Here is a 57,671-nt window from a genome sequence, read left to right on the forward strand (position 1 = left end):
CCCGCCGCGCCCGCCGGAGCGCCCCCGATGCCGTCCGCCCCGCCGCCCGGCGCCCGCCCCGCCGGCCACGGCCAGCCGCAGCCCGCCGGCCAGCGGCCCACCGGCACGCCCACGAGCGGCGGACGCCCCCGCTACTGGATCGAGATCAACGGCACCCGTCACCAGATCTCCCGCGCGACGCTGGTGCTGGGCCGCAGCACCGACGCCGACGTGCGGATCGACGACCCCGGCGTCTCCCGCCGGCACTGCGAGATCCGGACCGGAACGCCCTCGACGATCCAGGATCTCGGATCCACCAACGGCATCGTGGTGGACGGACAGCACACCACCCGCGCTACGCTCCGCGACGGCTCGCGGATCGTCGTGGGCAGCACCACCGTTATCTATAGGCAAGCCGAAGGGTGAAGCGGGGGCAATGTCAGAGCTGACCCTCACGGTCATGCGGCTGGGTTTCCTGGCCGTACTGTGGCTGTTCGTGATCGTGGCCGTGCAGGTCATCCGGAGCGACCTGTTCGGTACGCGCGTCACCCAGCGCGGATCGCGTAGGGAGGCCGGGCGCCAGCAGCAGGCGCCCCGGCAGCAGGCCGCCGCGCCCCCGCAGCAGCGAGGCCAGCAGCGCGGCCAGCAGGGCGGCGGCCGGCGCGGCCGCAACGCCCCCACCAAGCTGGTCGTGACCGAAGGCACACTGACCGGCACCACCGTCGCGCTGCAGGGCCAGACGATCACCCTGGGCCGGGCACACGACTCCACGATCGTGCTGGACGACGACTACGCCTCCAGCCGCCATGCCAGGATCTACCCGGACCAGGGCGGTCAGTGGATCGTCGAGGACCTCGGCTCCACCAACGGCACCTACCTGGACCGGTCCCGGCTGACGACCCCCACGCCGATCCAGCTGGGCGCGCCGATCCGCATCGGCAAGACCGTCATCGAGCTGCGGAAGTAGTACGACAATGAGCGAGCGGAGCGAGCACGCAGCGGCAGGCCGCCACCCGGCCGCCGGCGCGCTCCCGACCGGAGGGTGGGCAGTGTGGCTCGACACGACCGGCTGCATTCGGAGCCGACGGGCGAGGTGCGCATGAGTCTGTCACTGCGCTTTGCCGCCGGATCGCACAAGGGCATGATCCGAGAGGGCAACGAGGACTCCGGTTACGCCGGTCCCCGCCTGCTCGCGATCGCCGACGGCATGGGCGGCCAGGCAGCCGGCGAGGTCGCCTCCTCCGAGGTCATCTCCACCCTGGTCACGCTCGACGACGACGTGCCCGGCTCCGACATCCTCACCTCCCTCGACGCGGCCGTGCAGCGGGCCAACGACCAGCTGCGCGCCATGGTCGAGGAGGACCCCCAGCTGGAGGGCATGGGGACGACCCTCACCGCCCTGCTGTGGACCGGCCAGCGGCTCGGCCTGGTCCACGTCGGCGACTCCCGCGCGTATCTGCTGCGCGACGGGGTGCTCACGCAGATCACCCAGGACCACACCTGGGTGCAGCGGCTCGTCGACGAGGGCCGGATCACCGAGGAAGAGGCCACCACCCACCCCCAGCGCTCCCTGCTGATGCGCGCCCTCGGCAGCGGCGACCACGTCGAGCCCGACCTGTCCATCCGCGAGGTCCGGGCCGGCGACCGGTACCTGATCTGCTCCGACGGTCTGTCCGCCGTCGTCTCCCACCAGACGATCGAGGAGACCCTCGCCAGCTACCAGGGCCCGCAGGAGACCGTGCAGGAGCTGATCCAGCTCGCGCTGCGCGGCGGCGGCCCCGACAACATCACCGTCATCGTCGCCGACGTGCTCGACCTGGACGGCGGCGACACCATGGCCGGCCAGCTCTCCGACCAGCCGGTGGTGGTCGGCGCGGTCGCCGAGAACCAGCACCACCTGCACGACAACGGCATCATGCAGACCCCGGCCGGCCGCGCCTCCCACCTGGGCCGCCAGAGCCACGGGCACGGCGGCGGCGAGTTCGGCCCGCCCGGCTCCGGCGACACCACCGGGTACGTCCCGGCGGGCAGCTTCGGCGACTACGCCGACGGCGACTTCACCAAGCCGCGCGGCGGCCGCAAGTGGCTCAAGAGATCCCTCTACAGCGTCCTCGCCCTCGCCGTCATCGGCGGCGGCCTCTACGGCGGCTACCGCTGGACGCAGACGCAGTACTACGTCGGCGCCAAGGACGAGCACGTGGCGCTGTACCGCGGGATCAGCCAGGACCTCGCCTGGGTGTCGCTGTCGAAGGTGGAGAAGGACCACCCCGAGATCGAACTCAAGTACCTGCCGCCGTACCAGCAGAAGCAGGTGAAGGCCACGATCGCCGCGGGCGGTCTGCAGGAGGCCCAGGCGAAGATCGACGCGCTGTCCGTGCAGGCCTCCGCGTGCAAGAAGCAGGCGCAGCGCCAGGCCGCCGAGACCGAGCGGAACACCAGCACGGGCCAGGGCGAGGCCGGAGGCACCACGGGAACCACCCGTACCGCCTTCACGTCCAAGGCATCACCGACGCCCAACCCGTCGACGGGCACGGCGACGAAGAAGCCCCCGACACCGTCCTCGAAGTCCCCGTCTCCGACCGCCACTCCGAACCCCGGCCCGAGCCTCTCCGAGGATGAGAAGAAGGTCGTCGATCAGTGCGGCAAGCAGTAGCGAAGCCGCGAGAGGCCCTGTCACACCATGAGCAGTACGACTAACTCGCCGACGCATCACACGTCCACGATCGGCGCGATCGGCGCACCGAGCCGCCGCAACACCGAGCTGGCCCTGCTGGTCTTCGCCGTGGCCATCCCGGTGTTCGCCTACGCCAACGTGGGCCTGGCCATCAACAGCCACGTGCCCGCCGGGCTGCTGGAGTACGGCCTCGGCCTCGGTCTGCTGGCCGGCGTCGCCCACCTCGCCGTACGCAAGTTCGCGCCGTACGCCGACCCGCTGCTGCTGCCGCTGGCCACGCTGCTCAACGGACTCGGGCTCGTCGTGATCTGGCGGCTGGACCAGTCGAAGCTGCTGCAGTCACTGCCCCACTTCGCCCCGTCCGCGCCCCGCCAGCTGCTGTACACCGCGCTGGGCATCGCCCTGTTCGGCGCCGTGCTGATCTTCCTGAAGGACCATCGCGTCCTGCAGCGCTACACCTACATCTCCATGGCCAGCGCCCTGGTGCTGCTGCTCCTGCCACTGGTGCCCGGCCTCGGGGCCGACATCTACGGCGCCAAGATCTGGATCAGGATCCCGGGCCTCGGCTCCTTGCAGCCCGGTGAGTTCGCGAAGATCATCCTCGCCATCTTCTTCGCCGGGTACCTGATGGTGAAGCGGGACGCCCTGGCCCTCGCCAGCCGCCGCTTCATGGGCCTGTACCTGCCGCGCGGCCGCGACCTCGGCCCCATCCTGGTCGTCTGGGCGATGTCGATCCTCATCCTCGTCTTCGAGACCGACCTGGGTACGTCACTGCTGTTCTTCGGCATGTTCGTGGTCATGCTGTACGTCGCCACCGAGCGGACCAGCTGGATCGTCTTCGGTCTGCTGATGTCCTCGGTCGGCGCCGTCGGCGTGGCGAGCTTCGAGTCGCACATCCAGACGCGTGTGCAGGCCTGGCTCGACCCGATGCGCGAGTACCAGCTCAGCCGCCAGGTGACCCACGACGGCATCCTCCACTCCGACCAGCTGCAGCAGTCCCTGTGGGCGTTCGGCTCCGGCGGCACCCTCGGCACCGGCCTCGGCCAGGGCCACTCGGACCTGATCAAGTTCGCGGCCAACTCCGACTTCATCTTCGCCACCTTCGGCGAGGAACTCGGGCTCGCCGGCATCATGGCGATCCTGCTGATCTACGGCCTGATCGTGGAGCGCGGCGTGCGCACCGCCCTCGCCGCCCGCGACCCGTTCGGCAAGCTGCTCGCCGTCGGCCTGTCCGGCGCCTTCGCCCTCCAGGTCTTCGTGGTGGCCGGCGGTGTCATGGGCCTCATCCCGCTGACGGGTATGACCATGCCGTTCCTGGCCTCCGGCGGTTCCTCCGTGCTGGCCAACTGGGCCCTGATCGGCATCCTCATCCGCATCAGCGACACCGCCCGCCGCCCTGCGCCCGCTCCCGCCGCCAACCCCGACGCCGAGATGACCCAGGTGGTCCGCCCGTCATGAACAAGCCCCTGCGCCGGATCGCGATCTTCTGCGGCCTTCTCGTCCTGGCCCTGCTGATCCGCGACAACTACCTCCAGTACGTCAAGGCGGACCAGCTCGCCACCGACAAGGACAACCTCCGGGTGCGCATCGAGCGCTACGCCCACCCGCGCGGCGACATCATCGTCGACGGCAACCCGATAACCGGGTCGACCGAGGTCAAGGGCCGGCAGTTCAAGTACAAGCGCACCTACAAGGACGGGCCCATGTGGTCCCCGGTGACCGGCTACTCCTCGCAGGCCTTCGACGGCAGCCAGCTGGAGAAGATCGACGACGGCATCCTCTCCGGCAACGACGACCGGCTCTTCTTCCGCAAGACCCTCGACATGATCACGGGGAAGCCGCAGCTGGGCGGCAACGTCGTCACCACGCTGAACGCGGCCGCGCAGAAGGCGGCCTACGACGGGCTGTCCAAGCAGGGCGGCAAGGGCGCGGTCGTCGCCCTGGAGCCGTCCACCGGCAAGATCCTGGCGCTGGCCTCCTACCCGTCGTACGACCCCTCGGCCTTCTCCGGCGACCGCGACGGCGACTCCAAGGCCTGGAACAGCCTGAAGAACAGCAAGGCCGAGCCGATGCTGAACCGGGCGCTGCGCGAGACCTACCCGCCGGGCTCCACGTTCAAGGTGGTCACCGCGGCGGCGGCGCTGGAGAACGGGCTGTACAAGTCCGCCGACGACCAGACGAACTCGCCGCTGCCGTGGACCATGCCGGGCACCACGACCCAGCTGAAGAACGAGGGCAACATCCCCTGCAAGAACGCCAGCCTGCGTACCGCGCTGCAGTACTCCTGCAACACGGTCTTCGGCAAGATCGGCTCCGATCTCGGCAACGACAAGATGCTGGCCGAGGCGAAGAAGTTCGGCTTCGACTCCCCGCAGGACACGCCGGTCCGTGCCTACCCGTCGGTGTTCTCCGACAACATGAACGCGTCGCAGACCGAGCTGTCCTCCATCGGCCAGTACAACACCGCCGCGACCCCGCTGCAGATGGCCATGGTCGCCTCGGCGGTCGCCAACGACGGCAAGCTGATGAAGCCGTACATGGTCGACAAGCTCCAGTCGTCCAACCTCGACACCGTCGAGCAGACCTCGCCGGAGGAGCTGAGCCGGCCGCTGTCCTCGGCCAACGCGCAGATCCTGCAGGACATGATGCAGACGGTGGTCGAGAAGGGCACCGGTACGAACGCCAAGATCTCCGGCGTCACGGTCGGCGGCAAGACGGGTACCGCCCAGCACGGCGTGGCGAACAGCGCCAACCCGTACGCGTGGTTCATCTCCTACGCCAAGCTGCCCGACGGCAGCTCGCCGGTCGCCGTGGCCGTGGTCATCGAGGACGAGAGCGCCAACCGCGACGACATCTCCGGTGGCGGCCTGGCGGCACCGATCGCCAAGAACGTCATGCAGGCGGTCATCAACTCCAAGAAGTGACCCCCGTCACGCCATCTTCACATCGTTGCACGTTGCGATACCGGTCCTGTATCGGGTTGCGGGCTTGGCCAGGTCACACAAAGCGAGCCGGGTACGGTAGGCCCGGACGGCAGCCTCCGGCGCGCACGACGGTGCGCGGCCGGGACCGACGGAGAGGGCTGGTAGGTAGCTATGGAAGAGCCGCGTCGCCTCGGCGGCCGGTACGAACTGGGCCAGGTGCTCGGTCGTGGTGGCATGGCGGAGGTCTACCTCGCGCATGACACCCGACTCGGTCGCACCGTGGCGGTGAAGACGCTGCGCGCGGACCTCGCGCGTGATCCGTCCTTCCAGGCCCGGTTCCGCCGGGAGGCCCAGTCGGCCGCCTCGCTCAACCATCCCGCGATCGTGGCGGTCTACGACACGGGTGAGGACTACATCGACGGGGTCTCCATCCCGTACATCGTGATGGAGTACGTCGACGGCTCCACGCTCCGTGAGCTTCTCCACAGCGGCCGCAAGCTGCTGCCCGAGCGGGCCATGGAGATGACGGTCGGCATCCTCCAGGGCCTGGAGTACGCCCACCGCAGCGGCATCGTCCACCGCGACATCAAGCCGGCCAACGTCATGCTGACCCGCAACGGCCAGGTCAAGGTGATGGACTTCGGCATCGCCCGGGCCATGGGCGACTCCGGCATGACCATGACGCAGACAGCGGCGGTCATCGGCACGGCCCAGTACCTCTCGCCTGAGCAGGCCAAGGGCGAGCAGGTCGACGCCCGCTCGGACCTGTACTCGACGGGCTGCCTCCTCTACGAGCTGCTGACGGTCCGCCCGCCCTTCGTCGGCGACTCCCCCGTGGCCGTGGCCTACCAGCACGTCCGCGAGGAACCCCAGTCCCCGTCGGTCTTCGACCCCGAGATCACCCCCGAGATGGACGCGATCGTCCTGAAGGCGCTGGTCAAGGACCCGAACTACCGCTACCAGTCGGCCGACGAGATGCGCGCCGACATCGAGGCCTGCCTGGACGGCCAGCCGGTCGCGGCGACGGCCGCGCTGGGCGCCGTCGGCTACGGCGGCTACCCCGACGACCAGCCGACGACGGCCCTGCGCCCCGACTCGGGCGCGGCCGCCACGAGCATGCTCCCGCCGATGAACCCGGACGACGGCGGCTACGGCTACGACGAGGGCCCCGGCCGCCGGGGCCGCCAGCAGAAGAAGTCCCACACCTCCACGATCCTGCTGGTGGTCGCGGGCATCCTGGTCCTGGTCGGCGCGATCCTGATCGGCAAGTGGGTGGCCAGCGGCCACAACACCGGGGACGGCAAGGTGCCGGTACCGGCGTTCGTCGGACAGCCGGAGGACACGGCCAGGAAGATGGCCGACAACGTCGACCTGAAGGTCAGCGTCTCCAGAAAGCCCTGCGACGACCAGCCCAAGGGCGACGTCTGCTCGCAGAACCCCGACAAGGACACCAAGGTCGACAAGGGCACCACCGTCAACCTGGTGGTCTCGACGGGCGCACCGAAGGTGGACGTGCCGGACGTCCGCGGGCTCCAGTTCGACCAGGCCCAGTCCCAGCTGGAGGGCAAGGGCTTCAAGGTCGAGAAGCAGACCCAGGTGTCGGCTCAGCCGGCCGGCGTGGTCATCACCCAGGACCCGAGAGGAGGCACCAGCAAGCAGAAGGGCACCACGATCACCCTCACGGTCGCCAAGCCCGAAGACAAGGTCACCATCCCCGGCGACCTCGTCGGCAAGTCCTGCGACGACGCCAAGACCGAGCTGCAGAACCTGGGCCTGGCTCCGGGCAACTGCACCGAGACCCCCACCACCGACCAGGCCCAGGACGGCAAGGTCCAGTCGACCAACCCGGCGGCGGGCCAGCAGGTGGCCAAGAACACGCCGGTCGCCATCAACGTCGGCAAGTTCCAGGGCGGCCAGCCACAGGGGCAGGTCCCGAGCGTCGTAGGCCAGACCCTGAAGCAGGCCGAGCAGACCCTGCAGCAGAACGGCTACACGCAGATCACGGTCAACGGACCCAACGACGACAAGGCGCGGGTCATCCTGCAGACCCCGCAAGGCGGAACCCAGGGCGACCCGAGCACCACCCAGATCGTCCTGAACACGGCGGACTTCGGCGGTGGCGGCAACAACGGCAACGGCGGTGTACTCGGCGGCAACTTCGGCTGACGCCCCGCACAGAACAAGATGAGTGGGCCCCTGCCGGTGCGTACCGGCAGGGGCCCACTCATGGTTCGGCCGGGTTCAGCGCAGTTCCGTCGGCAAAGTCCGCTTGCTGTCCACCTTCTCCACCCGGACCAGCTCCCCCCACACCACGTAGCGGTACTCCGAGGTGTAGACGGGCGTGCACGTCGTCAGGGTGATGTAGTGGCCCGGCTTGGTCCTGCCGGATTCCTTCGGGATCGGCGAGACCACCTTGACGTTGTACTTCGAGGTCTCCGGGAGGATCGAGTAGACCTTGTAGACGTACCAGTCGTCCCGCGTCTCGAAGACGATCGGGTCGCCCACCTGCACCTTGTCGATGTTGTGGAACTTGGCGCCGTGCCCGTCCCGGTGGGCGGCCAGCGCGAAGTTGCCGTTCTTGCCGGTGGTGGGGAGCACGGCCTTGACCGGGTCCGTGTAGTAGCCGGCCACACCGTCGTTGAGGACGTCCGTGCCCGTGCCCTTCTCGACCAGGACCTCGCCGTTCTTCATAGACGGCACATGCAGGAAGCCGATGCCGTCCTTGGTGTCCAGCGCGCCCGGACCGGAGTCCGTCGAGTGGGCCCAGTGGTCGCGGACCTTGTCGGACCGCTTGTCCGCCTTGCGGTCCGCTATCACGTTCGTCCACCAGAGGGAGTAGACGACGAACAGGGCGAGCAACAGCCCTGCCGTGATGAGGATTTCACCCAGGACGCTGACCGCCTTCGCGATCCGGCCGGGACGCCGGCCCCGCGGAGCGGGATCCGGGTCGGACGCGTCCGTGTGTTCTGCGGTGTCGTCGGCGGTCGCTGCCACAGTTTCCTCTGCCCCTACTCGCTGAGCCCTACTCGATGAGCGCGTCCGGCTTGCCCTTGCTGCGCGGGCGTTCCTCGACCATCTTGCCCCAGACGACCAACCGGTACTTGCTGGTGAACTCCGGAGTACACGTGGTGAGGGTGATGTAGCGGCCCGGCCCGGTGAAACCCGAACCCGGCGGAACCGGGTCCAGCACGCTCGTGTTGGACGGCGAGGTCACCGGCAGTGTGCTGGTCACCTTGTACACGAAGTACTCGTCCTGCATCTCCACCACGACGGCGTCGCCCGGCTTGAGCTTGTTGATGTAGCGGAAAGGCTCGCCATGCGTGTTGCGGTGGGCGGCGAGACCGAAGTTGCCGGACTTCGCGTCGGGCATCGCCGTCTTCAGCGGAGGCTCGCCGTAATGCCCCACCATGCCCTTGTTGAGCACCTTCTCGGTGCTGACGCCCTCCGCGATCGGCGCCACCACGTCCAGCTTGGGAATGTGCAGGATGGCAAAGCCCTGCCCCGGCGCGAACACACCCGGGCTGCGCTTGCCGCTGGCCCAGTCGTCCTGCAGCTGGTGCGCCTCGCTGCCCGCCTGCGCATGGGCACGGATGTTGGTCCACCACAGCGAGTAGACGACGAACAGCAGCATCAGCAGACCGGTGGTGATGAACACCTCGCCGATCGCCCGGCTCGCGATGACGGCCGGGCCCGGCCTGCGCAGCCGCGCCTGCCGCCGCGCCTCCACCCGGGACAGCGGCCGGCCGGACTCCGCGTCCGCCGGTGGTGTCCGGGCGGGTGCCGCCTCCCGGCCGCCGCCATGACGCCCGCCACGCCGCTTGGCGGCCTTTCTGCGGGCGGCACGGCCACCGACCGCGGGTCCTGTGGCCAAGGAGGCGGAAGAGGCCGCAGAGGCGCGTATGGCCTCGCTCTCCGAGCCCGACGGACCCGATGGACCCGATGGACCCGATGGACCTGATAGATCCGACGGGCCCGAGCGGGCCGAGCGGGCCGACGGCGCATCGGGGAACCGCAGCGCCATCGTCTCGTCGTCCATCACGGGCTGATACGGCCCCGGGCGCCCCGCCTCCGCCCTGTCCCAGTCCCCAAGCGCACCGGAAGCCTCGTACGACTGATCCCCGTACGAGGCATCGGTCTCGCGCTCCGGGCGCAGGGCGGTCACGCCGTGGCCCTGCCCACCACCGGGGCGAGCCCCGCCGACCTCGCCACGGCACCCTGGTCGCCGCACTCCACCAGCCAGTTGGCCAACATCCGGTGCCCGTGCTCGGTCAGTACCGACTCGGGGTGGAACTGCACACCCTCGACCGGGAGTTCCCGGTGGCGCAGGCCCATGATGATGCCGTCGTGGGTGCGGGCGGTCACGTCCAGCTCGGCCGGGACCGTCGCCGGCTCGGCGGCCAGCGAGTGGTAGCGGGTCGCCGTGAAGGGGGAGGGCAGGCCCGCGAAGACGCCCTTGCCCTCGTGCTCCACCAGCGAGGTCTTGCCGTGCAGCAGCTCGGGCGCCCGGTCCACCACCCCGCCGTACGCCACCTGCATCGACTGCATGCCCAGGCACACGCCGAAGACGGGCACCCCGGTCGCGGCGCAGTGGCGGACCATGTCCACGCACACCCCCGCCTCCTCCGGCGTCCCCGGCCCGGGCGAGAGCAGCACTCCGTCGAACCCGTCCTGGGCGTGCGCCGTCGACACCGCGTCGTTGCGCACCACCTCGCACTCGGCACCCAGCTGGTACAGGTACTGGACGAGGTTGAAGACGAAGCTGTCGTAGTTGTCGACGACGAGAATGCGCGCACTCACTGGTTGTCCACCGTCACATCGTTGAAGGGCAGCAGCGGTTCGGCCCACGGGAAGACGTACTGGAAGAGGACGTAGATCACGGCCAGGATCAGCAGCAGCGAGATGAGCGCCTTGACCCACGCGTTCCCCGGCAGATGCCGCCAGATAAAGCCGTACATGCCGTTCCTTCCGTCTCCCCACGGCACCTGACTCACGCCGTACGCCAACAGACTAACGGCGCAGAGCCTTCGGTTCGCCTGCGTCCACAGACTGTGTGGAGTCCAGGTGTGCCCAGACGATCAGCCGGTGACTGTGCCCCCATTCCGGATCGCACGTGGTCAACGTCAGATACCGTCCCGGACGCGCATACCCCGACTTACGTGGCACAGGGTCGATCACCTCAACGTCCGTCGGCACGGTTTTGTAGGGCCCTTTGTCGATCCGATACGTGAACCAGGTCGTCCCGTCCGTGAGCACGACCGCGTCCCCCGGACGCAGCTTCGGGAAGTCCTCGAACGGATCGCCGTACGTGCGCCGGTGACCGGCCACCGCGAAGTTCCCCTCCTGGCCCAGCTGCGCGGTGCCCGCGTAATGAGCGAGGCCCTTCGCCAGCACGTCCCGGCCGGTGCCCTCCAGGACCGGCTTGTTCCACGTGAAACCGAGCCGCGGGATGTACATGATCGCGAAGGCCCTGCCGTAGTGGTACGGCGCCGGTCTCGTCACGGCAGCCGTCCGCCCGGCCCCGCCGCCCGCAGCCCCCGCATCGGCCGCCGGGTGCATGCTCCCCTTCGACCACTGCCGGTGCAGCTGGTCGATCTGGTCGTTCATGGCACCGTCGGCCCGCACGCCCGTCCAGAACAGCACGTAGGCCACGAAGAGCACGATCAGGGCGCCGACGGTGATGCACAGCTCGCTGACGGTCCGGACGATCACGCGCACCGGTGGCTCCTGACAGGGGACCTGCTACTGCACGGGCTTCGCGTAGTGCAGATCCACTGTGCCCGAGTAGCCCGGAAGAGTCACCGTCCCGTCGTCGCTGACTTTCCAGCCGAGGCCGTAGACATTGACATACACCATGTAGGTCTGGATCGCCTTGCTGTCCGCGAGCGCCTGCTGCAGCCTGCCCGGATCCCCGATCGCCGTGATCTTGTACGGCGGCGAGTAGACCCGGCCCTGGAGGATCAGCGTGTTGCCGACACAGCGCACCGCACTGGTGGAGATCAGCCGCTGGTCCATGACCTTGATGCCCTGGGCACCGCCCTGCCACAGGGCGTTCACCACGGCCTGCAGATCCTGCTGGTGGATGACCAGGTAGTCGGGCTGCGGCTCGGGATAGCCGGGGAGCTTGGCCGTGGCGTTGGGCGGCGCGTCGTTCAGGGTGACGGTGATGGCGTGTCCGGTCACCTGCTGCGTGCCGGCGCTCTGCTCCAGACCGCTGAGCCTTTGGTCCTGCGCCTTGGTGCTGCCGTCGTCGCTCTCGGCGAGGGACTCCACGCTCCCGCGCAGGGTCGCGTTGGACTCGTCCAGGTCCTTGTTCTTGCGGCTGCGCTGCTGGATCAGGTCGGACAGCTTCAGCAGGGAGCCGTCCTGCCGGATGTCCGTACCCTTGGCCGTGTTGAAGCTGGTGATGAAGATGAGCCCCGCGAGCGCGAAGACGGCCGCCGTCAGCATCCGCACCGGGCGGAAGCGCAGTATGCGGCCGGGGCCGGAGCCCGTTGCCCCCGTCCCCGGGGAGTCGGCAGAATTGCTCAACGTACCCTTATCTCCTTCTGCGCCACGGAAGCACTACGCTAACGGACGCCCGGGGGAGCACACAGAGTCGTCATGTTGGCCCCTTGTACGCTGCCCCGAGCCCGACCCAGTTACCTGCGCGGCCACGCAGCGCATCGACAGGAGAGACCCTCGTGCCGAAGTCACGTATCCGCAAGAAGGCCGATTACACGCCGCCGCCCGCCAAGCAGGCGCAGGCGATCAAGCTGGACAGTCGTGCCTGGGTCGCGCCCGTCATGCTGGCCATGTTCGTCATCGGCCTGGCCTGGATCGTCGTCTTCTATGTGACCGACGGCTCGCTGCCGATCGACGCCCTGGACAACTGGAACATCGTGGTCGGCTTCGGCTTCATCGCCGCCGGCTTCGGTGTCTCCACGCAGTGGAAGTAGCTCTGCCCAGGGCTATCCACTGAGTTATCCACAGGTCTGGGGAAAAGAAAGACGATCTGTGGATAACCCGTCGAGGGTTGACGCCGGTGTGACTGACCTACCGGCCCCCACACACCTGTTCGCCCCCTGTCTGAGCTGCGAAAACACATCTGAGCGACAGGGGGCACAGCTGTGCCCGCACGGCATGCACAAGATTCGCCACAGGCTGTGGACAACGGTTCGGTATCGGCTTCCGATCAGGTGAGCTGAGCGGTTCTGACCAGCGTGAGGACCACCACGGCGGCGAACACGGCCGCACAGGCGCCGTACTGGACCAGCGTCCGCCGCTCGCGCGGGGCGTGGACCATCGCGTAGCCGACGGCTACACCGGCGACGAGACCGCCGATGTGGGCCTGCCAGGCGATGTTGAAGCCCGGGGTGAAGGTGATGATGAGGTTGATCACCAGCAGGGCGACGAGCGGGCGCAGGTCGTAGTTGAGCCGGCGCATCAGCACGCCGGTCGCGCCGAAGAGGCCGAAGATTGCTCCGGACGCGCCGAGCGAGGGCATGTTGGGCTCGGCGAGCAGATAGGTGAGCGCGCTGCCGGCGAGGCCCGAGACGAAGTACAGCGTGAGATAGCGGGCGCGGCCGAGGGCGGCTTCCAGGGGCCCGCCGATCCACCACAGGCTGAGCATGTTGAAGAGGATGTGGGTGTATCCGCCGTGCAGGAACATCGCTGTCAGCAGGCGGTAGTACTGGCCTTCGGCGACGCCCTCGATCGGGCCGAACAGGGAGTACTGGGCCCGGCCGATCAGCTCGTACCGGTTGGTGAAGCTGTCGCCCACGGAGAGCTGCACCAGGTAGACGGCGAGGTTGACGCCGATCAGCACCTTGGTGAACAGGCGCGGGTCGGCTGTGAGGGTGCCGCCCGCGAGGGTGCGCGGCTGGGACGCCGTCGGTGCGTGTCCCGTGCCGCTGCCGCCGCGCACGCAGTCGGGGCACTGGAAGCCGACCGAGGCGCTGACCATGCACTCGGGGCAGATGGGGCGCTCGCAGCGGGTGCAGCGCACTCCGGTCTCGCGGTCCGGGTGCCGGTAGCACACGGGCGCGTGATGGGCGTCCTGTGCGGCGGCTTCGGCCTCGTCCATCTGTTCCCCTTGCTTGTCGTGGGGCTGCCCCCGGGCTTGTCGTGAGATTGCCCCCGGCAATGCCCCGCCCCGCTCATCCTTGGTACGGATGAGCGGGGCGTTTGGTTCCCTGCGGGATGTTCCGGCGTGTCGGCGCGGGATGCTCCGGCGCGTCTTCGCGGGAATGCTCCGGTGTGGCCCGGGCGGCGGTGGGCTCAGCCCTCGCGCTTCTCGACGACGACCGACTCGATGCGGACGTCCTTGGCCGGACGGTCGTTGCGGCCGGTCGGGACGCTCGCGATGGCGTCGACGACCTTCTTGCTGGCCTCGTCGGTGACCTCGCCGAAGATGGTGTGCTTGCGGTTCAGCCACGTCGTGGGGGCGACGGTGATGAAGAACTGCGAGCCGTTGGTGCCCGGGCCGGCGTTGGCCATGGCCAGCAGGTACGGCTTGCCGAAGGAGAGGTCCGGGTGGAACTCGTCCCCGAACTTGTAGCCGGGGCCGCCGATGCCGCTGCCCAGCGGGTCGCCGCCCTGGATCATGAAGCCCTCGATGACACGGTGGAAGATCGTGCCGTCGTAGAGCGGCTTCTTGCTCTTCTCACCCGTGCCGGGGTGCGTCCACTCGCGCTCGCCCTGGGCCAGCTCGACGAAGTTCTTGACCGTCTCGGGCGCGTGGTTCGGGAAGAGCTCGACCACGATGTCGCCGTGGTTGGTCTTCAGGGTGGCGTAAAGCTGCTCGGCCACGATCTGCCTTCCGTTGTCTTTCTGTGACTCCCCGATCCTCGCACGGTCGACTCCGTACGTCGCCCGGCGGCCACGAGTTCCGCCGTGGAAGCGGCGCTCGGCCGGGATTCGTGGCAGGGTCGACGGCAGGCTCGGGTTGCCCGGGATTCGCCTGGAATCGAGCTGAAGGAAGGGATTGGCACCCATATGCCCGCCCTCGCATGCCGCGCGGGGCGTTGGCATGCATGATCCGTAAAAGTGTGGAAAGTCGAATTACCGTACGCCACCGTGGAGGAGGAACCCGTGACCCGCAAAGACAGCGTGCGCGCCGCGGCCGGCTCGGCGAAGGAGAGCGTGCTGCACGCCGCGGAAGTGTTGGCGCCTTACGCCGACACGGCCAAGGAGCGTGCCGCGCTCTACGCGCAGGAGGCACGCGTACGGCTGGCGCCCGTGGTGTCGCAGGCCGCCGAGCAGGCCCGCGTGCAGTACGACGCCCGGCTCGCCCCGCGTCTGGAGCAGGCGCGTGCCCATGTGCCGCCGATGATGGACCTGGCGGCGCAGGAGGCGGCCGTCCGTGCCCGTAAGGCGGCCCGGCAGGCCGCCGAGTACTCGCGTCCGAGGATCGAGCAGGCCGTGGCGGCGGCCGGTCCGGTTCGTGACGAGGCCGCGGCGCGTGGCGCCGCGGCGCTGGCCGCGCTGCGTGGCCAGGTCTCGGCGGAGGAGATCCAGAAGCTGGCGCGGAGGAACGGGCGCCGGTGCAGGGCGGGCCGGGCCGTGAAGGGGCTGGCGCTGCTGACGGTGCTGACCGGTGGTGCTTTCGCGGCCTGGAAGTGGTGGGACAAGCAGGCCAACCCCGACTGGCTGGTCGAACCGCCGGCCGCGACGGAGGTGCCCGAGTCGGGCCGTCGGCTCGGTGCGGTGGACGGCAGCGGCAGCTCGGAGCTGGACCCTGAGGTGCGGGTGAAACAGGCCCAGGAGGATGCCGCGGACGATGACGACGAGTAGCCGGGGCCGCCGCGAGGTGCCGTGCGCTCGCCCGCCGCGAGCGCCGCGCCCGGCGCTTTGATGCGTGCGCCGCGGTGAGATGCCCCTGTCGTCGGGGAATGCTGATGGCATGGACGGGCACCCTCCGGTGGTTGTGTTCCCGCCCGCGCAGGACGGCGGACGGCGGGTGGCGATCCGTGGTGAGCCGATGGGTACGGCCCATGACCTCTTCGACGTGCTCGACATCCTGCATCGCGCCGGGCTGCCGCCCGCCGACACGGCGATCGATGATCCCGAGCTGATCGAGTGGCGTGGCGGCGGCCCGTACGACTGGCCCGGCGGCAAGTAGCTCCGCGTCCCCGCGCACCGTCAGCCGCCCGGACCGGCCCGGGGGGGGAAACGGGGAAGGCGGCCGTCGTGGGCGGGGGCCGGGCGAAGGCCGGGCGGTCCTCGGTCGTGGGGTTCCCCGCGGGGGTGCGGCGCCGGTTCGCTGAAGGTGTGCGGCGACGGCGACACGGGGGTGAGGGCGTTGGACGTCACCGGTGCGGGTGCGCCGATCGTGGCGGTCGTCGGGGTGGTCGGGACCCTGCTGTCGGCCCTGCTGACCCAGCGTGCGGCCGAGCGCGGCCGGCGGCGTGAGCAGGAGCGGGCCGAGCGGGCGCGGGCGCGGGTGCGGGAGGCCGAGGAGCTGCGTACCTGTTGCGTCGCGCTCAACACCGCCTGCCGGCAGTATCTGGCCGCTCTCACCGACCAGTTGCACGCCCTGCCGCGCACGGAGGATCCGCGTGCGGTACGGCGGCGCCTCACCGAGGCCCGGGATCTGCACCGGGACGCGTATGCGAAGGCCCAGCTGCGGCTGCCCGATCCCGTGCTCGCCCTGGCCGGCGAGGTCACCCGCGCGCTCGGCACCCTCTACGGCCGGCTCCGGCGCCTGGACGACGGTGTCCCCCGGCCGGGCGACTCGCCGGCCGCCGCCCAGGGGGAGATCGACGCGCTGTGGGAGCGGCTGCGGGAGCTGCGGCGCGGGATGCGGGCGGATCTGGGGGCCTCGGGGGTGTTCCGGCCGGTCCTGTCCGAGCCCGAGCCGCACCGTCGCCGGCCCCGTCCGGGCGTGTCCCGGGCGAGTTCCGGGTGTTGATCGGGTGCGGGCCGGAAAAGCTGGGTGATCGGGCCTCGTTGTGACGCGTGTCTCGTCATCATGGGGATCGGGAACGGACGGTTGATGTCCTTCGGACGTGAGGAGTGCCGGTGGGGGAAGCGGAGGACAGCGGTGGCGTTCAGGCGTTGCGGGCCTGGGCCGGTGAGGCCATCGGGCGGGCGAAGGCGTTGCTGCCGGCGCCGGACAGGGTCGTCGAAGCCTCGCGCGCCCATGACGACTCGGTCGCCGAACTCGACGCGCTCTCCCGTCTGCTGGACCACGATCCGCGGCTGCACAGCTCGGTGACGTTATGGCTCGGCGGTGCCCTCACCCTGCGCCATGCCGCCGGGGGCGGGACGCCCGGGGACCGCGAGCGGGCGCACGGTCTGCTGCGGGACGTACGGGACCCGGCGACCGGGATCGGGGCCGCGGCCGGTGCCGAGGACCGGCGGTGGGCGGCGCTGTTCCTGGTGACGCATGCGATGCCGCTGCAGGAGATGCTGGGCGGGCTCGCGCCGGAGCCGGACGCGACCGCCATGTTCGACATGATCATGCGGCAGGGGCCGGGCGGGATGGCCGCCCTCGCGGCCGAGCTGCAGGAGCTGGTGACCGACGCGGCCGAACTCCCTCTGCCGCCGGAGGACCTGAGGCGCCTGCGACAGCTGCGCGACCTCTACGCCCGCCCCTCGGCCGACGGGATCGCCGAGCTGTTCGACAGCCTCATACCCGACGACGGTCTTCCGGGCACCGATCAGATGCGGCGGATGATGGGGACCTGGCTGGCGACGATGACCGGCGGCGCGGGCACGACCAGCGACCCGGGTCCGGCGGGCGGCTCGGGTCCGGCGGGCGGCTCGGGTCCGACCAGCGGCTCGGGTCCGACCAGCGGCTCGGGTCCGACCAGCGGCTCGGGTCCGGCGGGCGGCTCGGGCACGGCGTCCCGTACCGGCCCGCACGCGCGTGACGCGCAGGCCGCCCCGGACCCCTCCGGCAAGGCCCCCGCCGACGCCCCCGCCGACACCGACACCCCGGCCGCGCCCCGTACCCCCGAGGATTTCCGCAGGCTCATCGCCGCGTGGCAGGCCGTCCACACCACGTCGGTGGACTTTCTGAACCACGCCGGCGGCGGCGATCCCGCTGCCCTCAACCAGCAGCTCGGGCGGCTGCGCGACGCGCTGGACGGACTGCCGGACGGCATGCCGGGCAAGGACGCCCTCGAAGGGCAGATGGCCATGCTGCTTCACCTGAGCGACGGCGCCGGCGGCACCCTTGAGGACCAGGCGCTCGGTTTCGCGCACACCGGGACGGTCACCGACTACCTGCGGCGCCAGTCGGAGAAGCCGATCCCCATGGCCGACGGCTTCGCGATCATGGCGGACGTGCTGGGCCTGATGACCGACGTCCGTACCGCCGGGCAGACCGAGGACGTGGAGCGGCTCCGCGCCCTGCTGCCCCGGGCCGAGGCGCTGGCCGACACCGTCCCCGAGGACCACGACTTCCGCGCCGTGGCCCTCGTCACCCGCGCCATGGCCCGCCTCATGCTCGGCCGGTTCACCATGGACCGGGAGCTGCTCCTGCGCGGCCTCACGGACTTCGAGGACGTCAGGACCGCCGCGTCGAACAGCCGCCTGCCGATCGGGGAGGAGGAGCTGGAGGCCATGGTCCCGGACCTCGCGGCCCTGCGTGCCTACCTCGACGGCGACACGGTGAACATCCCGGAGGGGGACGTGCCACCGCCGGACGCCCCCGCCGACCAGCTGCACTCCGCCGCGAACCGGCTCGGCATGCGCTACAGCTTCACCAAGGACCCGGCGGACCTCGGCGCCGCCATCAGCACGCTGGAGCGGCTTCGCGAGCACATCCGGCAGGGCCGGGCCCCACGCGTGGCCGCCGCGTCCCTGTGGTCGCTCGCCGAGTCCTACCGCGCCCGCTGGCATCGGGAGCACAGCGCGTCCGACGCGGACGCCGCCACCGACGCGGCGAGCGAGGCCCTGGCCACGCTCGCCGCCGACGTCCTCCTCCAGCACGGCGCCGAACACCGCCTGACGACCGCCCGCAACGGCGCCTCCCTCGGCGTACGGGCCGCGCTGTGGGCCGCCGCGCACGAGAGGGTGGACGACGCGGTCGCCGCCCTGGAGCTGGGCCGGGCGCTGGTGCTGCAGGCGGCGGCCACCTCGCGGACCGTACCGGACCTGCTGGAGGAGCGTGGTCATCCCGAACTCGCGGCCGCCTGGCGCAAGTCCGGCGCGGCCGACAGCACCGAGCTGCCCGCCGAGCTGCCCAGCACCCTGCGCCGGCAGGCGCTGGAGGCCCTCGGCTACCGGGAGCGGGGAGGCCTGCTCGGCACCCCCACCCCGCGCGAGCTGGCGGACGGCGTGGGCGAGGCCGGCGCGGACGCGCTGATCTATCTCGTCCCCGGCAGCGGCGGCGAGGCCCCGGGCATGGTGCTGGCCATAGGCCCCGAGATCGGTATCGGCGTGGGCGCGCTGCCGATGCTCTCCGAGGCGGACAGCGCCCCTCTGGAGCGGTATCTGGACGCGGCCGCCGCGCGTTCCCCGGAGCACGGCGACGAGGCGGCGGAGCGAGCCTGGGAGGAGGCCCTGTCCGAGCTGTGCGACTGGGCGTACGGGGTGTTCGTGCATGTCCTCGCCGGGCTGGAGGCGCACCTGCCGGGCGACGCGGCGGACCGGCGTACGCCCCGGGTCGTGCTGGTGCCGTGCGGCCGGCTCGGGATCGTTCCCTGGCACGCGGCCCGCTTCCCCGAGGGCGCCCCGTACGACTACCTCTGCCAGGCCCTGGTGATCAGCTATGCGGCCTCCGGCAGCCAGTTCCTGCGTACGGTGAAGCGCGCGCCGCGCGATCCTGTCTCGGCCCCGGCCATGGTGTCCGACTGGAGCCTCACGCTGACGTATGCCGAGCAGGAGGTCCTGGAGCTGCGCAACGCCTTCTATCCGGGGGCGCGGCTGTACGGCGACTTCGGCACCCTTCCGCCCGACTCGGTGCCGGCCGGCACACCGGACCAGCTGCTGGCCCTGCTCGCCCAGGACCACTCGATGGTCCATCTGGCCACGCACGGCATGGCGGGGGTGAGACCCACGGAGTCGGCCCTGCACCTCGCCCCCGCGGACCCCGGCGAGGAGGTCGGCCGGCTCACCGTGACCCGGCTCCTGGACCGGCCGCAGCCCGCCGGGCAGGCGGCGCCGGACGGCCCGTTGATCGTCCTGAGTGCCTGCGAGACCGATCTGAGCACCCGTGACCACGACGAGGCCCTGACCCTCACCACGGCGTTCGTCTCGGGCGGCGCCCGTGATGTCGTGGGGTCGCGGTGGACCGCCCGGGACAGTGCGTCGATGCTGCTGATGGCGGTCTTCCACCACCATCTGCGGGCGGGGCTCAGCCCCGTGGACGCCCTGCGGGCCGCGCAGTTGTGGATGCTCGACCCGGACCGGGGGGATCCGGGCCGGCTGAGCGAGGCGCTGCGGCCGGACATCGGCCGCCCCGACCTCGGGCGGCCCGCGATCTGGGCCGCGTTCATCCATCAGGGCCACCCCGGCCGGGGAGAGGAGACGGTATGACCCCGGGTGAGGACAGCGGGACGAGGGTGCTCGGCCTCATCGACGAGCATCTCGACAGCATCCGCGCCCAGCTGACCGACGCGCAGTACCAGCTGCTGCTCACCCGGCTGCGTGCGCTAGCGGACACCCCGCCGGACGACTCCAGGGCCGTACGCCGGGCCTTCCAGTCCATGCGCCTGTGTCTGGTGCCGCTGCCGTTCGGTCATCCGGTCCGGGAGGCGCTGGACTCGGTCCGGCTCGTCGGTGCGGCCCCTGTCGGCTCTCCGGCCGTGCTGCGGACGCGGGACCTGCTGGCCCGGCTCACGGCCGGCCCGCCCCCGGCCCCCGACGCCGCGGCCGTCATCGCCGCCGTCGAGCAGCGGCTGCGCCGCGCGCCCGCCCTCTCGGCAGCCGAGGTACGCACCCGGTACTCCGGTTCGGCGCCGCCCCCCGAGCTGATCCGGCTCACCGACCCCGAACTCGGCGACCGCTACCCGGAGTTCCAGTTCAGGCCCGGGGGCGGGGCCCCGTACGAGGTCGTCCTGGAGGTCAACCGGGTGCTGCTCGCCGACGCGGACCCGTGGGGAGCCGCCGACTGGTGGCTGAGCGGCAACGCGTGGCTGGGCGGCGGGCCGCCCGCCGCCCTCCTCGGCGTCCGGCCGGACCGCGACCTGGTGGGTGCGGCCGTCGCGTTGGTGGAGGGGGACTGATGCACGAGGAACCCGTGTCGCCTTCCGTGTACCGTTTCCGGCCGCACTGGGAGGTGCTGCCCGCCGGTACGCAGCTGTGGCGGATGCACTCGTCCCGGTTCGCGGCCGAGGAGTTCAAGCCGTTCAACCCGGACGACCCCGCGCCCGGCCGCTTCCACGGCACGGCCAAGGACCCGTACCCCTGTCTGTACGCGGCGACGGATGCGGAGACCGCGCTCGCCGAGACCCTGCTGCGCTCGGTCCGTTTCGACCCGGCGACGAGTATGCGGCTGGTTCCCTGGGCGTCGGTGCGGGGCAAGTCGCTGAACGTGGTGCGGACCCGGTGCGAGCTGAGGCTGGTCTCGCTGTGCTCGGGAGCGGCCCTGGCCGCCGTCTGCCAGGACCACCTCCTGCTGGAGAGCGAGGGGCCGGAGCACTACGCGGGCACGCGGCTGTGGGCGCGGGAGATCCGGGCCCAGGTGCCCGAGGCCATGGGGATGATCTGGGGTTCGAAACGCAACCCGTCGCGGCGGGCGCTGGTGCTCTTCGGCGACCGCCTCACGCACTGTGCAAACGGGCCACTGGAGGCACTGCCGTACCGCAGCATCGCGGACCTCGGTTCCCCGGACGGCGTCAAGGAGGCCAACCAGCTGCTGGAACCGCTCCGTTCGGCGATCAAGGAGCCGCTGCACCGCTGAGCCCGCAGCCCCGCACGGCGCCCTGCCCGCCGCTCGCTTGTCCCCGTGTGACACGTGGTGTCATCGTTGACGGCATGGCACCACCGTCCCTTGACCATGCGTCAATTGTCATGGAATTACAGGCGGTTCGGCGGGCGGGACTGCTGAGGCTGCGTGGCCGGGAGCTGCCTGCCCTGGAGTCGGCCGCGGCCTGCCTGGCGGCCGCGCGCACCCGCGAGGGCGCCGTGGAGGCGCTGCTGCGCCGCGCGGTGGAGCGGCTCGACGCGGGCACGCTGCGGACCGCCGCCGAGTACACGCTGGGCCTGGCCCAGGGCACCCGGGACTGGCCGGCGTCCTCCCGCCGGGCCCGCGCGGCCGAGGCGTACCGGGTGAGCGAGGAGCGCTTCCGCAAGCACCACGAGGTGATGGTGCTCGGGCAGGTGGCCGAGCACATCGTGGAACTGGTGGAGGGCGGCGGCGACGAGCCGGGCGAGGGCGACTGGGCGGGCGGCACCCACCGGTTCGTGGAGGTCCTGGCCGGCGACCGGGCCGTACGCCTCACCCTCCACGTCCACCCCGTCGACCTGCTGCGGGACGTGGACGTGGTGGTCGCCCCGGCCAACACCTACTTCGCGCTGCCCGAGCCGTACAAGTCCTCGGTCTCCGCCTCGTTGCGCCGGGCCGCCTCCGTGCGCGGGGTGACCGGCGACCTGCTGGACGACCCGGTCCACGACGAGCTGCGCAAGTGGGCGGCCCGGCACGGCACGTCGGGGCGTCCGGTGGTCCCGGGGACGGTGGCGGCGACCGGTTCGGGCGCCCTGGCCGAGTACGGCGTACGGCGGATATACCACGCGGCGGTGGCCGTGCCCCGGGCCGGTACCAACGACTACGACGTGCTGCCCGCCGACATCACCCGCGCCACCTCGCGCGCGCTCGCGCTGCTGGCCGAGGAGCACGACCGGCACACCCCGGCGCTGCGTTCGGTCTGCTTCCCGCTGCTCGGCTCCGGGCGCGGCGGGCTTGCGTACCGGGTGAGCGCGGCCGCGGTGTGGAGCGCCGTCGAGGCGGAGCTGGCGCGCGGGGCGCGCTGGGACGTGCACTTCGTGGTGCGCAGCGCGGAGGCGGCCCGTGTGGTGGAGCGGATCCCGGCCAGGACCCGCCCGGGGCGCGACCGGTCGGCGCCCGGCCGGTCCGGTTGACTGAAGGGGCGGGTCGCTCAGGGGGGTGCCTCGGGGGAGCCTTTCCCCTGGGCGGCTCGCGCCCTTCGAACCACCGGTGTCGACGGTGTGTCAATTCACGTAAGGACCGGGCGTGTTGGTGCCGATGTCACATACCGTGGCCGTATGACCAGGGGGATGGTTGAGTGGGCGCACGGCTGCACGGGTCGCACGGTGACCTGGCCCGCCCCGGATGCGTACGTACTCGTCGACGGCGTCCTGCTGCGCATGGTCCCCGAGCCGCCCGGCCTGCCGCCGGGTACGGCCGTCACCGTGCGCCACGATCCCGGACGGCAGCGGCTGGTGGCCCACGCCGACGGCACCGGGGCGGCGGCCGGATGAGCGTCCACGGCATCGAGTTCGGGGCCGGTTACGAGGAACGGCAGCCCGTCGTGCTCCTCCTCGACACCTCCGCGTCCATGGGCCGCCCTGCGGACAACCCGCGGATCGACGAGCTGAACACCGCGCTGACCAGCTGGTTCGACGGAGTCCGCGCGCAGGACCGGCTGCGCACCCGGGTGGAGGTCTGCCTCATCACCTTCGACTCGGCGGTGCGTGTCCACGACCCCGGCCCGGGCCGCCTGGTCCCGGTCGAGGAGGCCGACCCCGGCCGGCTCTTCGTCCCGGTGGACAGCATGCACCCGCCCACGCTGCGCGCCGAAGGCCTGACCCGGCTGACGGAAGCCGTGGACACGGCCCTGGAGCTGGCCGCCACCCGCTACCGCACCCTGCAGCGGCAACGGGTGCCGGTCCGCCGTCCCTTCCTGTGGGTCCTGACGGACGGCGCACCGAGCGACGCCCAGGGCCGCCCCCTGGACGCGGCGGCGCTGGCGGGGACGGCGGGGCGGGTGCGCCAGGGCGAGGCGAAGGGGGAGTGGGTCTTCCAGGTGATCGGGGTGCGCGGCGCCGACCTGCCGATGCTTCGGGTACTGGCGCCGAAGGCCACGTCCCCGCTGGAGAACCTGGACTTCGGCCGGATCCTCGACCTGCTCTTCCAGAGCACGGACGACAGCAGCCCGGACCAGGACGCGGATCTCATCCACCAGCAGGTGGGCGACCGCGCCGCCCGGCTCGCGCGCATGGACAGGCTGGAGAGGGACCTCCGGTGATCGTCGCGGGCGCCTCCGTCCAGGGCACCGCTCATCTCGCCGCCGGGCAGGGCTGCCAGGACGCGTTCAAGGCGGTCGACCTGGGCGGCACGGCGGTCCTGGCGGTGTCCGACGGCGCGAGCAGCCGCGACCGCAGCGCCCTGGGCGCCCATATAGCGGTCGACGCGGCCTGCCGCCTGTTGTCGGAGGACATACCGGGCGCGGAGGAGAGGCCGGAGGCCTGGACCGGGTGGGTCGCCGGGCGCGGCCGGCGGGTGGTGGAGGAGTACCTGAGGGCGGTGGCAGGGGTGCTGGGCGCATCGGGTGCACAGGATCCCGGCGCCCTGGCCGCCACCCTCGCCGCAGCGGTCGTACGTCCGCCGTGGGTGGCTCTCCTCTCGCTGGGCGACTGCTTCGGCACGCTTCTGACCCGCGACGACCGCTGCCACCTGGTCCTCCCCCCGCCCACCGCGCCACCCCCCTTCCTGTCCTCCCCCGGCGCGGCGCTGCGCTTACGCACCTTCGTCGTCTGGGAACCGGAACTCGACGGGCTGTTCCTGGCCACCGACGGCTGCGCCGCCCTCACCCTCGACCACCCCTCCGTACGCCAACTCCCGCCAGACGCGGGCCCGTTACCCGCCGAGGGCTTCTTCCTCGGCCTCGCCGCCACGCTCCGCGAGAACCACGGGGACGCCGAGCCCCTGCGCCGCCTGCTCTCCGGTCCGAAGGCCGGCCGGACCGGTGACGACCTGACCGTCCTGTGCGCTCTCGTCGAAGGGGGGTGAGCGTGGGACTGACAGTGGTGTCCGGCTCCGGACACACCTGGCGGCTCACCGAGCAGATCGGCAGCGGCTCGGAAGGGTTCGTGTACGGCGTCGACGACGACCGCCCGCTCGTCGCGAAACTCGTCCCGGACCCGCCCGACCCCGAGGCCTACCGGCGCCGCGTGGCCCGCCTGGTGCGCCAGCGCCGCGAACCCCGCACCGTCGGCCTGCTCGCCGGCACACCCGTCCGGCTGGCCTGGCCGCTGGTCCCGGTCCGCACGGCCGACGGCACCGGCGCGGACCGCGTCGACGGCTATGTGATGACCGACATGCGCCACGCCTACCAGCCGTTCAGCCACCTCCTCACCACCTCCGCCCGCCGCGCCTTCCTGCCCCGGGCGACCTGGGCGACCGCCCTGCGCGCCGCCCTCCGCCTCGCCCGGCTGCTGGGCGAACTACACGCCGAGGGCTATGTGGTGGGCGACCTCAAGCCCGACAATCTATGGGTCGACGCGAGTGGCCGGGTCGGCATGGCGGACGTCGACTCCTGGCAGTTCACGGACGGCCGCGAGGTCTTCCCGGGCCGGATGCGCACCCCCGGCTACACCGCCCCCGAACGGATCGGCGCCCCCGCCGGCACGCCCCCGGACACCGCGTCCGACGACTTCGCCCTGGCCGTCCTGGTCCACCAGCTCCTCATGGCCGGCCTGCACCCCTTCGCCGGCCATCCGGCGGACGGCGGCGACTATCTGTCGTACGACGACAACGTGCTGCACGGCCGCTGCCGGATCGTCGACCGTACGTCGGTGCTGCTGCCCCGCTCCGTACCGCCCGCCGACCTGCTGCCGAGACGGCTCACGGAGCTGTTCCGGACGGCGTTCGCGCACCCGCGCCGACGCCCGACGGCTGACGAGTGGGCCCGCGCGCTCGCGGCCGAGCCGGCCCCCGGCCGGCTGAAGGTGTGCGCGGTCAACGCCCGCCACATCCACACCGTGGAGCGGCCCTGGTGCCCGTGGTGCGACCAGGCCGAGCGGGGCGCCGACAGCTACCCCGGCCATCCTCAGGAGGAGGCATGACAGGAGAAGGCAGGACGGCCGACCTCTCCGTCGCCCGCACGCTGGACCGCTGCACGGTCCTCGGCCCCGGTACCCGCGCGGTCATCTGGGTCCAGGGCTGCCCGCTGCGCTGCCCGGGCTGCGTGGCCGCGGAGACCCTGCCGTTCGAGGGCGGCACCAGCCGGCCGGTCGCCGAACTCACCGACTGGCTGTGCCGGCTGGACGGCGTCGAGGGCGTCACGTTCTCCGGCGGCGAGCCGTTCAGCCAGGCCAAAGCGCTCGCCGAGCTGCTCGACGCGGTACGGGAGCGGCGCCCTGACTTCGGCGCGATGGCGTACTCCGGTTTCCGCCACGAGGCACTACGGCGCGGCGACCCGGACCGGCGCGCCCTGCTGCAACGGCTGGACCTGCTGGTCGACGGGCCGTATGTCGCGGCGCGGCACGCCGCTCTGCGCTGGCGCGGCTCGGACAACCAGCGGCTGATCCCGCTCAGCGACCGCTACACGCGGGCCCTGGCCGAGCCGGACACGACCGCCGGGATCGAACTGTCGGTGGACGCCGACGGATCGCTCTCCTGGGCCGGGGTGCCGCCGACCCCCGGATTCCGGCGGGGACTTGAGGAGCAGCTCGCGGCGCGGGGGTTCGTGCTGCACACCGAGGCACGGAGGGAACGATGAGCGGATCACCGAAGTACAGCAGCGTCCGGGTCGGCGCGGTGTACGCCCAGCGGGAGGCGGCCGAGCGCCGCCGCCGGGCCGAGGAGCGCCGGGCCAGGGAGCACCGGCGGGCCGCCGAGCGGGCCCGGCTGGCCCAGGAGGCGGCCGCCCGCCGGGAACGCGCCCGCGCGGAGGCGGAGCGGCGCCGGGCCGACGTCGCACGCAGGGAGGCCGAGGTGGCGGCCCGGCGGACGGCCGAGCGCGGCGCCCGGCTGGCGAAGGCGCGGGCGGAGCAGTCCCGGGCCGACGAGCGCGGTCTCGACGAGGTACGGGAGCTGATCGCCGAGGCCCAGCGGTCAGGGGCCCGGGAGGGCATCGGTTCGCTGGAGCGGCAGCTGGCCGGGCTGCGGGAGCGGGCCGCCCGCGGGGAGCAGCTCGGGGACGCGGTGGAGGAACTGCGCGGCCGGGTCGTGAACCTGCGCCCGGCCGGGAACCGTACGGATGACAGTGCCGCCGTCCTGGCCGGCCTGGAGCGCCGGCTCTCCGCCACCGGCCCGGACGGCGCCGCCCTCGACGCGGACGGCCACCGGCGCTGCACCGACCTGCTCGACCAGCTGCGCACGGCGGCCGGCCCGGGCTCGCGGGTCCGTTTCGAAGCCCTGCTCGGCACGGTCGAACACGCCCTCGCCCGGCATACGGCCACGGTCTCGGACGTGCGCGAGGCCGCCGAGCGGCAGGCCCTCGCGGACCGGGAGGGCGAGGCGGCGAAAGCGGCGGAGCGCGAGCGGGCCGAGGCGGCGCGGGCGGCCCTGGAGCTGGCCCTCGCGGAGGCCGCCGAGCGGCTGGACGTCGTACGCCCGGCGGCCGAGGGCGTGACGGACACCGCCGCCGATCTCGGCGACCCGGTCCTCGCCGACGAGATCGGGGACGCCCTGAACGCCGCCGCCGGGGCGCTGGCCGCGCGCTCGGCGACCGAGGCCCTGGCGGCGATCGCCGATCTGGAAGGCCGGCTCCCCGACGCCGAGCGCCGGCTGGACGAGCTGGAGCTGGCCTACCAGCGGCGCCGGGACCTGGTGGAGGCACTCCGGGACGCCATGACCGACGAGGGGTTCGCCTTCGAGGGCGGTGAGGACCAGGGCGGCAGCTTCCGGCTGCACTTCACCCGGCCGACCGGGGCGACGTACGAGACCACGGTCGCCACCGAGGACGACGGCACACCGGTCCTCGTCTACCACGTGGCGGGCGAGCCGGACGTGACGCTCACCGCCCCGCGGGACGCGGCGGTGTGCGACACCACCGAGGCGCTGCTGGAGCGGGTGCACGAGGCGCTGGGCGGCGACGAGGGCTTCGTACCGGGCGAGCTGACCTGGGACGGCAAACCGCCGGGCCGGCGCGCTGAGCCGCTGCCCCGCGAGACGTCCTGGAAGTGGACGACCCCATGAGCACAGCCGGCTTCGCCAAGGGCGAGGACGCCGCGGGGCCCGTCACCGCCGACGGCATGATGCCCCTGTGGGCGGTGTCGCTCGGCTGGGAGCTGCGGCGCGGCCGTCAGCTGATCATCGACGGGCAGATCCGGGACCGCTGGTGGTTCGAGGACCGTCCCGCCTCCTTCCGGGAGCTGGTCGCCGGGGTGCTGGAGGCGCGCGGCGCCGATGTGGTGGGCTGGTGGGACCCGGTGGCAGGGCTCACCTTCCCGCTGCCGGGCCACGCGGAGCGCTTCGCCCGGCTGGAGGCGGACCGGCCTCGGCGGACGGACGACGCGAGCGCGACGACAGGGCCTGGCACGGCCACCGCAGGCGGTGACCGGGCCGCGCCCACGGACGACCGGCAGCAGACCGACCCGCGCGCCCGGCGCGGCGCCGAACGCCGGCGGGACCGGTCGAGCCTGCTCTCCCCCCGCCAGGCCGGCCCCCCGCGTGCCTTCGACGACGTGGTCGCCACCGTGCACCGGCTCACCTCCTCCCCCGACGCGGCCACGGCCTTCGTCTTCCAGGACATCGACCACCATCTCCCGCCCGGCCAGCCGGAGTCGAACGCCGGCTACCTCCGGCTGCGCGCCGCGATGACGGACGCCGTGGCCCCCCGCCCGCCCCTGGCGGGCCACCGCCCGCACGCCCGCAACGCCGTTCTGTGCGCGGTGGGCGACGTCGGCCGGCTGCCCGGCTGGTTCCACCTGGAGGACCCCCGGATCGCCACCCTGCACATCGGCCCACCCGACCCCAGCGAGCGCCGCCTGTGGCTGACCTGGCTGCGCGGCGACTTCAACGGCGCCCCGAACGCCACCCGCCATGACATCGAGGCCCTGGTCGGTGCGACCGACGGCATGTCCGGCTGGGACATCGACGCGCTCGCCCGGACCTCGTGGCTGCGCGGCGCGCCCCTGCAGAAACCGGACAAGCTCCTGGAACTGCACCGGCTCAATGTGAGCGTCGACCCGTGGACCCAGCTGGACCGGGAGACCGTCGCCCGCGCGGCCGGCGTCCTGAGCAGCCGGGTGGTCGGCCAGTCCAAGGCCGTCGACGCGGTGGCCGCCGCGCTCCAGGCGGCCTTCGTGGGCGTCGACTTCGGCGGGTCCGGCACCGCCCGCCCCCGGGGCGCGTTCTTCTTCGTCGGCCCGACCGGCGTCGGCAAGACCGAACTCGCCAAGGCGGTCGCCGAGTTGATGTTCGGCGACCAGAGCGCGTACGCCCGCTTCGACATGAGCGAGTACCAGCAGGAACACGCGGCCGAGCGGCTCGCGGGCGCACCGCCCGGCTACATCGGCCATGAGCAGGGCGGCGAGCTGACCCGCCGGGTCCAGGAAAGGCCGTTCAGCGTCCTCCTCTTCGACGAGATCGAGAAGGCGCACCCGCGGGTGCTGGACAAGTTCCTCCAGATCCTGGAGGACGGCCGCCTCACCGACGGCCGCGGCCAGACCGCGTACTTCTCCCAGTGCCTGATCATCTTCACCTCCAACACGGGCGCGGAGGCGGTCCAGGGGCTGCTGTCCGAAGGCGGCGAGGAACTGCCGTACTCCGCCCTGGAGGCACACTTCACCCGGGCCGTGGAGGAGAAGTTCCGGGCGATCGGCCGGCCGGAGATCTACGGCCGGCTCAAACCGGGCGTGGTCGTCTTCGACATGCTGCGCCGCGAGCACATCGTGAAGATCACCGACCGGCTGCTGGGGCAGCTCACCGAGTCCGTCCGCGAACGCCACCAGGTCGAGCTGGTCCCCGACACGGACACCGTGCACCCCTGGATCACCGGGCGGATGAGCGACCCGGAGCACCAGGCGTACGGCGGCCGCCAGATCCGCAACGAACTGGAACGGCTGCGGACGGCCGTGGTCGCCCACATCCTGGCCCACCGCCCGGCCCCGGGCAGCCGGATCCGGCTCGGCATCGACGCCGACGGCACACCGTGGGCCAAGGCAGAGGAAGGGAACGGCTGAACACATGCTCGGCATCGCCATCGGCCACCGCGTCGCCCGCACCGGCCGGCTCGACCCGCAGGGCCGTCCGACCGCGACGGTGACGGACCTGGCCGGCACGGACGGAGTCGCCGACCCCGCCGCCGCACTGACCCTGCTCCTCGCCGGAGCCACGGGCGAGGAGGCCGTGGCGCCGGGTGAGGAGGCGGTGCTCGGCCTGCCCGCGTCCGCCGGCCGCGAGGCCGAGGCCCGCCTGCGCCGCGCCGCCGAGGACGCGGGCCTGCGCGTCAACCGCATCGTCCCGGAACCGGTCGCCGTGGCCCTGCACTACGGCGCGATCGACGAGGGCGTGCACCGCACGGTCCTGGTGATCGACCAGGCCGCGACCACAGTGGACCTGACGGTCCTCGCCATCACCCCGGACCTGACGGTACGCATCGTCACCACGCGCACCGAGCAGCTGGCCGACGACCACGCCCGCACCGCGACAGCGCGGGAACTGACCGAGGCGGCCCCGGACGCCGTACTCCTCTCCGGCGACCTGTACACCACGCCCGCCCACCGCACGGACCTCGAAGACCTCGCCGAGGCCCAGGGTCTGACGGTCCGCTGCACCACCCCCGAACTGGCCGTCGTCCACGGCCTCCTGCTCCTGGAGGACTTCGGCCTCCTGCGCATCGCCACGGGCCCGGCACCGACGGGGACCGACTTTCCCCCTCAATTGGAGGACCCGGAACCGCAGCCCTGGTCCACTTCCGTGGAAGATCCCGAACCAAAAAGCGCCCCAGAGGGGCGCGGGGCCGAGACACATGCGGCTCCGCCGCGCGGGCGCGAGCACCCCCCACCGCCCCGCAGCGAACCCCCCACCGCAACCACCCCGCCCCTCCCCCCACCCGAACCAGAACCAGAACCAGAACCCGAACCCGAAACGCACCCGCACCCGCACCCGCACCCGCACCCGCACCCGCACCCGCACCCAGAACCGTCCCGCACCCTCCACTCCGTCCCCGTGACCCAGCTCCAGGCCATCCGCCGAGACGACCACCTCCTCGTCCTGTGGGCCTGGCCCGACTCCGCCCTCACGGCTCGTGTCCGCTGGCGCCATGAAGACGCGGCAGCGACCCGCCCCCGCGACGGCGACATCCGCTGTCAGCGCCGGGTCTACGAACACGACGGCGGCCTGGACCTTCCCGTCGGCCGGGGCGCGCTCACGCTCACCGTCGAGGCCCTGGTCCCCGACCCCACCGCCGACACCGAGGGCGCCGCCTGTCTGCGTATCCCGGCCGAACCCCCCATCGTCGAGTACGAACCCTCCCTGCGCCGCCGCCTCACCGGCGCCCGCGTCGCGACCGTCACCTTCACCGCCCGGACCGGCTGCGAGCTGCCCGCCCTCCGGATCGTCCACGGCCTCGGCCGCTACCGCCCCACCAGCACGGCCGAGGGCACCGTGCTCCACGAGGTCCCCGCCCAGCGCCTCCCCGCCGGCACCCCGCTCACCGTGGAGTTCCCCCTCCCCAGCACCAAAGGCCCGTCCTGGCTCGTCTGCTTCCCGGCGGACGGCCCCGACTCCGGCGAAGACCACGACATCGACATCCGCCCCACGGCGCTGCACCGGCTGCGAGTGACCTGAATGGCCAGACGACTCACCTGCCCCTACTGCTACGAGACCTTCGCCTCGCGTGAGATCCGCTTCCGCTGCAACAGCCGGCTCAGCCGGACCCGCAAGCAGTGCGAGCGCCGCCGCGACCCGGTCCTCGACGAACGCTTCGGCAGGCGCCCCAGCCACGACGTGGGCCCTGACTTCACCGCCGACGGCCGCAGGTCGACGGCGGTGTGCCCGGACTGCGACGGCGAGACGACGTACCGCATCTGCCCGGTCTGCCACGTCGAACTGCCGGTGCAGTTCGGGATGGTGGAGAACCGGCTGGTCGCGATGGTGGGCGCGAGATCGTCCGGCAAGACGATCTACATGACCGTGCTGCTGCACGAGATGCGCAACCAGGTCGGCGAGGCCTACGGCGCCTCGCTGATGGGCCTGGACGACGCCACCATGCGCCGCTACAGCTCGGAGTACGAGGACCGGCTCTACCGCGACCGGCAGATGTTCCCGCCCACGCAGACCGCGACGACCAACGCCAACCGGGTGGAACCGCTGGTGTTCCGGTTCGGGCTGCGCCGCAAGGGGCTGTTCGGGGAGCGGCCGCAGCACAGCGTGCTGTCGTTCTTCGACACGGCGGGCGAGGACTTCAACAGCCGGGAGAGCGTGGAGCTGAACACCCGCTACCTGACCAACGCGGACGGCATCATCCTGCTGCTCGACCCGCTGCAGATGCCGGGCGCCCGGGACAACGCGGCGCCCGGCTCGGCGCTGCCCGGCATGGACGGCATCGACCCGCCGATCAACGTGCTGAGCCGGGTGAGCGGCATGCTGCTGGCCGCGCGGGGCGGCAAGGCGGCGAAGATCGACACGCCGATCGCGGTGGTCTTCTCCAAGATGGACGCCTTCTGGCATCTGATGGAGAACGGCAGCCCGCTGCGCTCGCACGCACCCGCACGCGGCCGATTCGACGTCGAGGACAGCCTCAGCGTCCACGAGGAGGTGCGCCGGCTGCTCAGGGAGTGGGACGGCGTGCCCATCGACCAGTCCCTGGAGAACACCTTCGCCCGCTACCGCTACTTCGGTGTCTCCGCTCTGGGCCGCAGCGCCACGCCCGAGTCCCGGGTCGCCGACACCGGCATCCAGCCCTACCGGGTCACGGATCCGCTGCTGTGGCTGCTCAGCGAGTTCGGTGCGGTGCCGAAGGCGGGCCGAGGATGACGAGGGGGACGAGGAGCTTCCAGCAGCTCTACTACACCTCCTGCGAGCACGGGCTCAGCGGTTCCTCCGGCTTCCAGTTCAACGCGGTCAGCGAACAGGTCTCGGCCGAGACCCGGCACCGGGTGGAGGGGCTGGCCGGGTACGAGCCACCGCGCTCCCTGGTCGAGTCGGACGCCCCCGAGCTGCTGGCCCGCTGCCCGGTGAACCTCTGCCACACCCCGGGCCGGCCGGGCGGCGCCACCACGCTGTGCGTGCGCTACGCCGGCCGGGACTCGGCGCGCCGCTTCGGCAACTACTTCGCCCACGCCCTGTACACCGAGGGCGAGTTCACGGCGGACAGCGGCGGGCTGCTCGCGATCGAGCTGTGGGACTCGCCGCTGTGGACCACGCGCGTCGCCGACACGACCGAGATCCCGGAGCTGCCCGCGCCGCTGCCGCGCGGCCCGCTGTCCCCCCGCTCGGCGCGGGCCTTCCTGCGCGCGCACCCGCACGCCGAGCAGCTGCCGGCCCTGCTGGCGGCGGTGTTCGCGGCGCTCGCACAGGACGGCTCGGTGGTGGTGATCGACGATACGACGGACCGGATCGCCCACTGGTTCGCGGCCGTCTCCTACCTCCTGCCACCCCCGCTGGTCCGCACCCTCTCCTTCGCCACCTACCTCTTCCGCCCCACCCGCAGCCGGCTGCACCTGATCGGCACCGTGCCCGAGGCGCACCCCGGATTCGGACCCGACGACGAGGAGTCGTACACCGTCTTCGACTTCTCCGCGGGCCGTTTCCCCGAGGTGGTGCCCACCCACCACCTGGTCCGGCTGCTGACCCGGATCGGGGTCGGGTCGGTCCGCTCGGTGTGGTCCTGGACGGCCGAGTACACGCACGGCCAGGAGCGAACGCCGGGCGACTGGCACGCACCGGTGGCGGCGGCCGCGGCGGCCGGCGGCATAGAGCTGACCGACGCCGACGTCCGCGCGGTGATCGACTGGCTGCCCGGCGCCGGTCACCTCGGGCCGCGCCGGGCGGCGGTGGCGGCGGACATCCACCACAAGCACCGGGACCTGGACGACGACCGGCTCGCGGCGCTCAGCGCGGCCGCCGAGGCGGGCGGCGACGCTGCGCTGCACCAGGAGCTGGAGGGCAGGCTCCACCAGTCCCGGATCCGCGCCTATGTGACCGGCGTGGAGAACGCGCCGGGCCCGGTGCCGATCACCCGTCCGGCCGAGCGGGAGCGGGCCACCGCCCTGTGGCAGCGGCTGCTCGGCGAGGCCGTCAACACCCGTCAGCGGGTACGGCTGCTGCTGTGGGCGGTGGGCGCGCGGCTCGCCCCGCCGCCGGAGCTGCTCGCGGCCCAGAGCCTGGACCTGGCCCGCGCCCTGCTCGGCTCCTCGGGCGCGGGCCCCGGCCTGCGCGAAGAGGTCGCCCATGTCGTGCACACCCTCCCGGAGTTCAGGGCCGGGCTGGTGACGGCGGTGCAGGAGGTGCTGGACGAGCGGGGCGGGGGTCAGGAGCAGCTGTTCGCCCAGTTCCCGGCCCGGCTGCTGAGCGAGCGGGACCTCGGTGAGCGGCCCCGGCTGCTGGAGCACTACTGGCGGGCGCAGGCCGAGCGGGAGCCCGCCCGCACGGTCGAGCTGCTGTTCAGGATCCTTGAGGTGCGCGGCCAGGCCTCGCCGGACGGCGAACTGCTGCGGGGGCTGTGGCGGCAGCCGTCGCCGGCCTGGACGTACGAGGAGGCGACCGAGATCGCCCACCGGCTGCCGTCGGACCAGCCGGTGGACGAGGCGGTCGGCGAGTGGTTCGACCGCGCCGTGAAGCAGGAGGTCCAAGGCGAGCAGGGACTGCGGGCCTGCCTGGTGCTGTGCGGCACCCTCACCGCGCCCGGCCGCTACGCCTGGCTGCGGGCGGTCACCCAGGAGTGCGTGCGGACCACCCTCCGACTGGACGCGGACCTGCGCGAGGCCACCGAGGCCACCGCGCTCGCCCGCGCGTTCCGGATCCCGCAGATCGACGCCTGGGCGGCACCCCGCGCCCTGAAGCGCCACCGGCTGGTCGCCGCGATGCTCCGGCTGCCCGCCGACCCGGCCCGGCTGCGCACGGAGATCGGGGAGTTCGGCTTCTCCCTCGCCGACGGCTATCTGCACGCCGTGCACGGGGCCGCGGTGGCCTCGGGCCGCGTCGACGAGGTGCTGTTCAGCCATGTCACCGGGGTGATCGCGGTCAACGAGGAACGGGTCGTGCTGCCGCAGGCGCACCTGGAGATCGTCCGGACGCTGCGCCTGCACACCGCCCACCATTGGCGCTCCGAGGACCTGGACCGCCTGGCCCGTGCGCTGCGCCCCTACGACACGCGGCTCGCCGACGACTATCAGGAGTACGCCGAGGACCGCCTGGGCCGCATGAAGAAATGGAGCCGCAAGCTCACCCAGCGGCGGTCCCCGGACGACCCCCGGCCGGAAGAGGGCTGAGCCGCCAATGGCCGACATCCTGATCTTCGTCCTCGTCCCCGCGGTCTACCTGGCCCTGCTCCTGCTCTACCTGGCCCTCGCCCCGGCGATCGCGGCCCTGCGCGGGACCGCCCTGGTCAGTGAACTGCTGTGGCGCTACTGCCAGTTGCTCAACGGCGTGCTGCGCCTGCGCACCCCCGAGTTCGTGACCGTCCCGCCGTACCGCCCCGCCGACGAACTGGCCCACCGCAACTACTTCTTCGGCCCCGCCACCCGTGATCTGCGCCAACTTCTCACCCAGGGACGGCGGTTGTACGTCCGCACGGTCAACGACGCCTACCGCCGGGTGACCGCCCGCCAGTTCACCGCGCCCACCGTCCACCGCTCCGTCTCGGTCCCGTACGGCCTGACCCTCTACGTGGGCCTCGGTGCCGGCGCCGCCGCCGCGGTGCCGGTGCTGGGCCTGCTCCTCGGCGTGCAGGCGCTCGGCGTGGCCCTGCTCGCGGCGGGCGCCCGGCTGACCGCGCTCACCCTGCGGGCCGCCGACCGCGCGGTGATGCTCCTGCGCGGGCTGCCCCGGGGCATGCTGTGCCCGAGCTGCTTCGAACGCGTCCCCTATCCGGCGTACGACTGCCCCCGCGCGACCTGCCGACGCCGGCACGCCGACATCCGCCCGGGCACCTTCGGCCTCTTCCGGCGCCGGTGCGCCTGCGACGAGCGGATACCGACCCTGCTGATGCTGATGAGCAGGGACGCCCGGCTGAGCGGCCACTGCGTGCACGAACACTGCCGCAAGCCGATGAACCCGGACGCCGGGCACATGCCCGAGCTGATCCTGCCGCTGGTCGGCGGCCGGGCCGCGGGCAAGACACAGCTGATGGCGGCGATGGTGAAGTCCCTGGAGGACGCGGCGGACAGCGGCGGGCCGGCGATCCGGCTCGCGGACCCCGAGTCGAGTGCCAACCAGCGGGTGCTGAACGAGGTCCTGGAGATCCAGGGCCACACCCGCCCCACCCAGAAGACCTTGCCCCGGGCCCATTCGCTCGTCCTCGGCACCGGCCGCGCCGAGCGGCTGGTGCACATCTTCGACACGGCCGGCGAGCGATTCGTCAACCGCGAGGAGACCGACGCACTGCGCTACACCCGGGAGGCCCGGACCTTCGTCTTCGTCCTCGACCCGATGGCTGTGGACGCGTTCTGGACCCGCCTCGACCCGGCGGGCCCGAAGGTGGACCGCACGCTGGCCTCGACGGTCGACCCGGAGGACGTGTTCTCACGCTCGGTACAGACCGTGCGCACGATGGGCACCCGCCTCGACAAGGCCCGCCTCGCCGTCGCCATCAGCAAGCGCGACCTGCTGGCGGAACACCCCGCCCTGCTGCCCGACCCCCCGGACGACAGCGACACGGCCCGGGAGTGGCTGTGCGAGCGGCTGGGACTGCGGAACCTGGTGCGGACGATGCACCTGGAGTTCGGCGAGGTCCGTTTCTTCTGCACGGCGGCGGTGGCGGACGAGAAGGGCCGGGTGGACCCGAGTGTCGCGGCATTCGTCGAGTGGTGCCTGCGCGAGTGAGCGTCCGTTCGCGTACCCATGCCTCGCACGCTGGGCGCAAAATGCCCCCTGCCCGCGTTTCCGCAGTTCAGAGGGCATCTGACACGTGGGCCTCATTGGCTGGCCTCCACTCGATCGCGGGTCGATTCAGCGAGCCCTGTCGAACTCGTGCACTACCTGTGGCAGGGCCTTGAGGACCGTCGTGCTGTGGTCGAACTCTCCGACATCACTGAGCTGTTGGTCAGCCCCATTGGCAGTCAGCTGGCGCTGGCAGCGCAGGGAGTTCGCAAAGGAGACGTCCTTGTCGCCCCTGGCGTGAAAGAGGTGCACCGGGACGTCGGGCCGCCAGTCACAGGTGGTGTCCATCACCTCCAGATTGCGCCGCAGATCCCCCGTGGGGTGGCGCACCTTCTGAAGGAAGGCTTCGGTGAACAGTTGCTTCGAGGTCTTGGGCAGTGCGGCCGCGATCTCCGACGCCTTGTGGTCGCCGTCGAACAGCGTCTCCACCGTCTTGTCGTAAGGCGCTCGGAACGCCTGGTCCGGGGCGCCGTACACGCCATACATCCGGTTCCACGCGGTCGCGAAATAGGCGAGGTAGAGCGAGGACCGTTCGACCTTGTCGTCTGCCGCGGCGGCCTCGAAAGCGCTCAGATCGAACGGGCCGGCGACCGGGGCGAGGGCCCCCGGACGGAAATACGGATCGGCGCCCCGCTGCAGGGCCCGCCCGACCAGCATCGTGGCGGGGCCGCCCTGGGAGAACCCGCTGATGAGTACGCGCCGGTCGAGGGCGCGTCCCTCCTTGCGAGCGAACGTGCGTGTCGCCCGCAACGCGTCCACCGAGGCGGTGACGGTCGCCTTCGGGTTCCCGTACGGATGGATTCCGGGGCCTTTTCCCAGGCCGAGGTAGTCCGGGGCGGATACCGCGCGCCCGGTCGAGGCGAACAGCAGCACCGTGGCCCGGTCGGGCGATTCGTCGTTCACCGAGGCCACCTCTCCTCGGTACACCTCGGTGCCGTGCAGCCAGGACACGGCCCGAAGGTCGCGATCGTCGTTCTTCGGTATCGCGACCAACTCGCTGGCCGTGGTGGGCTTGCCCTTGAAATCGACGGTGCGATACACGATCCGGTCAGCCCGCACGCCGTAGCGGACCTGTGTCGCATCGATACCCGCCTTGGCCACGCGGGCTGCGACCTCCTTGGCGTCCAGGTCCGCCACGGGAGTCACGGAGACCACCGAACCGCGCGTTGCGGGATGCGGGTGAGCAGGCGGGGAAGCGCGCCGACTGTCGTCGTCGCACCCGGCCGCTGCCAGTACGGTCACGGCACACACCAGGGCGAGCGCGGCGTGCTTGGCTGAACTTCCGTCGAACCGAGAAATGTTCATGGCTGGACTCTGCCGTTCCCGGCACACTCGGCGCATTGCGACCAACACCCCACTCAGCAGGGGGTTTTCCCTACCTTCGTGGCCAACCCTGCGCGGAAAGAGACACGAAAGAAGACGAACTCGTTGAGGACACTGTGTGAGACAAGCCCCGTCGAGCCCGACGGCAAGCTCCGCGACGGCGCCTGGGTCACCGAACTCGACGACGACTGCCTGAACGGCCGGCCCGAGGGATGCGCCTGACGTTCTTCGCCACCAACACCAGGAACGTCCCCATCGCCGCGCTCGAACTGCGGCACCGCCAGCGCGCGAGGGCCGAGGACCGCATCCGCGCTGCCCGCGCCACCGGCCTGCGCAATCTGCCTTTTCACGACGCCGCGCAGAACCAGACCAGCTGGGCAGCGACGGCGAACAACCGCAGGCGCGGGCGTTTCGGCTCCCACACCCGGGCGGTGCCGGTCAGAGCAGACATGGGCATCCAGGCGAGCAGGTCGAGGGCGATCTGGACAATCTCCAGCCAGACCTCCCCTCCGGAGCACTGGAACCCGGCGCCCACCCGACGCGACTGCCGGGCCGAGGTCATGCCCGAAACCCACAGCACAGACAGAGACAGCCCGCCAGATGAACCGGCGAGCTGTCATGGAAGCCCGAGGCTAGGCGGATTTGGCCGTCGCGCGGACACCGAAGTGGACGTACCGGCTGCCGTCGGCGAGGGCGTAGAACACCACGGGTATCCACGCGTCCTTCTCGTTGCGGCGGCCGGCGAACACTGTCTTCGCCGGCGTGTGCGAGACCGGGGTCAGGTGCCAGACCAGTGGGTCGAAGGTGCCCGCCAGGCCGTCCGCGCCCTCGTACCTCAGCCGCAGCGTGCCCGGGCCGCCGTCGCCGTCGGCGACGGTCATCAGGAAGCCCTCGCGCTTGTAGCTGCCGAGGAACGGCTCCGTCTCCACCCCCACGGGTTCGGAGGCCGGCGCGAACCCGGGCATGGTGACCCCGGCGAGTTCGGCGCAGAGCTCGCGGCAGAGTGCCTCGAAGACCTTCGGCGCGGCCCCGCCGCCGTTGGTCAGCAGGGCGATGGCGAGGCCCTTCTCCGGGATGGCACGCAGGTAGGCGAGCTGGCCGAAGGTGCTGCCGTCGTGGCCGAAGCCGCGCGCACCGTCCCACTCGAACAGGCCCCAGCCCAGGCCCCAGTGGGCGCCGAGGAACCACTGGTCGGGCATCTCGACCTCGCGGGTCAGCATCGCGTCGACCACGGCGGCCGGCAGCACCCGGGTGCCGTCCGGCGCGGTGCCGCCGTCCACGAAGGCCCGCGCGAACCGGGCCACGTCGGCGGCGGTCGCGCTGATCCCGCCGTACGGGCCGGCCGAGCGCGGCAGCATGTTCCAGAGCGGGGTGGGGACGGGGGTCTCGCCCGGTTCGCCCATGTGCCCCATGGCGGCGCGGAAGCGCAGCACCTCCTCGGGCAGGGTCATGGTGTGCTCAAGACCGAGCGGGGCGAGGAGCAGCTCCTTGAGCGCCTCGTCCCAGGTCTGGCCGGTGACCACCTCGACGATCCGGCCGAGGACGTTGTAGGCGGTGCTGGAGTACGACATGGTGACGCCGGGCGGGTTGGTCAGGCCGACGGTCCGTGCGCCCTCGATGTAGCGGGCCAGGCAGTCGTCGCCCCGGCCGGTGTCGTTGACGTGGTCACCCTCTATGCCGCTGGTGTGGTTGAGCAGTTGGCGCGGCGTGATCGTCCGGGTGGCCCCTGCGTCGGCGACCGCGAAGTCCGGCAGGACGTCCGCGACCGGTGCGTCGAGGTCCACCTTCCCGGCGTCGGCGAGCAGGACCACCATGGCGGCGGTGTAGCCCTTGCTGACGGAGCCGATCTGGAACACGGAGTCCGGGGTCACCGTGACGCCGGTGCCGGTGTGCAGGATGCCGGCGGCCAGTTCGTGGATCTCGCCGTCGGCGAGCACGGCGAGGGCGGCGCCGGGGATGTGGTGGGCGGCGAGGAGCTCGCCGAGCCGGGCCTGCCAGCGGGCGGTGTCGAACGCCGGGGCGCCGTCGCTCACGCCCAGCGCGCGGTTGACCGTACGGGCCACGTCACGGTCGGTCTGTTCCAGGATCTTGGCCACCTCCTGGTCGACGAGCTGCGACACTTCCCGGCGCAGGTTTTCCGACATGCTGGCTCCCTCATGGTCTCGGTGGAACGGCGCAAGTGGGGTGGGGCGGGGTGGGGGCGGGGACCTGCCGACTAGCCGGCGCTGCGGGTCCGCCGGACGACGAGCCCGGTCAGCGAGGCGACCGTGGTGCGCGGCGGCTGCCGGAGGTCGCGGTCCGGGTGCAGGACGGTGCGGAACACGGCCCAGGCGAGTGCGCCGAGGGCGAAGCCGTAGCAGGAGACCAGCCCGTGCCCGTTCTCCTGCGCGAACCACATCGCCAGGCCGAGCACCGGCACGCCGAGCGCGAGCAGCCGGTTCTTGCGGACGGCCTTGCCGCGGCTCGCGCCCTCGTCGTCGGAGCCCTGCTCGGCACCCTGGCCGGCGGCCTTGCCGGAGTTCTCGTCGGCGCCGCCCCGCAGCAGCAGGGCCGCGGCCAGCGTCGCGCCCAGGAAGTAGGTGGCGCCGGAGCTGCCGGCGAAGTTGCGGGGGTCAGTGCTGTGGGAGGTCTGGCCCCACAGCTTGTCGATCTGCTCCGGCAGCAGGATGCCCGCGGCGAACAGGCCGAGCGTCAGCGGCGCACCCCAGAACCAGTCGGCGAAGGCCGCGACGGCGGCAAGGGTGGCGATGTTCCAGGCCGCCCCGCCGAAGCCGCCGTTCTGCATGAAGACCGAGGTGACCACGCGCCACCAGCCGGACTTCGACGGGTCCGCGTCGAGCGCGCCCATCGCCCCCGACCAGCAGAGCTGGAGGGCCACCCCGGCGAGCCCGAGCCCGGTCAGGCCGACGCCGGCCCAGGGGATCCGCCGCCGTCCCAGTGTGCTCTGGCCGACCAGGGCCAGACCGCCGTTGAACATCAGCACCATCAGTGCCGCCGTGGTCACGTTGAACAGCAGGATGCCCATCGTCACCACCCCCTCCCAGCCGTGTGCGACTTCGATGATCACGACGGTAGCCTGATCCGGAGCTTTTTCAAACAGTGTTTGAAAGCTGACTCGGCTCGCTAGACTGCGGCCGTGAAGCTAACCGCAGACCGGATCATCGACGCGGGGATGGCGGTGTTCGCCCGGACCGGCTACCACGGCTTCTCCGTGCGGCAGGTCGCGGACCGGCTCGACGTGCACGCCGGCAGCCTCTACTACCACGTGCCCAGCAAGGCCGCGCTGCTCCAGCTGATGGCCGACCGGGTGGCCGGGCAGGCATACGAGGCCGGCACCGCCGCCCTGGCCGGACTGCCCGCGCAGGCAGGCTGGCCGGCGCGGGTCACGGCGCAGGCCGTCGCCCTGCGGCAGAGCATCCGGCAGCACCCCGGTGGGGCGATCATGCTCGCCGGCGGCCCGAAAACCCTCAGCCCCGGCGCGCTCTCGCTGATGGAACGGCTGCTCGCCACCCTCGCCGAGGCCGGCGTGCCCCCGGAGCACTGCGGCACCGCCGCCGACACCGTGCTCAGCCACGTCACCGGTTATGTGCTCCAGGAGCAGAGCGAGCCACCCGCGGTGCCAGTCACCGCCGAGGACGGTGCCGCCCTCCACCGGAGCTTCCCCCGGACGGTTGCCGCCGCGGCCGAGCACGGGCCGGACGAGAAGTTCACCCGCAGCCTGGACCTGCTCTGCGCCGGCATCGGGACGCTGATCCGGCCGCCGTCCGGATGGGCGCCGTCCGAAGAACTGGACGTGAGGAGCTAGTACCGAGGTGCGACTGCTTGGCGTCGTCGGCGCCGGTTCGACCAGCTCATCGCGTGGCGCCGGCCTCGGTGTCCACGCAGATGCACGGGCGGGGGACGACAAGCCGTCCTCTTCGCCATGCTCCGCGACGGGACGTTCTTCGAACCTCACGACGTCCCCCAAGCAGCTTGACCAACTACCACCGAACGAGCCCCTACTGCTTGACGAAAGGGATAGGCGCCCCCGGCGTCACGCCACCTTCGGCGCCGCTCGCATCCCGATGTAGCAGCACTCCGTGCCGTCACCCAGCGTCGAGAACACCACCGGCATGTAACCCTCGCTGAACGAAGGGCCCGCGCCCGTCCCCGCGAAGACGGACTCCGTCACGGCGTACAGCTCCACGTCCAGGGGCGACGAGAAGTCCTTCATGCCGTCCACGAACTCGTAGACCAGGTGGGGCGCGCCATCGCGCTCGGTGACGGTGATGACGACACCGGCGCGCTTGTACGTCCCGACGTACCGCGAGAAGTCCACCACCGGTGCCTGCGCGGGCGGTTCGAAGGCGTCCGGCATCCGCACGCCCACGAGATCACCGAGCAGTTCGCGAAAGAGCGCCGCGTAGAGTTCGCGCGCGCCGCCGCCGTTGGTGAGCAGTGCGACGGCCACGCCCGCCTGCGGGACCACGCGGAGGTAGCCGTACTGGCCGATCGCGGCGCCGTCGTGGCCGTACCCCGCGATGCCGTCCCAGTCGTAGAGGGTCCAACCATCCGCGCTGACCGTCCACTTGTCGGGCACGTCGGCCACTCGGCGTTGCATCAGCTCGACGGTCTCGGCGCCGGTGCGTGTTGCGCCTACTCAGAGCAGCGCCGGTCTCACCGGACACCACCCAGGCCCGAAACCCCGCCTTCGCATGGGCGTCCTTGCGCAGCTCCGCGGATGTCATCCTCGCCCCACGCGACGAGAACTGGTCACACGGAAACGAGGCGGACTCTTTCGCCGCAGAGCTTGGCCATGTCGTCGATGTCCGAGGTCAGCATGACCACAGGCCGCTGCTGCCGAAGCGCCATCTCGGCCACGGCCGCGTCGATGGCGTACTTGTGACCGTGCAGCCCTGCCCCCATCAGCAGTGCTGAGGCCGCCTTTGCCTCCTCATCCCCCACCGGGATCACGCGAAGGCCGGACAACAGCCAGCTCAGCCGTGCCTTGTTGGTGCGGGCGTGCACAGACTCGATGATGGTGAGCGCACAGATCACCACTTCCATGCCACGCGAGCGCGCCTCCGCGACCAGCGCCACCACGGTCTCGTCGTCAGCGAGCAGTTGGGAGAGCCCCACGCTGTCCAGGACCAGCGTCCCCTCGTGACTCAGCTTGCGGCGGGCCACTGGTCTTCCTCGGCGAACACCTCGTCGAACACCTGCCGCGCCCGCTGTTGCGCCTGCTCGGACACCGGCCCCTTGCGGCTCTCGTAGTCGGCCAGGTACTCGTCCAGCACCTGCCCCCTCAGCTCCCGCTCGACGGCCGCGGCAATGAACGCGGAGAACTCCCGCTTACCGACCCGGGCCCGGATCGCCTCCGCGGTTCCCTCAGGCAGAGACAGGCTGACCCGGGTCGCCGGCCCCTCACCGATGCTGTACGTCGCCTCAGACATGACCCCATTGTGTCAAACGAGTAGGAAACCGGAAAGTCCATCGCCTCCCAGGGGATCAAGCGGGGAGCGAAGGCCGCCCCAAGCCCGGCAACCACAGGCTTGCGTCAGCATCACTGTGCTGACACGTCAGCACGGAAAATGGAGACAAAAACGCCCCCCTGACTACGTTTATGCAGGTCAGAGGGGTGAAAAGGAGTGGAGCCTAGGGGAGTCGAACCCCTGACATCCGCCATGCAAAGACGGCGCTCTACCAACTGAGCTAAGGCCCCGAAAAGCAGCAGCCTGCCGGAGGTGTCGCGTTCCGGTGGGCGCCGCAGACCAGAGTACCGGGTCACCCCCGGTATCCCGCAAAAAGATTGGGGGTCCCCGCGGATGACCACTCTCCGTAGGATGCTCGACGTGGTTCGCTACAGCGAACCGCGGTTTTCAGGGGAAGCGATGGGGAGACGCAATGGACGCCGCACAGCAGGAAGCCACCGCGAGAGCGCGGGAGCTGCAGCGGAACTGGTACGGAGAGCCGTTGGGGGCGCTCTTCCGTAAGCTGATCGACGATCTCGGGCTCAATCAGGCCCGGCTCGCGGCGGTCCTCGGGCTGTCCGCTCCGATGCTGTCGCAGTTGATGAGCGGCCAGCGCGCGAAGATCGGCAACCCCGCCGTGGTCCAGCGGGTGCAGCTGCTGCAGGAGCTGGCGGCACAGGTCGCGGACGGCAGCGTCAGTGCCGCCGAGGCGACCCAGCGCATGGACGAGATCAAGAAGTCTCAGGGGGGCTCCGTGCTCAGCAACACCACCCAGACCACGAGCGGTTCGGGGGCACCGACGGTCAAGCGGGTGGTCCGCGAGATCCAGTCGCTGCTGCGCTCGGTGGCCGCCGCGGGCGACATCATCGACGCCGCGGACAGCCTCGCCCCGAGCCATCCGGAACTGGCGGAGTTCCTCCGCGTCTACGGCGCCGGCCGCACCTCCGACGCCGTCGCGCACTACCAGTCCCACCAGAACTAGCGGCCACGGCCGGCCCGGTCCGCAAAGGATCCAGAACCGGGCCGGGCAGGGCAGGGACCGGGGGAGACCAGGGGGTGCAGGGGGGAAGCACGGGGAAGTGGGGAAGCAAGGGGGCCGGGGGACTGGCGGGGGGCCAGGGGGAGGAGTGATGGGCTGCCATGGGTGAGGTCTTCGCCGGGCGGTATGAGCTGGCCGATCCGATCGGACGCGGTGGCGTGGGCGCCGTATGGCGTGCCTGGGACCACCGCCGACGGCGCTATGTGGCCGCCAAGGTGCTCCAGCAGCGCGACGCCCACTCCCTGCTGCGCTTCGTGCGCGAGCAGGCCCTGCGGATCGATCACCCGCATGTCCTCGCCCCGGCCAGCTGGGCCGCCGACGACGACAAGGTGCTGTTCACCATGGACCTGGTCGGCGGCGGCTCCCTGGTCCATCTCGTCGGTGACTACGGTCCCCTGCCACCGGCGTTCGTGTGCACCCTGCTCGACCAGCTCCTGTCCGGTCTCGCCGCCGTCCACGCCGAGGGCGTCATCCACCGGGACATCAAGCCCGCCAACGTCCTCCTCGAAGCCACCGGAACCGGCCGGCCGCGGCTGCGGCTGTCCGACTTCGGCATCGCCATGCGGCTCGGCGAACCCCGCCTGACGGAGACCAACCTCGTGGTGGGCACGCCCGGTTATCTCGCGCCCGAGCAGATGCTCGGCTCCGAACCCGACTTCCCCGCCGACCTGTTCGCCGTGGGCCTGGTCGCGCTGTATCTCCTCGAAGGCGCCAAGCCCGATGCCAAGGCGCTCGTGCAGCACTTCGCGGAGCACGGGACGCCCGGCCCGCCCAAGGGCATTCCGGAACCGCTCTGGCAGGTCGTCGCCACACTGCTCCAGCCCGACCCGGACACGCGCTTCCGCACCGCGACGGGTGCGCGCAAGGCGCTCGCCTCCGCCGCGGAACTCCTGCCGGAGCCCGAGCCCGACGACGAGCTGATCGAGATCTTCGACCAGCTCGGCCCGCTGCCGCCCGGTTTCGCCCCCGACGGCCCCCTCAAGACGGCCTCCGGAGTGGCCCTGGAACTGGTCGAGGGCACGGACACGACTCCGGCCCCGGACGCCGCCGCGGGCACCGGCTCCCTCTCGGACACCGGAAGCTTCCGGCTGCCGCCGCCCCAGGAGCCCTCGCCCTCCGGGCCGTACGCCCAAGAGCCATCCCGGAACGCCGCCGAGCAGGGCGGCCATCGCGCCGATCAGGTACCGCAGGCCGCAGACCCCTCCCCGTACCCGCCGTACCCTCCGCACTCCCCGTACCTCCAGCAGCCCCCGCCGCCTCCCCGGCCCTCCTCCCAACCCCCGTTCCACCCGCCGCACTTCTACGGTCCTTCGCCGAGCGCGATGCAGGGGCATCGTGCCGAGACCTCCGTTGAACCCACTCCCCCCACTGCCTCGTACACCGCTTCGGACGCGCAGGTTCCGCCTCCGGCCCAGCCGGTTTCCGGTACGCCCGCGCAAGGGCACAGGGCACACCGGGCGCGCAGAGCGGGCAGGGCGGGCAGGAAGCGGTGGGCCGGGCCGCCGGCCAAGGCCGCGGTCCCGATCCTGCTGCTGGCGCTGGCCTGTTACGCGGTGGGCTTCTGGGCGCTGGCCCGCGTCTGAGCCCGCCGCGCCGTCACCGTCCACAGGGCGAGCACCAGCAGCAGCACCGTGCCCAGGCCGATCCCACCGGCCGCGACGAGCTTCATCCCGGGGTCGCCCCCGGCCGCCGCACCACCCGCATCACCCGCACCACCCGCGCCATCCGCGCCTGCGCTGCTCCCGGTGAGCGCCGCCGCCCGGTCCTGCTCGCTGATCGTGAATACATCACCCGGCACGGGCCGCCCGGCGTACTGCGGCCCCGCGTGCGCCCGCCCGGCCACCCGGACCCGCAGCGTCACGCCGAACGGCCCCCGCCCGAACGTGCCGGCCAGCTGCGCGCTGAGATGCAGGGCCAGGTAGTAGTCGCCCGCGAAGCGGACGGAGGTCACCCCGGCGGGGACGGCGTACCGGTTGGCGTACTCCACCGGCGGGGGCGGCTGGAGCACGGCGGATCTGCGGACACCGGTGTAGCCGAGGGCGGCGTCCTCGACGTAGCCGCGGACGGGGTTGTAGAGCGAGAGGTTCAGGGCGCCGCCGACATACCCGTGCCCGGAGGCAGCGGCCAGCTCGGCGGAGGCGTTCAGTTGCCGGCCCCAGTCGAGCGGCACCTTGTAGAACCGGGTCTCACCGGGCGCGAGAGCGGTCCGCCACACCCCTTGGCCCAGCGTGCGGGCCGAGCCGAAACCGGTGCCGCCAAAACTGTCGCGGGGTGCGCCGCCGAGCGGCTCGGGGGTGGCGGAGTCCCAGGCCTGCGGCGCGGAGGTGGCCCCGGCCCGCCCCGGGCGCGGTTCCGTGGCGGGCGCGATCTCCAGGTCCCAGGGCTGCGCCGGGGCCGAGGCACCGGAGCCCTCGGCGTCGAGGCGCTGGACGAGCAGGCGGTACGTCCCCTTGCCCTGGCACAGGGTCCTGCCCGCCTCCCGCTGCGCCAGCGCGGTGATCGGGCGCGGGCTGAGCCCCGCGCCGAAACGGGCGGCGGAGAAGAGGCAGGGCGTGCCGTGCGCGTCCTGGATCGACACCCTGATCCCGTCGGTGGCGGAGACGGTGGCGTCCGGCGGGGGTACGGCGGTGACGGGGATGTACGCCGTGTCGGCGGCGTCGAGTTCGAGCCGGTAGTAGAGCTTGCCGTTCCTCGGCAGGGAGCTGCGGTAGATATGGCCGGGATCCAGCCGTTCGGCCGTCGCGGGGTCCGTCGCGCCCGCGACGGTACGGGCGCCGGGCGCGAAGGCGTACGGCTGCGGCCCCGCGTCCTCGGCGGGGGCTGCCGACGCGGCAGCGGGCGGCAGGACGAGCAGCGCGCACAGTCCCGGCAGCAGGGCCGTCCGCACCGCCCGGGCGCCGAGGCCCGCCCGGCGTCCGCCCCACCGCTCCCCCCACCGCCACGCCGTACGCCCCCACCGACGCGTCGTCCACGTCATACGCGTCGTACGTCGTCCTCGCCCCCGCACGTGCCGCCCTCCCCTTGCGCCGCACGTGGCGGTCGCACTCGCCGTACCGGACCTCGCCCGCGCCCCCGCCGTGCTCCGAGCGCCCCCACGAACGCCTACCCCACTCGCCGGGCCCCCGCAACACGGGGACAAGACAAAACCCCGACCGCGCCGGCGGTCGGGGTCTGTTCAGATTCTGGTATCGGCACTCACGAACCCGTGGGCACGGAGTCAGTCGCCTCCGTCCACAGATCCTGCTCGGCGCGATCCGCCTGGATCTGGCGGTACACGAGGAGCCCGCCGATGGCGGCCAGTGCGACCAGGAGCAGCTTCTTCACCGCGCGACCTCGTCTTTCCTTGACGTAGGGGACCTCTGGCGCCCGACTATACACACCGACCGATATCGATCGGTGATCTGCGCGGGCCCCCAACTCCCGCCCCCGGCAGCGCAATAGGCCAGGTCGGACGCTGTTCCGATCGGAGGGTGATCACACCTCCACGGACGGTTACTTTGCTCCCTCTTCGCTCATCCTCACCTGGTTTTGGCAGTTTTCCGACCCCCTTGCGGCCATCCGGGTGGTGTTGATCTGAACATCGACGCGCCACGGGCGTCGGTCCACCACTTCGCGACCCACATACACATCATGAGGAAAGTACGCAAATCGCCCGACCCGAAAGTGAGGGGCCATGACCCAGAACAAGGTCATGAACCTGTGGACCGCCATCGTCACCGCCTTCCTCGCGCTGTGCACGGCGCTCGGACTCATCACCACCACGGCCGCCACGACCGCGACGGCCGCACCGCAGACCGAGAGCACCCGCACCAGCACCGCGGGGCGGACCGCCCCGGCGATCCCGGCACAACGCCACTGGTCCTGGTCCCACGGCAGAGCCCTTCCCCCCACGATGAAGCAGCGCATCCGGGCCGAGGCCCACGGAAAGTCCCCGAGCTGCAGGCACCGGCCCGTCACCGACTCCCTGACGGAGAACGCGGCAGTCCCCGAAGAACCCTCGGCGGCCGGCCTCGACTGCTGACCGCCCCCTCGCAGAGCGCGACGTCTCGACACCAGGGCGAGTTGCGTACGCACCATTCGAGACGGAAAGACCCCCGGCCGGGTTGGGCCGGGGGTCTCGCGCTGTTGTGACCCTGTCGGCTACTCGGTGAGCGCGATCGCCTGCGAGGGGCATCTCTCGGCCGCCTCCCGAAGCTCCGGATCGTCGGGGGACTCCTGACGGCCGGGCCGTACCACGCCGTAGCCGTCCTCGAACGCGAACACGGCCGGCACCCGGTGCGCGCACTCGGCGGAGCCGTAGCACAGGGAGCGGTCGACGGAGACCTTCATGCGTCCTCCAGTCCTGCGGTCGTGGACGGTGGCGTCCCGGACGTCACTGCCCGGCGAACCGCACGCCGAGCCGGTCCTGCGTCACGCTACCGCTCCCGCACACCGGACCGACCCGGTTCGCGCCACCACCCCCGAACGCCGAACCGGCCCGGCTAGGGCCTGTCCGACGGATCCTGTCGCAGACGCGGGGGCTGGCACGCCCATCTGCGGCGTTGTCGTCGGTCGCCGACGCTCCCCCACCGTCGACTCCCTCCTCGGCCTTGCAGCTGGACGCACCAGCCCCCGCTCACCTGCGCTTATGAGGCGCCGTCGCTTTCCTGCGACCTGATCCGCCGGACAGGCCCTAGCGCTCCCCGCCCGCGACCGAGAGCCAGTGGGCCACGCGGCGGACCGTGGGCTCGTCGAGCAGCTCGGCCATCGTCCGCACCGCCTCGCCGTCCTCGGCGCCCAGGTCGTACAGGCCCGCCTTGCCCAGACCGGCCAGGAGCACCTGGTGCCGGCGGCCCGTCATGCGTTCCGCGAGCCTGGCGGGCGCGGGCGCGGGCGCGGGCGTGCCGGGCGGGGCGGCGGGGGCAGGGGCGGTCTCCTTGGCGGCCGGGGCGTCGAAGAGGCGCCAGGCGCCGTCCTCCGGCCCCCACAGGGCGACCGTCGCCTCCTCGCCGCGCGCCCGCACGGTCTGGGTCATGTCTGCGACGGCGTACAGCACGGGAGCCCGGTGCGGGGACTCGGCGGCCACCGTCCAGGAGTCCCGGGCGGGCTGGTGGAACATCGCGACCCAGCGCGGAGCACCGGGCGGTGTCGGACAAGGAGGACATTTGCGCATGGCGCACTCACCCCTTCGGGAAGCCGGCGGAGCAACCGTATCTGACGGAGCATCAGATATCCAGGGACTGCCGGACCTGTGCTCCCGGTCTCTTCACGACCGACTCGGCGCGAGCAGCTGACGCGGGCTTGTCTCATGAACCCCCACCGTCCGGCACCGGTCCCTCCCCTCGTGGGGACCGGTACCGGACGGTGCGGGGTGTCGACCCGTGCCATGTCGGCTCGGCACGGGTCGAGGACGGGAGCCGCCGTGGGCGGGATCCGCTCGCATGTCGTCGGTGGAGTCTGGCCGAGATCGATCGGTGCCACGGTCGGTCTCGCCGAACACAGGCCCGTGGCCTGTTCGGACGGTGCGTGACGGGTCACCGACCGCGTCCGGATCCTGCCATCTGTTGCCCGCCGCCGAGGAGACCACGATCTCCGGTCCGGTGCGTAATCGCAGGTCAGCCATATAAGGTGGGTTTTCCGGTCCGGACGGCCAGACGCGGGGGGAAAAGTAAAGGGGTGGGACCTTGGGTTCCGACTCAGGGACACGCACAGCTTTCGCCGAGCGCCTCGCGCTGCTGTACAAGGAGGCTGGAAATCCTCCCCTCAAGAGCGTCGCCGAGGCGGTCGTACGGCTGCAGCGCATCGACGAGCGCGGGCGGCCCGTGCGGGTGTCCGCGCAGCGGATCAGCGACTGGCGCCGGGCCAAGAACGTGCCGGCCCAGTTCACCGCTCTCGCGGCGGTGCTGCACATCCTGATCCCGGAGGCGCGCCGCCTGCGGCCCGCGCCGGTGTCCACCGGCCTGTACGACCTGGTCCACTGGCAGCGCCTGTGGGAGCGTGCGCTGGCCGACCCGGTCGGCGAGCGGGTCGCGCCACCCGCCGAGGAGGACCGGCCGCCCGCCGAGGGCCCGCCCGTCGCCGGCGTCGTCTGCCCCTACCGGGGGCTCGCCCCGTACCGGCAGGAGGACGCCCGGTGGTTCTTCGGCCGGGAGCGCAGCACGAGCGCGCTCGTCGCCCAGCTGCGCGCCGCGGAGCGGACCGGCGGTCTGGTGATGCTCGTGGGCGCCTCGGGAGCGGGCAAGTCCTCCCTGCTGAACGCCGGCCTGGTGCCGGCCGTCCGCGGCGGCGCCCTGCACGCGGGATCCGGCGCGCCGTCCGGCGCCGTCAGCACGCCCGCCAGCGCCACCGGTGACGGCAAGGACGCGGCCGACTGCGTCCTGCACCTCGTCCCCGGTGCCGACCCGCTGGGTGAGCTGGTGCGCCGTATCCCCGATCTCACCGAGGTAGCCGCCGACGCACGCCGGGCCGAGCAGGAGGCGACGGAGAATCCGGCGGTTCCCGGCTCCGACTCACCCCGGGTGGCCCGGGCGGCCCGGGAGGCCATGGCGCAGTGGGCTCACCGCGAGGCGCCGCCCGAGCGCCGGCCGGTCGTCATCGTGGACCAGTTCGAGGAGGCGTTCACCCTCTGCGCCGACGAGGCCGACCGGCGTACGTTCATCCAGCTTCTGCACGCCGCCTGCACCCCGCCCGCCGACGCGCACGGGCCCGCCCCGGTCCGCGTCGTCCTCGGTATCCGGGCCGATTTCTACGAGCAGTGCCTCGGCTACCCGGAGCTGGCCGACGCGCTCCAGCACCGGCACATGGTGCTCGGCCCGCTGACCAGCGCCGAACTGCGCGACGCGGTGACCGGACCGGCCAAGGCGGTCGGCCTGGAGCTGGAGCCGGGGCTCGCCGAGCTGATCGTCCGCGAGGTGAGCGCCGACGGCCCGCGCGGGGCGCACGACGCGGGCGTGCTCCCGCTGCTCTCGCACGCCCTGCTCGCCACCTGGCAGCGCCGCAAGGCCGGCCGGCTGACGCTGGCCGGCTACCGCGCGGCCGGCGGCATCCAGGGGGCCGTCGCGGCGACCGCCGAGCGCGCCTGGTCGGGGCTCGACCCGGCGGCCCGTACGGCGGCCCGGCTGCTTCTGCTGCGCCTGGTGCGCCTCGGTGAGGACACCCAGGCCACGCGCCGGCGGGGCACCCGGCGCCAGCTCGCGGCGGAGTCGGCGGACCCCGGCAAGACGGAGGAGTCCCTGGAGGCCCTGGTACGGGCCCGGCTGGTGACGCTGGACGCGGACACCGTGGAGATCACCCACGAGGCACTGCTGCACGCCTGGCCCCGGCTGCGGCACTGGATCGACGACGACCGGGGCGACCAGCTGCTGCGCCAGCGGCTGGAGGAGGACGGCCGGGCCTGGGAGGACTCCGACCGGGACAGCTCGCTGCTGTACCGGGGCTCCCGGCTGGAACAGGCGCGCAGCTGGGCCAGATCGGCCGGGGACACCTTCCTGACCCGCAGCGCGGTGGAGTTCCTGGCCGCCTCGGTACGGCTGCGCAAGCGCACGGTGTGGATCAGCCGGGCCGCGGTGGCGGCCCTGGTGGTGCTGGCGCTGGTCGCGGGCGTCTCGGCGGTCATCGCCTGGCAGCAGCGGGACGACGCCGTCTTCGAGCAGGTGCTCGCCGAGGCCGACCGGGCCCAGCGCACGGATCCGTCCCTGGCCGCGCAGCTCGACCTGGTCGCCCATCAGCTGCGCCCGGACGACGAGGGGACGTACAGCAGGCTGATCTCGATCGTGAACGCGCCGCTGGCCACCCCGCTGTACGGCCACACCGGCGCCGTCTACCTCACCTCCTTCAGCCCCGACGGCCGCACCCTGGCCACGGCCAGCTACGACCGGACCGTCCGGCTGTGGAACGTGGCCGACCCGAGCCGCCCCAGGCCCCTCGGCAAGCCGCTGACCGGCCACACCAGCTGGGTGAGCAGCGCGGTGTTCAGCCCGGACGGGCACACCCTGGCGAGCGCCGGCGACGACGGAACGATCCGGCTGTGGAACGTGACCGACCCCGCCCACCCGACACCGCTGGGCAAGCCGCTCACCGGTCACAAGGGCACGATCTACCTGGTCGCCTTCAGTCCCGACGGCCACACCCTGGCCTCGGCGAGCGAGGACCGCACGGTACGGCTGTGGAACGTGGCCGACCCGGGCCGGGCGAAGCAGCTCCAGGTGCTGGACGGTCACACCGCCGCGGTGCGCAGCGTCGCGTTCAGCCCCGACGGCCATACCCTCGCGGCGGGCGGTGACGACGACACGATCCTGCTGTGGAACACGTCCGACCCGCGCCACCCGAAGCCGTACCGCACGACGCTGAAGGGCCACACGGACCTTGTGCACTCGGTGGCGTTCAGCCCCGACGGGCACACCCTCGCCTCCGGCAGCGCCGACGACACGATCCGCCTGTGGAACGTCACCGACCCCGCCCACCCGTCCGCGCTCGGCACACCGCTGACCGGGAACACCGGCCCGATCTGGTCGGTGGCCTTCAGCCCGGACGGTGACCGGCTCGCCGCGGCGAGCGCGGACAGCACGGCCACCCTGTGGAACGTGGCCGATCCGACGGCCCCCTCACAGGTCGGGGAGCCGCTCGCGGGCAGCAGCGGGGAGATGTACGCCCTGGCGTTCAGCCCCGACGGGCGGACCCTCGCCACCGGCAGCGGTGACAGCACGGTGCGTCTGTGGTCGCTGCCGACGTCGGACATCATCGGCCGCACCGGCGCGTTCCGTCCGGACGGGCGGGTGCTGGTCACGGGGGCGCGGGACGGCAGGCTCCGGCTGTGGAACGTGACGCGGCCCGGGCGTCCCGTGCCGCTGGGCCAACCGTTCATGCAGGCGGACGGCGGCCACCGCGCACCGCTGGTGTTCTCCCCCGACGGCCGCACCCTCGCCGTCCTCACCAACAACCACTCGGTGTACCTGTGGAACATCGGCAATCCGTCCCACCCGGTCACCGGCCGGCCCATCCACCTGCGAACGCGCTTCGCGGGGCCCGCGCTCGCCTTCAGCGCCGACGGCCGCACCCTGGCCACCGCCTATGACGACGACACCGTTCAGCTGTGGAACGTCACCGACGCCGCGCACCCCGTCGCGCTCGGCAGGCCGCTCACCGGCCACCGGGGCTACATCAACGCGCTCGCCTTCAGCGCCGACGGGCACACCCTGGCCAGCGGCAGCGCGGACAGCACCATCCGGCTCTGGAACGTCACCGACCCGGCTCGCCCGAGGGGGCTCGGCCGGCTCACGAAGCACTCCGGTCCGGTCAACGCGCTCGCCTTCAGCCCGGACGGACACGTTCTGGCCAGCGGCAGCGACGACGACACGGTCCGGCTGTGGAACACGTCCGACCCCGCCTCGGCGAGCGCGCTGGGTGCGCCGCTCACCGGTCACACCGAGGCCGTCAAGCTGCTGACTTTCAGCCCGGACGGACACGTTCTGGCCAGCGGCGGCAGCGACAACACGGTCCGGCTGTGGAACGTCACCGACCCCGCCTCGGCGACCCCCATCGGCCAGTCGATGAGCCCCAACGCCAGATCGGGCACGTTCCTGTCCTTCAGCTCCGGGAGCAACGTCCTCGGCGCCTCCAGCGGCACCGACACGGTCCGCCTGTGGGACCTGGACGCGAGCGCGGCGATCGAGCACATCTGCTCGGTCACCCGGGGCGTGCTGACCCCGCAGAAGTGGCACGAGTACCTGCCGCGTCTCTCCTACGACCCACCGTGCGGTCAATGATCGGCCAACCTGACTGATTCTCTACCGACTTGCCCCCATAAGCCGCTCAGTCTTGTTACCCTTGGCCACAGCCCGATCGCTGGTGCATCCCCCGTCGCCAGCGATCGGGCCTTTTCCTTGGCCTGACGATGTCTTCCGCGGACACTCGCGGATGCATCCGCGGATGCAAAAGACCCCCGATCCATCCGGACCGGGGGTCTCTTCGCTGGTGGGGCTAACAGGATTTGAACCTGTGGCCTCATCCTTATCAGGGATGCGCTCTAACCAACTGAGCTATAGCCCCGCCGCGCTCTGCGGTGTGTGTCCCGCGCGCTGACTCCTGAAGATTAGCGCACGACCACGTCAGTCCCAAAATCGGTTGTCGGGGGGCCTTACTCGTCCTCCGCCAGGGTCAGCTCGATGCCGCCCACGAAGCCCGCGGAGAGGTTGTAGATGAACGCGCCGAGGGTCGCGAGCGCGGTGGCCAGCACCACATCGATGACCGCGATGATCGTCGTGAACATCAGGACGTGGGGGAGCGACAGAAACGCCTGGAGGTCGAAGCCGTTCGCCTCGTTCGAGCCGGTCGCCTCCGAGATCGTGCCGCCCACCGTCGAGAACACGCCCATCGCGTCCATGACCATCCACAGCACCGCCGAGGCGACGATCGTGCAGATGCCGAGCGCGATGGAGAGCAGGAAGCTGACCTTCATCACCGACCACGGGTCGGCCTTGGCCACCCGCAGCCGTGCCTTGCGGGTGCGCGGCGCCGTCCGGGCTCCGGTACGCGGCCGCCGAACGGCACCGGCCGGGGGCTGCGCCGGATAGGCCTGCGGGGGGTGGTACGGCCCCGCGGGCTGCTCCGGGCCGCGCTCCCCGGGGAGCGGGGACGACGACTGCGCCTCACCGGCCGCGGCCGGGCCTCGGGTGTCCGTCACGGTTCCCCCCTGGGATCCAGATGTGCCGGAGGAGCCGTTCTCGGACACCTTCACCGGCTTCAGGTTGGTCGTGTGCGGGTCGGTCCTGCTCCCCGCATCCGCCCCCTTCGCGGCGGAGCCACGGCCGCCGCCGTTCGTCTCCGTACCCCTGGAGGTACCGGCCGATCCGGCGCCCGTGGCTCCGCTCACGATGACTCACTCCTCGTGCTACTCGGCCGAGGGCGACTCACCCTCGTCCGTGCCGGTGCTCGCGGCATCCTCGGCGGTCTCGTCGACGGCGTCCGCACCATCGACCTCCTCCGCCTCGCGCCCGGCCTCGGCGTTACGTGCGATGCCGACCACGGCATCGCGCTTGCCCAGGTTGATCAGTTGGACGCCCATGGTGTCACGGCCCGTCTCCCTGACCTCGTTGACTCGCGTACGAATCACACCGCCGGAGAGGGTGATCGCGAGGATCTCGTCGGTCTCCTCGACGATCAGCGCGCCGACGAGCGAGCCGCGATCCTCCACGATCTTGGCGGCCTTGATACCGAGGCCGCCGCGGCCCTGGACGCGGTACTCGTCGACGGCGGTCCGCTTCGCGTACCCACCGTCGGTGGCAGTGAACACGAACGTACCGGGTCGCACCACATTCATCGACAGAAGTTCATCGCTCTCGCGGAAACTCATGCCCTTCACACCGGAGGTGGCGCGGCCCATCGGGCGCAGGGTCTCGTCCGAGGCCGTGAACCTGATCGACTGTGCCTTCTTGCTGATCAGAAGGAGATCGTCGTCGGCCGAGACGAGTTCGGCGCCGATCAGTTCGTCGTCGGTGCCGTCCTCGCGCTCGCGCAGGTTGATCGCGATCACACCGCCGGAGCGGGGCGAATCGTAATCCTTCAGAGGCGTCTTCTTGACCAAGCCGGACTTGGTGGCCAGCACCAGATACGGCGCCGCCTCGTAGTCCCGGATCGCGAGGATCTCGGCGATCGCCTCGTCCGGCTGGAAGGCGAGCAGGTTCGCCACGTGCTGGCCGCGCGCGTCCCGGCCGGCCTCGGGCAGCTCGTACGCCTTCGCCCGGTACACCCGGCCCTTGTTGGTGAAGAACAGCAGCCAGTGGTGGGTCGTGGAGACGAAGAAGTGGTCGACGATGTCGTCTTCCTTCAGCTTCGTGCCGCGCACGCCCTTGCCGCCGCGCTTCTGCGCCCGGTAGTCGTCCGTCTTGGTCCGCTTGACATAGCCGCCGCGCGAGACGGTGACGACGATGTCCTCCTCGGCGATCAGGTCCTCGATGGACATGTCGCCCTCGTACGGGATCAGCTTGGTCTGCCGGTCGTCGCCGTACTTCTCGACGATCGCGGCCAGTTCCTCGCTGACGATCCCGCGCTGGCGGACCGGCGAGGCCAGGATCTCGTTGTACTCGTTGATCTTCGCCTGGAGTTCGTCGTGCTCCTGGACGATCTTCTGGCGCTCCAGGGCGGCCAGCCGGCGCAACTGCATCTCGAGGATGGCGTTGGCCTGCTTCTCGTCGATCTCCAGCAGGTCCATCAGGCCGTCGCGCGCGACATCGGCGGTCTCACTGCGCCGGATCAGCGCAATGACCTCGTCGATGGCGTCCAGGGCCTTCAGCAGACCGCGCAGGATGTGCGCGCGCTCCTCGGCCTTGCGCAGCCGGAACCGGGTCCGGCGGACGATGACCTCGATCTGGTGCGTCACCCAGTGGCGGATGAACGCGTCCAGGGACAGCGTGCGCGGCACACCGTCGACCAGCGCCAGCATGTTGGCGCCGAAGTTCGTCTGCAGGTCCGTGTGCTTGTACAGGTTGTTCAGCACGACCTTGGCGACCGCGTCCCGCTTCAGGACGATCACCAGCCGCTGGCCCGTACGGGACGACGTCTCGTCACGGACGTCCGCGATGCCGCCGATCTTGCCGTCCTTCACCAGGTCGGCGATCTTCTGCGCCAGGTTGTCCGGATTCACCTGGTACGGCAGCTCGGTCACCACCAGGCACTGCCGGCCCTGGATCTCCTCGACCTCGACGACCGCGCGCATCGTGATGGAGCCACGGCCGGTGCGGTACGCCTCCTCGATGCCCTTGCGGCCCACGACGAGCGCGCCGGTCGGGAAGTCCGGGCCCTTGATGCGCTCGATCAGCGCGTCCAGCAGCTCCTCGTGCGAGGCCTCCGGGTTCTCCAGGTACCACTGGGCGCCGGCCGCGACCTCGCGCAGGTTGTGCGACGGGATGTTGGTCGCCATGCCGACCGCGATACCGGCCGAGCCGTTGATCAGCAGGTTCGGGAAGCGCGAGGGCAGGACGGTCGGCTCCTGGGAGCGGCCGTCGTAGTTGTCCGTGAAGTCGACGGTCTCCTCGTCGATGTCGCGGACCATCTCCATCGACAGCGGCGCCATCTTGCACTCGGTGTAGCGCATGGCGGCCGCCGGGTCGTTGCCCGGAGAGCCGAAGTTGCCGTTGGAGTCCACCAGCGGCATCCGCATCGACCACGGCTGGGCGAGGCGCACCAGGGCGTCGTAGATCGAGGAGTCGCCGTGCGGGTGGTAGTTGCCCATGACGTCGCCGACGACACGGGCGCACTTGTAGAAGCCGCGGTCGGGGCGGTAGCCGCCGTCGTACATCGCGTAGAGCACGCGCCGGTGGACGGGCTTGAGGCCGTCCCGGACGTCGGGCAGCGCACGGGACACGATGACGGACATCGCGTAGTCCAGGTACGAGCGCTGCATCTCCGTCTCGAGCCCGACGGGCTC

Annotated in this window: 50 protein-coding genes, 2 tRNA genes and 3 pseudogenes (2 of these 55 running past the window's edge); 31 read left to right on the plus strand and 24 right to left on the minus strand. The window is 71.8% G+C overall.

Annotation, left to right across the window (positions count from 1 at the left end):
- The 6 genes from AB0L75_RS06170 to pknB all read left to right on the plus strand — a co-directional run.
- A protein-coding gene (locus tag AB0L75_RS06170; RefSeq protein WP_365176106.1) for a DUF3662 and FHA domain-containing protein crosses the window boundary here: on the plus strand, nt 1-405 show its final stretch. It extends 453 nt beyond the left edge of the window; only the last 405 of its 858 coding nucleotides appear in the window; its start codon lies off the left edge, out of view; the stop codon is at nt 403-405.
- 10 nt (nt 406-415) lie between these two features.
- Entirely contained in the window at nt 416-946 is a 531-nt protein-coding gene (locus AB0L75_RS06175) for an FHA domain-containing protein (protein WP_365176108.1), read from the plus strand.
- 132 nt (nt 947-1,078) lie between these two features.
- The gene (locus AB0L75_RS06180; protein ID WP_365176110.1) at nt 1,079-2,632 is read left to right on the plus strand and encodes a Stp1/IreP family PP2C-type Ser/Thr phosphatase; all 1,554 of its coding nucleotides are present in this window, start codon (nt 1,079-1,081) and stop codon (nt 2,630-2,632) included.
- Between the two features lie 27 nt (nt 2,633-2,659).
- Nucleotides 2,660-4,111: an FtsW/RodA/SpoVE family cell cycle protein gene (locus AB0L75_RS06185; RefSeq protein ID WP_365176112.1), complete on the plus strand. Its 1,452-nt coding sequence runs from the start codon at nt 2,660-2,662 to the stop codon at nt 4,109-4,111.
- Entirely contained in the window at nt 4,108-5,577 is a 1,470-nt protein-coding gene (locus AB0L75_RS06190; RefSeq protein ID WP_365176114.1) for a penicillin-binding protein 2, read from the plus strand. Before AB0L75_RS06185 ends, AB0L75_RS06190 begins: the two co-directional genes overlap by 4 nt.
- A 171-nt stretch (nt 5,578-5,748) precedes the next feature.
- Entirely contained in the window at nt 5,749-7,743 is a 1,995-nt protein-coding gene (gene pknB, locus AB0L75_RS06195) for a Stk1 family PASTA domain-containing Ser/Thr kinase (protein WP_365176116.1), read from the plus strand.
- Nucleotides 7,744-7,818: 75 nt separating this feature from the next.
- Here pknB and AB0L75_RS06200 read toward each other — a convergent pair whose 3' ends face one another.
- The 6 genes from AB0L75_RS06200 to AB0L75_RS06225 are packed head-to-tail and all read right to left on the minus strand — an operon-like array spanning nt 7,819 to nt 12,105.
- On the minus strand, nt 7,819-8,571 hold the full coding sequence (locus AB0L75_RS06200) for a class E sortase (RefSeq protein ID WP_365176118.1): 753 nt from the start codon (nt 8,569-8,571) through the stop codon (nt 7,819-7,821).
- A gap of 28 nt (nt 8,572-8,599) precedes the next feature.
- Nucleotides 8,600-9,739 (minus strand): class E sortase, encoded by a 1,140-nt coding sequence (locus AB0L75_RS06205; RefSeq protein WP_365176120.1) that lies wholly within the window; start codon nt 9,737-9,739, stop codon nt 8,600-8,602.
- Nucleotides 9,736-10,374, minus strand: a complete 639-nt coding sequence (locus AB0L75_RS06210; RefSeq protein WP_365176122.1) for an aminodeoxychorismate/anthranilate synthase component II — start codon at nt 10,372-10,374, stop codon at nt 9,736-9,738. The genes AB0L75_RS06205 and AB0L75_RS06210 overlap by 4 nt, the downstream gene beginning before the upstream one ends.
- Complete coding sequence (locus AB0L75_RS06215; RefSeq protein ID WP_365176124.1) at nt 10,371-10,532, minus strand: hypothetical protein; 162 nt, start codon at nt 10,530-10,532, stop codon at nt 10,371-10,373. Before AB0L75_RS06215 ends, AB0L75_RS06210 begins: the two co-directional genes overlap by 4 nt.
- Nucleotides 10,533-10,584: 52 nt before the next feature.
- Nucleotides 10,585-11,292 carry a class E sortase gene (locus tag AB0L75_RS06220; RefSeq protein WP_365176126.1) on the minus strand — a complete coding sequence of 236 codons (708 nt, stop codon included), beginning with the start codon at nt 11,290-11,292 and terminating at the stop codon, nt 10,585-10,587.
- A 24-nt stretch (nt 11,293-11,316) separates the two neighbouring features.
- Nucleotides 11,317-12,105: a DUF881 domain-containing protein gene (locus tag AB0L75_RS06225; protein ID WP_365176128.1), complete on the minus strand. Its 789-nt coding sequence runs from the start codon at nt 12,103-12,105 to the stop codon at nt 11,317-11,319.
- A 152-nt stretch (nt 12,106-12,257) separates the two neighbouring features.
- Between AB0L75_RS06225 and crgA the strand changes: the two genes are divergently transcribed.
- Nucleotides 12,258-12,512 carry a cell division protein CrgA gene (gene crgA / locus AB0L75_RS06230; protein WP_360153180.1) on the plus strand — a complete coding sequence of 85 codons (255 nt, stop codon included), beginning with the start codon at nt 12,258-12,260 and terminating at the stop codon, nt 12,510-12,512.
- A 236-nt stretch (nt 12,513-12,748) separates the two neighbouring features.
- Here crgA and AB0L75_RS06235 read toward each other — a convergent pair whose 3' ends face one another.
- On the minus strand, nt 12,749-13,639 hold the full coding sequence (locus AB0L75_RS06235; protein ID WP_365176130.1) for a rhomboid family intramembrane serine protease: 891 nt from the start codon (nt 13,637-13,639) through the stop codon (nt 12,749-12,751).
- A gap of 194 nt (nt 13,640-13,833) precedes the next feature.
- Entirely contained in the window at nt 13,834-14,364 is a 531-nt protein-coding gene (locus tag AB0L75_RS06240; RefSeq protein WP_365176132.1) for a peptidylprolyl isomerase, read from the minus strand.
- A gap of 282 nt (nt 14,365-14,646) precedes the next feature.
- On the opposite strand from AB0L75_RS06240, the gene AB0L75_RS06245 reads away from it, so the two are divergent.
- From AB0L75_RS06245 to AB0L75_RS06330, 18 genes are all read left to right on the plus strand, one after another.
- The gene (locus AB0L75_RS06245; protein WP_365176134.1) at nt 14,647-15,348 is read left to right on the plus strand and encodes a DUF5324 family protein; all 702 of its coding nucleotides are present in this window, start codon (nt 14,647-14,649) and stop codon (nt 15,346-15,348) included.
- A gap of 109 nt (nt 15,349-15,457) precedes the next feature.
- Nucleotides 15,458-15,676, plus strand: coding sequence for a hypothetical protein (locus AB0L75_RS06250; RefSeq protein WP_365176136.1), 219 nt, complete (start codon nt 15,458-15,460; stop codon nt 15,674-15,676).
- Nucleotides 15,677-15,856: 180 nt separating this feature from the next.
- Entirely contained in the window at nt 15,857-16,465 is a 609-nt protein-coding gene (locus tag AB0L75_RS06255; RefSeq protein ID WP_365176138.1) for a hypothetical protein, read from the plus strand.
- Between the two features lie 110 nt (nt 16,466-16,575).
- On the plus strand, nt 16,576-20,040 hold the full coding sequence (locus tag AB0L75_RS06260) for a CHAT domain-containing protein (RefSeq protein WP_365176140.1): 3,465 nt from the start codon (nt 16,576-16,578) through the stop codon (nt 20,038-20,040).
- On the plus strand, nt 20,037-20,729 hold the full coding sequence (locus AB0L75_RS06265) for a hypothetical protein (protein ID WP_365176142.1): 693 nt from the start codon (nt 20,037-20,039) through the stop codon (nt 20,727-20,729). The genes AB0L75_RS06260 and AB0L75_RS06265 overlap by 4 nt, the downstream gene beginning before the upstream one ends.
- Nucleotides 20,729-21,406, plus strand: coding sequence for an RES family NAD+ phosphorylase (locus tag AB0L75_RS06270; protein ID WP_365176144.1), 678 nt, complete (start codon nt 20,729-20,731; stop codon nt 21,404-21,406). The genes AB0L75_RS06265 and AB0L75_RS06270 overlap by 1 nt, the downstream gene beginning before the upstream one ends.
- Before the next feature lie 74 nt (nt 21,407-21,480).
- Entirely contained in the window at nt 21,481-22,584 is a 1,104-nt protein-coding gene (locus AB0L75_RS06275) for a hypothetical protein (RefSeq protein ID WP_365176146.1), read from the plus strand.
- Nucleotides 22,585-22,728: 144 nt separating this feature from the next.
- On the plus strand, nt 22,729-22,944 hold the full coding sequence (locus tag AB0L75_RS06280) for a hypothetical protein (protein ID WP_365176148.1): 216 nt from the start codon (nt 22,729-22,731) through the stop codon (nt 22,942-22,944).
- Nucleotides 22,941-23,711: a hypothetical protein gene (locus AB0L75_RS06285; RefSeq protein WP_365176150.1), complete on the plus strand. Its 771-nt coding sequence runs from the start codon at nt 22,941-22,943 to the stop codon at nt 23,709-23,711. The genes AB0L75_RS06280 and AB0L75_RS06285 overlap by 4 nt, the downstream gene beginning before the upstream one ends.
- Nucleotides 23,708-24,475: a protein phosphatase 2C domain-containing protein gene (locus tag AB0L75_RS06290; RefSeq protein ID WP_365176152.1), complete on the plus strand. Its 768-nt coding sequence runs from the start codon at nt 23,708-23,710 to the stop codon at nt 24,473-24,475. Before AB0L75_RS06285 ends, AB0L75_RS06290 begins: the two co-directional genes overlap by 4 nt.
- Before the next feature lie 2 nt (nt 24,476-24,477).
- A complete protein-coding gene (locus tag AB0L75_RS06295) occupies nt 24,478-25,530 on the plus strand; it encodes a hypothetical protein (protein ID WP_365176154.1) in 1,053 nt (350 codons plus the stop codon).
- Complete coding sequence (locus AB0L75_RS06300; protein ID WP_365176156.1) at nt 25,527-26,186, plus strand: 4Fe-4S single cluster domain-containing protein; 660 nt, start codon at nt 25,527-25,529, stop codon at nt 26,184-26,186. Before AB0L75_RS06295 ends, AB0L75_RS06300 begins: the two co-directional genes overlap by 4 nt.
- The gene (locus AB0L75_RS06305; RefSeq protein WP_365176158.1) at nt 26,183-27,607 is read left to right on the plus strand and encodes a hypothetical protein; all 1,425 of its coding nucleotides are present in this window, start codon (nt 26,183-26,185) and stop codon (nt 27,605-27,607) included. Before AB0L75_RS06300 ends, AB0L75_RS06305 begins: the two co-directional genes overlap by 4 nt.
- Nucleotides 27,604-29,595, plus strand: a complete 1,992-nt coding sequence (locus AB0L75_RS06310) for an AAA family ATPase (protein ID WP_365176160.1) — start codon at nt 27,604-27,606, stop codon at nt 29,593-29,595. The genes AB0L75_RS06305 and AB0L75_RS06310 overlap by 4 nt, the downstream gene beginning before the upstream one ends.
- Before the next feature lie 4 nt (nt 29,596-29,599).
- Nucleotides 29,600-31,204 carry an Hsp70 family protein gene (locus AB0L75_RS06315; protein ID WP_365176162.1) on the plus strand — a complete coding sequence of 535 codons (1,605 nt, stop codon included), beginning with the start codon at nt 29,600-29,602 and terminating at the stop codon, nt 31,202-31,204.
- On the plus strand, nt 31,205-32,392 hold the full coding sequence (locus AB0L75_RS06320; RefSeq protein ID WP_365176164.1) for a hypothetical protein: 1,188 nt from the start codon (nt 31,205-31,207) through the stop codon (nt 32,390-32,392).
- Nucleotides 32,389-34,848 carry a GTPase-associated protein 1-related protein gene (locus tag AB0L75_RS06325; RefSeq protein ID WP_365176166.1) on the plus strand — a complete coding sequence of 820 codons (2,460 nt, stop codon included), beginning with the start codon at nt 32,389-32,391 and terminating at the stop codon, nt 34,846-34,848. The genes AB0L75_RS06320 and AB0L75_RS06325 overlap by 4 nt, the downstream gene beginning before the upstream one ends.
- Nucleotides 34,849-34,855: 7 nt before the next feature.
- A complete protein-coding gene (locus tag AB0L75_RS06330) occupies nt 34,856-36,400 on the plus strand; it encodes a hypothetical protein (RefSeq protein WP_365176168.1) in 1,545 nt (514 codons plus the stop codon).
- 126 nt (nt 36,401-36,526) lie between these two features.
- Here AB0L75_RS06330 and AB0L75_RS06335 read toward each other — a convergent pair whose 3' ends face one another.
- Nucleotides 36,527-37,594, minus strand: a complete 1,068-nt coding sequence (locus AB0L75_RS06335) for a hypothetical protein (protein WP_365176170.1) — start codon at nt 37,592-37,594, stop codon at nt 36,527-36,529.
- A gap of 395 nt (nt 37,595-37,989) precedes the next feature.
- Between AB0L75_RS06335 and AB0L75_RS06340 the strand changes: the two are divergent.
- Nucleotides 37,990-38,148: pseudogene (locus tag AB0L75_RS06340) on the plus strand (IS1380 family transposase); the annotation flags it as partial.
- On the opposite strand, the pseudogene AB0L75_RS06345 reads toward AB0L75_RS06340, so the two are convergent.
- The 3 genes and pseudogenes from AB0L75_RS06345 to AB0L75_RS06355 form a co-directional block, all read right to left on the minus strand.
- A pseudogene (locus tag AB0L75_RS06345) lies at nt 38,148-38,285 on the minus strand (IS1380 family transposase); the annotation flags it as partial. The pseudogenes AB0L75_RS06340 and AB0L75_RS06345 sit on opposite strands and share 1 nt — an antisense overlap.
- Before the next feature lie 127 nt (nt 38,286-38,412).
- A complete protein-coding gene (locus AB0L75_RS06350; protein ID WP_365176172.1) occupies nt 38,413-39,924 on the minus strand; it encodes a serine hydrolase domain-containing protein in 1,512 nt (503 codons plus the stop codon).
- A 71-nt stretch (nt 39,925-39,995) separates the two neighbouring features.
- Nucleotides 39,996-40,847, minus strand: a complete 852-nt coding sequence (locus AB0L75_RS06355) for a hypothetical protein (RefSeq protein WP_365176174.1) — start codon at nt 40,845-40,847, stop codon at nt 39,996-39,998.
- Nucleotides 40,848-40,916: 69 nt separating this feature from the next.
- Between AB0L75_RS06355 and AB0L75_RS06360 the strand changes: the two genes are divergently transcribed.
- Nucleotides 40,917-41,585, plus strand: a complete 669-nt coding sequence (locus AB0L75_RS06360; RefSeq protein WP_365176176.1) for a TetR/AcrR family transcriptional regulator — start codon at nt 40,917-40,919, stop codon at nt 41,583-41,585.
- 228 nt (nt 41,586-41,813) lie between these two features.
- On the opposite strand, the gene AB0L75_RS06365 is transcribed toward AB0L75_RS06360, so the two are convergent.
- From AB0L75_RS06365 to AB0L75_RS06385, 5 genes and pseudogenes are all read right to left on the minus strand, one after another.
- A complete protein-coding gene (locus tag AB0L75_RS06365) occupies nt 41,814-42,380 on the minus strand; it encodes a hypothetical protein (RefSeq protein ID WP_365176490.1) in 567 nt (188 codons plus the stop codon).
- Between the two features lie 31 nt (nt 42,381-42,411).
- Nucleotides 42,412-42,507, minus strand: a pseudogene (locus AB0L75_RS06370) (hypothetical protein); the annotation flags it as partial.
- 25 nt (nt 42,508-42,532) lie between these two features.
- Entirely contained in the window at nt 42,533-42,946 is a 414-nt protein-coding gene (locus AB0L75_RS06375; protein WP_365176178.1) for a DNA-binding protein, read from the minus strand.
- A complete protein-coding gene (locus tag AB0L75_RS06380; RefSeq protein ID WP_365176180.1) occupies nt 42,928-43,212 on the minus strand; it encodes a hypothetical protein in 285 nt (94 codons plus the stop codon). The genes AB0L75_RS06375 and AB0L75_RS06380 overlap by 19 nt, the downstream gene beginning before the upstream one ends.
- Nucleotides 43,213-43,408: 196 nt before the next feature.
- A tRNA-Ala gene (locus AB0L75_RS06385) sits at nt 43,409-43,481 on the minus strand.
- A gap of 182 nt (nt 43,482-43,663) precedes the next feature.
- On the opposite strand from AB0L75_RS06385, the gene AB0L75_RS06390 reads away from it, so the two are divergent.
- A complete protein-coding gene (locus tag AB0L75_RS06390) occupies nt 43,664-44,212 on the plus strand; it encodes a DNA-binding protein (RefSeq protein WP_351016992.1) in 549 nt (182 codons plus the stop codon).
- A gap of 158 nt (nt 44,213-44,370) precedes the next feature.
- A complete protein-coding gene (locus AB0L75_RS06395) occupies nt 44,371-45,852 on the plus strand; it encodes a serine/threonine-protein kinase (RefSeq protein WP_365176182.1) in 1,482 nt (493 codons plus the stop codon).
- Here the strand turns inward: AB0L75_RS06395 and AB0L75_RS06400 are convergent.
- Entirely contained in the window at nt 45,816-47,246 is a 1,431-nt protein-coding gene (locus AB0L75_RS06400; RefSeq protein WP_365176184.1) for a hypothetical protein, read from the minus strand. The genes AB0L75_RS06395 and AB0L75_RS06400 overlap by 37 nt on opposite strands.
- Before the next feature lie 218 nt (nt 47,247-47,464).
- On the minus strand, nt 47,465-47,593 hold the full coding sequence (locus AB0L75_RS06405; RefSeq protein ID WP_003999697.1) for a DLW-39 family protein: 129 nt from the start codon (nt 47,591-47,593) through the stop codon (nt 47,465-47,467).
- A gap of 349 nt (nt 47,594-47,942) precedes the next feature.
- On the opposite strand from AB0L75_RS06405, the gene AB0L75_RS06410 reads away from it, so the two are divergent.
- The gene (locus AB0L75_RS06410; RefSeq protein ID WP_365176186.1) at nt 47,943-48,290 is read left to right on the plus strand and encodes a DUF6344 domain-containing protein; all 348 of its coding nucleotides are present in this window, start codon (nt 47,943-47,945) and stop codon (nt 48,288-48,290) included.
- Nucleotides 48,291-48,409: 119 nt separating this feature from the next.
- Here AB0L75_RS06410 and AB0L75_RS06415 read toward each other — a convergent pair whose 3' ends face one another.
- Together AB0L75_RS06415 and AB0L75_RS06420 are read right to left on the minus strand one after the other, a co-directional pair.
- Nucleotides 48,410-48,598 (minus strand): ferredoxin, encoded by a 189-nt coding sequence (locus AB0L75_RS06415; protein WP_365176188.1) that lies wholly within the window; start codon nt 48,596-48,598, stop codon nt 48,410-48,412.
- Between the two features lie 343 nt (nt 48,599-48,941).
- Nucleotides 48,942-49,367 carry a hypothetical protein gene (locus tag AB0L75_RS06420; RefSeq protein ID WP_365176190.1) on the minus strand — a complete coding sequence of 142 codons (426 nt, stop codon included), beginning with the start codon at nt 49,365-49,367 and terminating at the stop codon, nt 48,942-48,944.
- 565 nt (nt 49,368-49,932) lie between these two features.
- Here AB0L75_RS06420 and AB0L75_RS06425 point away from each other — a divergent pair.
- On the plus strand, nt 49,933-54,012 hold the full coding sequence (locus AB0L75_RS06425; protein ID WP_365176192.1) for a WD40 repeat domain-containing protein: 4,080 nt from the start codon (nt 49,933-49,935) through the stop codon (nt 54,010-54,012).
- Between the two features lie 206 nt (nt 54,013-54,218).
- Here AB0L75_RS06425 and AB0L75_RS06430 read toward each other — a convergent pair.
- The 3 genes from AB0L75_RS06430 to gyrA all read right to left on the minus strand — a co-directional run.
- Nucleotides 54,219-54,295: transfer RNA gene (locus AB0L75_RS06430), tRNA-Ile, on the minus strand.
- A gap of 88 nt (nt 54,296-54,383) precedes the next feature.
- Nucleotides 54,384-55,118: a DUF3566 domain-containing protein gene (locus AB0L75_RS06435; RefSeq protein WP_365176194.1), complete on the minus strand. Its 735-nt coding sequence runs from the start codon at nt 55,116-55,118 to the stop codon at nt 54,384-54,386.
- An 18-nt stretch (nt 55,119-55,136) separates the two neighbouring features.
- On the minus strand, nt 55,137-57,671 hold the 3' portion of the coding sequence (gene gyrA, locus AB0L75_RS06440; protein WP_365176196.1) for a DNA gyrase subunit A. 63 nt of this gene lie beyond the right edge of the window; the window shows 2,535 of its 2,598 coding nt (coding positions 64-2,598); its start codon lies off the right edge, out of view; it ends in the stop codon at nt 55,137-55,139.

Origin of the sequence: Streptomyces sp. NPDC052101, assembly GCF_040680235.1 — a bacterium.
Taxonomy (GTDB): domain Bacteria; phylum Actinomycetota; class Actinomycetes; order Streptomycetales; family Streptomycetaceae; genus Streptomyces.

What these genes read in the sequence shown, in the direction of transcription:
- AB0L75_RS06250 (WP_365176136.1), top strand. Translation starts at nt 15,458, where the DNA reads ATGGACGGGCACCCTCCGGTGGTTGTGTTCCCGCCCGCGCAGGACGGC.
- AB0L75_RS06305 (WP_365176158.1), top strand. Translation starts at nt 26,183, where the DNA reads ATGAGCGGATCACCGAAGTACAGCAGCGTCCGGGTCGGCGCGGTGTAC.
- AB0L75_RS06280 (WP_365176148.1), top strand. Translation starts at nt 22,729, where the DNA reads ATGACCAGGGGGATGGTTGAGTGGGCGCACGGCTGCACGGGTCGCACG.
- AB0L75_RS06390 (WP_351016992.1), top strand. Translation starts at nt 43,664, where the DNA reads ATGGACGCCGCACAGCAGGAAGCCACCGCGAGAGCGCGGGAGCTGCAG.
- AB0L75_RS06285 (WP_365176150.1), top strand. Translation starts at nt 22,941, where the DNA reads ATGAGCGTCCACGGCATCGAGTTCGGGGCCGGTTACGAGGAACGGCAG.
- AB0L75_RS06310 (WP_365176160.1), top strand. Translation starts at nt 27,604, where the DNA reads ATGAGCACAGCCGGCTTCGCCAAGGGCGAGGACGCCGCGGGGCCCGTC.
- AB0L75_RS06235 (WP_365176130.1), bottom strand. Translation starts at nt 13,639, where the DNA reads ATGGACGAGGCCGAAGCCGCCGCACAGGACGCCCATCACGCGCCCGTG.
- AB0L75_RS06330 (WP_365176168.1), top strand. Translation starts at nt 34,856, where the DNA reads ATGGCCGACATCCTGATCTTCGTCCTCGTCCCCGCGGTCTACCTGGCC.
- AB0L75_RS06315 (WP_365176162.1), top strand. Translation starts at nt 29,600, where the DNA reads ATGCTCGGCATCGCCATCGGCCACCGCGTCGCCCGCACCGGCCGGCTC.
- AB0L75_RS06415 (WP_365176188.1), bottom strand. Translation starts at nt 48,598, where the DNA reads ATGAAGGTCTCCGTCGACCGCTCCCTGTGCTACGGCTCCGCCGAGTGC.
- AB0L75_RS06325 (WP_365176166.1), top strand. Translation starts at nt 32,389, where the DNA reads ATGACGAGGGGGACGAGGAGCTTCCAGCAGCTCTACTACACCTCCTGC.
- AB0L75_RS06190 (WP_365176114.1), top strand. Translation starts at nt 4,108, where the DNA reads ATGAACAAGCCCCTGCGCCGGATCGCGATCTTCTGCGGCCTTCTCGTC.
- AB0L75_RS06180 (WP_365176110.1), top strand. Translation starts at nt 1,079, where the DNA reads ATGAGTCTGTCACTGCGCTTTGCCGCCGGATCGCACAAGGGCATGATC.
- AB0L75_RS06270 (WP_365176144.1), top strand. Translation starts at nt 20,729, where the DNA reads ATGCACGAGGAACCCGTGTCGCCTTCCGTGTACCGTTTCCGGCCGCAC.
- AB0L75_RS06300 (WP_365176156.1), top strand. Translation starts at nt 25,527, where the DNA reads ATGACAGGAGAAGGCAGGACGGCCGACCTCTCCGTCGCCCGCACGCTG.
- AB0L75_RS06420 (WP_365176190.1), bottom strand. Translation starts at nt 49,367, where the DNA reads ATGTTCCACCAGCCCGCCCGGGACTCCTGGACGGTGGCCGCCGAGTCC.
- AB0L75_RS06350 (WP_365176172.1), bottom strand. Translation starts at nt 39,924, where the DNA reads ATGTCGGAAAACCTGCGCCGGGAAGTGTCGCAGCTCGTCGACCAGGAG.
- AB0L75_RS06410 (WP_365176186.1), top strand. Translation starts at nt 47,943, where the DNA reads ATGACCCAGAACAAGGTCATGAACCTGTGGACCGCCATCGTCACCGCC.
- AB0L75_RS06265 (WP_365176142.1), top strand. Translation starts at nt 20,037, where the DNA reads ATGACCCCGGGTGAGGACAGCGGGACGAGGGTGCTCGGCCTCATCGAC.
- AB0L75_RS06395 (WP_365176182.1), top strand. Translation starts at nt 44,371, where the DNA reads ATGGGTGAGGTCTTCGCCGGGCGGTATGAGCTGGCCGATCCGATCGGA.
- AB0L75_RS06275 (WP_365176146.1), top strand. Translation starts at nt 21,481, where the DNA reads ATGGCACCACCGTCCCTTGACCATGCGTCAATTGTCATGGAATTACAG.
- AB0L75_RS06400 (WP_365176184.1), bottom strand. Translation starts at nt 47,246, where the DNA reads ATGACGTGGACGACGCGTCGGTGGGGGCGTACGGCGTGGCGGTGGGGG.
- AB0L75_RS06215 (WP_365176124.1), bottom strand. Translation starts at nt 10,532, where the DNA reads ATGTACGGCTTTATCTGGCGGCATCTGCCGGGGAACGCGTGGGTCAAG.
- AB0L75_RS06320 (WP_365176164.1), top strand. Translation starts at nt 31,205, where the DNA reads ATGGCCAGACGACTCACCTGCCCCTACTGCTACGAGACCTTCGCCTCG.
- AB0L75_RS06365 (WP_365176490.1), bottom strand. Translation starts at nt 42,380, where the DNA reads ATGCAACGCCGAGTGGCCGACGTGCCCGACAAGTGGACGGTCAGCGCG.
- AB0L75_RS06380 (WP_365176180.1), bottom strand. Translation starts at nt 43,212, where the DNA reads ATGTCTGAGGCGACGTACAGCATCGGTGAGGGGCCGGCGACCCGGGTC.
- pknB (WP_365176116.1), top strand. Translation starts at nt 5,749, where the DNA reads ATGGAAGAGCCGCGTCGCCTCGGCGGCCGGTACGAACTGGGCCAGGTG.
- AB0L75_RS06175 (WP_365176108.1), top strand. Translation starts at nt 416, where the DNA reads ATGTCAGAGCTGACCCTCACGGTCATGCGGCTGGGTTTCCTGGCCGTA.
- AB0L75_RS06185 (WP_365176112.1), top strand. Translation starts at nt 2,660, where the DNA reads ATGAGCAGTACGACTAACTCGCCGACGCATCACACGTCCACGATCGGC.